52 protein-coding genes and 1 tRNA gene (1 of these 53 only partly in view) are annotated in these 55,341 nt (G+C 72.4%); 22 read left to right on the top strand and 31 right to left on the bottom strand.

The window, feature by feature from the left end:
- From ACFUUZ_RS07395 to ACFUUZ_RS07375, 5 genes are all read left to right on the top strand, one after another.
- Positions 1-669: the 3' portion of a dihydrodipicolinate synthase family protein gene (locus tag ACFUUZ_RS07395; protein ID WP_378693519.1), read on the top strand. 522 nt of this gene lie to the left of the window's left edge; 669 of the gene's 1,191 nt are visible here — the last part of the coding sequence; the start codon falls outside the window, past its left edge; it ends in the stop codon at positions 667-669.
- Complete coding sequence (locus ACFUUZ_RS07390) at positions 666-1,538, top strand: sugar phosphate isomerase/epimerase family protein (protein WP_378693517.1); 873 nt, start codon at positions 666-668, stop codon at positions 1,536-1,538. Before ACFUUZ_RS07395 ends, ACFUUZ_RS07390 begins: the two co-directional genes overlap by 4 nt.
- Before the next feature lie 68 nt (positions 1,539-1,606).
- Positions 1,607-2,206, top strand: a complete 600-nt coding sequence (locus tag ACFUUZ_RS07385; protein ID WP_378693515.1) for a TetR family transcriptional regulator C-terminal domain-containing protein — start codon at positions 1,607-1,609, stop codon at positions 2,204-2,206.
- Positions 2,203-2,919, top strand: coding sequence for a DsbA family protein (locus tag ACFUUZ_RS07380; RefSeq protein WP_378693513.1), 717 nt, complete (start codon positions 2,203-2,205; stop codon positions 2,917-2,919). The genes ACFUUZ_RS07385 and ACFUUZ_RS07380 overlap by 4 nt, the downstream gene beginning before the upstream one ends.
- Positions 2,906-3,715 carry a maleylpyruvate isomerase family mycothiol-dependent enzyme gene (locus tag ACFUUZ_RS07375; RefSeq protein WP_378693511.1) on the top strand — a complete coding sequence of 270 codons (810 nt, stop codon included), beginning with the start codon at positions 2,906-2,908 and terminating at the stop codon, positions 3,713-3,715. Before ACFUUZ_RS07380 ends, ACFUUZ_RS07375 begins: the two co-directional genes overlap by 14 nt.
- A 10-nt stretch (positions 3,716-3,725) precedes the next feature.
- Here the strand turns inward: ACFUUZ_RS07375 and ACFUUZ_RS07370 are convergent, their stop codons facing one another.
- The 3 genes from ACFUUZ_RS07370 to ACFUUZ_RS07360 all read right to left on the bottom strand — a co-directional run bounded on the left by ACFUUZ_RS07370 (position 3,726) and on the right by ACFUUZ_RS07360 (position 7,381).
- Complete coding sequence (locus tag ACFUUZ_RS07370) at positions 3,726-4,211, bottom strand: hypothetical protein (protein ID WP_378693509.1); 486 nt, start codon at positions 4,209-4,211, stop codon at positions 3,726-3,728.
- Entirely contained in the window at positions 4,208-6,661 is a 2,454-nt protein-coding gene (locus tag ACFUUZ_RS07365; RefSeq protein ID WP_378693507.1) for a molybdopterin oxidoreductase family protein, read from the bottom strand. The genes ACFUUZ_RS07370 and ACFUUZ_RS07365 overlap by 4 nt, the downstream gene beginning before the upstream one ends.
- 102 nt (positions 6,662-6,763) lie before the next feature.
- On the bottom strand, positions 6,764-7,381 hold the full coding sequence (locus ACFUUZ_RS07360) for a PadR family transcriptional regulator (RefSeq protein ID WP_378693505.1): 618 nt from the start codon (positions 7,379-7,381) through the stop codon (positions 6,764-6,766).
- Here ACFUUZ_RS07360 and ACFUUZ_RS07355 point away from each other — a divergent pair.
- The 3 genes from ACFUUZ_RS07355 to ACFUUZ_RS07345 all read left to right on the top strand — a co-directional run bounded on the left by ACFUUZ_RS07355 (position 7,347) and on the right by ACFUUZ_RS07345 (position 8,941).
- Positions 7,347-7,862 carry a class I SAM-dependent methyltransferase gene (locus tag ACFUUZ_RS07355; RefSeq protein WP_378693503.1) on the top strand — a complete coding sequence of 172 codons (516 nt, stop codon included), beginning with the start codon at positions 7,347-7,349 and terminating at the stop codon, positions 7,860-7,862. The two genes, ACFUUZ_RS07360 and ACFUUZ_RS07355, sit on opposite strands and share 35 nt — an antisense overlap.
- Positions 7,863-8,078: 216 nt before the next feature.
- Complete coding sequence (locus ACFUUZ_RS07350; protein WP_378693501.1) at positions 8,079-8,213, top strand: hypothetical protein; 135 nt, start codon at positions 8,079-8,081, stop codon at positions 8,211-8,213.
- Positions 8,210-8,941, top strand: a complete 732-nt coding sequence (locus ACFUUZ_RS07345) for an alpha/beta fold hydrolase (protein ID WP_378693499.1) — start codon at positions 8,210-8,212, stop codon at positions 8,939-8,941. The genes ACFUUZ_RS07350 and ACFUUZ_RS07345 overlap by 4 nt, the downstream gene beginning before the upstream one ends.
- On the opposite strand, the gene ACFUUZ_RS07340 is transcribed toward ACFUUZ_RS07345, so the two are convergent.
- Positions 8,883-9,812 carry a pentapeptide repeat-containing protein gene (locus ACFUUZ_RS07340; RefSeq protein WP_378693497.1) on the bottom strand — a complete coding sequence of 310 codons (930 nt, stop codon included), beginning with the start codon at positions 9,810-9,812 and terminating at the stop codon, positions 8,883-8,885. The two genes, ACFUUZ_RS07345 and ACFUUZ_RS07340, sit on opposite strands and share 59 nt — an antisense overlap.
- A 320-nt stretch (positions 9,813-10,132) precedes the next feature.
- Here ACFUUZ_RS07340 and ACFUUZ_RS07335 point away from each other — a divergent pair, with 320 nt between their 5' ends.
- Complete coding sequence (locus ACFUUZ_RS07335; protein ID WP_378693495.1) at positions 10,133-10,792, top strand: ANTAR domain-containing protein; 660 nt, start codon at positions 10,133-10,135, stop codon at positions 10,790-10,792.
- A 159-nt stretch (positions 10,793-10,951) separates the two neighbouring features.
- Here ACFUUZ_RS07335 and ACFUUZ_RS07330 read toward each other — a convergent pair whose 3' ends face one another.
- The 13 genes from ACFUUZ_RS07330 to ACFUUZ_RS07270 all read right to left on the bottom strand — a co-directional run bounded on the left by ACFUUZ_RS07330 (position 10,952) and on the right by ACFUUZ_RS07270 (position 25,035).
- Positions 10,952-11,368 carry an acyl-CoA thioesterase domain-containing protein gene (locus tag ACFUUZ_RS07330; protein ID WP_378693493.1) on the bottom strand — a complete coding sequence of 139 codons (417 nt, stop codon included), beginning with the start codon at positions 11,366-11,368 and terminating at the stop codon, positions 10,952-10,954.
- A 118-nt stretch (positions 11,369-11,486) separates the two neighbouring features.
- Positions 11,487-12,830: a cytochrome P450 gene (locus ACFUUZ_RS07325; RefSeq protein WP_378693491.1), complete on the bottom strand. Its 1,344-nt coding sequence runs from the start codon at positions 12,828-12,830 to the stop codon at positions 11,487-11,489.
- A gap of 50 nt (positions 12,831-12,880) precedes the next feature.
- Positions 12,881-14,146: an MlaD family protein gene (locus ACFUUZ_RS07320; protein WP_378693489.1), complete on the bottom strand. Its 1,266-nt coding sequence runs from the start codon at positions 14,144-14,146 to the stop codon at positions 12,881-12,883.
- A complete protein-coding gene (locus ACFUUZ_RS07315) occupies positions 14,143-15,237 on the bottom strand; it encodes an MlaD family protein (protein WP_378693487.1) in 1,095 nt (364 codons plus the stop codon). The genes ACFUUZ_RS07320 and ACFUUZ_RS07315 overlap by 4 nt, the downstream gene beginning before the upstream one ends.
- A complete protein-coding gene (locus ACFUUZ_RS07310) occupies positions 15,234-16,331 on the bottom strand; it encodes an MCE family protein (protein ID WP_378693485.1) in 1,098 nt (365 codons plus the stop codon). Before ACFUUZ_RS07310 ends, ACFUUZ_RS07315 begins: the two co-directional genes overlap by 4 nt.
- Complete coding sequence (locus ACFUUZ_RS07305) at positions 16,328-17,329, bottom strand: MCE family protein (RefSeq protein WP_378693483.1); 1,002 nt, start codon at positions 17,327-17,329, stop codon at positions 16,328-16,330. The genes ACFUUZ_RS07310 and ACFUUZ_RS07305 overlap by 4 nt, the downstream gene beginning before the upstream one ends.
- Before the next feature lie 26 nt (positions 17,330-17,355).
- On the bottom strand, positions 17,356-18,393 hold the full coding sequence (locus ACFUUZ_RS07300; protein WP_378693481.1) for an MlaD family protein: 1,038 nt from the start codon (positions 18,391-18,393) through the stop codon (positions 17,356-17,358).
- Positions 18,390-19,625: an MlaD family protein gene (locus ACFUUZ_RS07295; protein ID WP_378693479.1), complete on the bottom strand. Its 1,236-nt coding sequence runs from the start codon at positions 19,623-19,625 to the stop codon at positions 18,390-18,392. Before ACFUUZ_RS07295 ends, ACFUUZ_RS07300 begins: the two co-directional genes overlap by 4 nt.
- 4 nt (positions 19,626-19,629) lie before the next feature.
- Entirely contained in the window at positions 19,630-20,484 is an 855-nt protein-coding gene (locus ACFUUZ_RS07290; RefSeq protein ID WP_378693477.1) for an ABC transporter permease, read from the bottom strand.
- The gene (locus ACFUUZ_RS07285) at positions 20,484-21,350 is read right to left on the bottom strand and encodes an MlaE family ABC transporter permease (protein WP_378693475.1); all 867 of its coding nucleotides are present in this window, start codon (positions 21,348-21,350) and stop codon (positions 20,484-20,486) included. Before ACFUUZ_RS07285 ends, ACFUUZ_RS07290 begins: the two co-directional genes overlap by 1 nt.
- A gap of 22 nt (positions 21,351-21,372) precedes the next feature.
- On the bottom strand, positions 21,373-23,058 hold the full coding sequence (locus tag ACFUUZ_RS07280; protein WP_378693473.1) for a nitric oxide reductase activation protein NorD: 1,686 nt from the start codon (positions 23,056-23,058) through the stop codon (positions 21,373-21,375).
- A complete protein-coding gene (locus ACFUUZ_RS07275) occupies positions 23,055-23,864 on the bottom strand; it encodes a CbbQ/NirQ/NorQ/GpvN family protein (protein ID WP_378693471.1) in 810 nt (269 codons plus the stop codon). The genes ACFUUZ_RS07280 and ACFUUZ_RS07275 overlap by 4 nt, the downstream gene beginning before the upstream one ends.
- Position 23,865: 1 nt before the next feature.
- On the bottom strand, positions 23,866-25,035 hold the full coding sequence (locus ACFUUZ_RS07270) for a spirocyclase AveC family protein (RefSeq protein WP_378693469.1): 1,170 nt from the start codon (positions 25,033-25,035) through the stop codon (positions 23,866-23,868).
- A gap of 208 nt (positions 25,036-25,243) precedes the next feature.
- On the opposite strand from ACFUUZ_RS07270, the gene ACFUUZ_RS07265 reads away from it, so the two are divergent.
- A complete protein-coding gene (locus ACFUUZ_RS07265; protein ID WP_378693467.1) occupies positions 25,244-25,843 on the top strand; it encodes a TetR/AcrR family transcriptional regulator in 600 nt (199 codons plus the stop codon).
- A 61-nt stretch (positions 25,844-25,904) separates the two neighbouring features.
- On the opposite strand, the gene ACFUUZ_RS07260 is transcribed toward ACFUUZ_RS07265, so the two are convergent.
- Positions 25,905-27,074 (bottom strand): spirocyclase AveC family protein, encoded by a 1,170-nt coding sequence (locus ACFUUZ_RS07260; protein ID WP_378693466.1) that lies wholly within the window; start codon positions 27,072-27,074, stop codon positions 25,905-25,907.
- Positions 27,075-27,270: 196 nt separating this feature from the next.
- Positions 27,271-28,074, bottom strand: coding sequence for a class I SAM-dependent methyltransferase (locus tag ACFUUZ_RS07255; RefSeq protein ID WP_378693464.1), 804 nt, complete (start codon positions 28,072-28,074; stop codon positions 27,271-27,273).
- Positions 28,075-28,197: 123 nt separating this feature from the next.
- Between ACFUUZ_RS07255 and ACFUUZ_RS07250 the strand changes: the two genes are divergently transcribed.
- The gene (locus ACFUUZ_RS07250) at positions 28,198-28,644 is read left to right on the top strand and encodes a MarR family winged helix-turn-helix transcriptional regulator (protein WP_378693462.1); all 447 of its coding nucleotides are present in this window, start codon (positions 28,198-28,200) and stop codon (positions 28,642-28,644) included.
- Positions 28,637-29,683 (top strand): DUF1330 domain-containing protein, encoded by a 1,047-nt coding sequence (locus ACFUUZ_RS07245; protein WP_378693460.1) that lies wholly within the window; start codon positions 28,637-28,639, stop codon positions 29,681-29,683. Before ACFUUZ_RS07250 ends, ACFUUZ_RS07245 begins: the two co-directional genes overlap by 8 nt.
- Positions 29,684-29,839: 156 nt before the next feature.
- Here ACFUUZ_RS07245 and ACFUUZ_RS07240 read toward each other — a convergent pair whose 3' ends face one another.
- The 4 genes from ACFUUZ_RS07240 to ACFUUZ_RS07225 all read right to left on the bottom strand — a co-directional run bounded on the left by ACFUUZ_RS07240 (position 29,840) and on the right by ACFUUZ_RS07225 (position 35,459).
- Entirely contained in the window at positions 29,840-31,075 is a 1,236-nt protein-coding gene (locus ACFUUZ_RS07240) for an IS256 family transposase (protein WP_378693458.1), read from the bottom strand.
- A gap of 924 nt (positions 31,076-31,999) precedes the next feature.
- Positions 32,000-32,083 (bottom strand) — tRNA-Leu (locus ACFUUZ_RS07235).
- Positions 32,084-32,159: 76 nt separating this feature from the next.
- The gene (locus ACFUUZ_RS07230) at positions 32,160-33,017 is read right to left on the bottom strand and encodes a DUF1707 domain-containing protein (protein WP_378693456.1); all 858 of its coding nucleotides are present in this window, start codon (positions 33,015-33,017) and stop codon (positions 32,160-32,162) included.
- A 150-nt stretch (positions 33,018-33,167) separates the two neighbouring features.
- Complete coding sequence (locus ACFUUZ_RS07225) at positions 33,168-35,459, bottom strand: NB-ARC domain-containing protein (protein ID WP_378693454.1); 2,292 nt, start codon at positions 35,457-35,459, stop codon at positions 33,168-33,170.
- Between the two features lie 106 nt (positions 35,460-35,565).
- On the opposite strand from ACFUUZ_RS07225, the gene ACFUUZ_RS07220 reads away from it, so the two are divergent.
- The 3 genes from ACFUUZ_RS07220 to ACFUUZ_RS07210 are packed head-to-tail and all read left to right on the top strand — an operon-like array spanning position 35,566 to position 37,603.
- A complete protein-coding gene (locus ACFUUZ_RS07220) occupies positions 35,566-35,730 on the top strand; it encodes a hypothetical protein (RefSeq protein ID WP_378693452.1) in 165 nt (54 codons plus the stop codon).
- Positions 35,731-36,546, top strand: a complete 816-nt coding sequence (locus ACFUUZ_RS07215) for a hypothetical protein (RefSeq protein ID WP_378693450.1) — start codon at positions 35,731-35,733, stop codon at positions 36,544-36,546.
- On the top strand, positions 36,536-37,603 hold the full coding sequence (locus tag ACFUUZ_RS07210) for an SEFIR domain-containing protein (protein WP_378693448.1): 1,068 nt from the start codon (positions 36,536-36,538) through the stop codon (positions 37,601-37,603). Before ACFUUZ_RS07215 ends, ACFUUZ_RS07210 begins: the two co-directional genes overlap by 11 nt.
- A 202-nt stretch (positions 37,604-37,805) precedes the next feature.
- Here the strand turns inward: ACFUUZ_RS07210 and ACFUUZ_RS07205 are convergent, their stop codons facing one another.
- A complete protein-coding gene (locus ACFUUZ_RS07205) occupies positions 37,806-38,489 on the bottom strand; it encodes a cysteine hydrolase family protein (protein ID WP_378693446.1) in 684 nt (227 codons plus the stop codon).
- Positions 38,486-39,781, bottom strand: coding sequence for a cytosine permease (locus ACFUUZ_RS07200; RefSeq protein WP_378693444.1), 1,296 nt, complete (start codon positions 39,779-39,781; stop codon positions 38,486-38,488). The genes ACFUUZ_RS07205 and ACFUUZ_RS07200 overlap by 4 nt, the downstream gene beginning before the upstream one ends.
- A 121-nt stretch (positions 39,782-39,902) precedes the next feature.
- Between ACFUUZ_RS07200 and ACFUUZ_RS07195 the strand changes: the two genes are divergently transcribed.
- Both ACFUUZ_RS07195 and ACFUUZ_RS07190 read left to right on the top strand, forming a co-directional pair.
- Positions 39,903-41,123 (top strand): TMEM143 family protein, encoded by a 1,221-nt coding sequence (locus tag ACFUUZ_RS07195; RefSeq protein WP_378693442.1) that lies wholly within the window; start codon positions 39,903-39,905, stop codon positions 41,121-41,123.
- 119 nt (positions 41,124-41,242) lie between these two features.
- Positions 41,243-42,256 carry an alpha/beta hydrolase gene (locus tag ACFUUZ_RS07190; RefSeq protein WP_378693671.1) on the top strand — a complete coding sequence of 338 codons (1,014 nt, stop codon included), beginning with the start codon at positions 41,243-41,245 and terminating at the stop codon, positions 42,254-42,256.
- Between the two features lie 4 nt (positions 42,257-42,260).
- Here the strand turns inward: ACFUUZ_RS07190 and ACFUUZ_RS07185 are convergent, their stop codons facing one another.
- From ACFUUZ_RS07185 to ACFUUZ_RS07170, 4 genes are all read right to left on the bottom strand, one after another.
- Positions 42,261-42,503, bottom strand: a complete 243-nt coding sequence (locus ACFUUZ_RS07185) for a cold-shock protein (protein WP_378693440.1) — start codon at positions 42,501-42,503, stop codon at positions 42,261-42,263.
- Positions 42,503-42,661, bottom strand: coding sequence for a hypothetical protein (locus ACFUUZ_RS07180; protein WP_378693438.1), 159 nt, complete (start codon positions 42,659-42,661; stop codon positions 42,503-42,505). The genes ACFUUZ_RS07185 and ACFUUZ_RS07180 overlap by 1 nt, the downstream gene beginning before the upstream one ends.
- Before the next feature lie 87 nt (positions 42,662-42,748).
- A complete protein-coding gene (locus ACFUUZ_RS07175; RefSeq protein WP_378693436.1) occupies positions 42,749-43,240 on the bottom strand; it encodes an ATP-binding protein in 492 nt (163 codons plus the stop codon).
- 30 nt (positions 43,241-43,270) lie between these two features.
- Positions 43,271-44,002 (bottom strand): DUF6328 family protein, encoded by a 732-nt coding sequence (locus ACFUUZ_RS07170; protein ID WP_378693434.1) that lies wholly within the window; start codon positions 44,000-44,002, stop codon positions 43,271-43,273.
- Positions 44,003-44,181: 179 nt separating this feature from the next.
- Here ACFUUZ_RS07170 and ACFUUZ_RS07165 point away from each other — a divergent pair, with 179 nt between their 5' ends.
- Positions 44,182-46,734 (top strand): LuxR C-terminal-related transcriptional regulator, encoded by a 2,553-nt coding sequence (locus tag ACFUUZ_RS07165; RefSeq protein WP_378693432.1) that lies wholly within the window; start codon positions 44,182-44,184, stop codon positions 46,732-46,734.
- Between the two features lie 6 nt (positions 46,735-46,740).
- Here ACFUUZ_RS07165 and ACFUUZ_RS07160 read toward each other — a convergent pair whose 3' ends face one another.
- Entirely contained in the window at positions 46,741-47,766 is a 1,026-nt protein-coding gene (locus tag ACFUUZ_RS07160; protein ID WP_378693430.1) for a DNA topoisomerase IB, read from the bottom strand.
- A 116-nt stretch (positions 47,767-47,882) separates the two neighbouring features.
- On the opposite strand from ACFUUZ_RS07160, the gene ACFUUZ_RS07155 reads away from it, so the two are divergent.
- Complete coding sequence (locus ACFUUZ_RS07155; RefSeq protein ID WP_378693428.1) at positions 47,883-48,518, top strand: UdgX family uracil-DNA binding protein; 636 nt, start codon at positions 47,883-47,885, stop codon at positions 48,516-48,518.
- Positions 48,519-48,522: 4 nt separating this feature from the next.
- The gene (locus tag ACFUUZ_RS07150) at positions 48,523-48,909 is read left to right on the top strand and encodes an ankyrin repeat domain-containing protein (protein ID WP_378693426.1); all 387 of its coding nucleotides are present in this window, start codon (positions 48,523-48,525) and stop codon (positions 48,907-48,909) included.
- Positions 48,910-48,921: 12 nt separating this feature from the next.
- Here the strand turns inward: ACFUUZ_RS07150 and ACFUUZ_RS07145 are convergent, their stop codons facing one another.
- The gene (locus tag ACFUUZ_RS07145) at positions 48,922-50,295 is read right to left on the bottom strand and encodes an FAD-dependent oxidoreductase (protein WP_378693424.1); all 1,374 of its coding nucleotides are present in this window, start codon (positions 50,293-50,295) and stop codon (positions 48,922-48,924) included.
- Between the two features lie 134 nt (positions 50,296-50,429).
- Between ACFUUZ_RS07145 and ACFUUZ_RS07140 the strand changes: the two genes are divergently transcribed.
- Together ACFUUZ_RS07140 and erm are read left to right on the top strand one after the other, a co-directional pair.
- Positions 50,430-54,284: a hypothetical protein gene (locus tag ACFUUZ_RS07140; protein WP_378693422.1), complete on the top strand. Its 3,855-nt coding sequence runs from the start codon at positions 50,430-50,432 to the stop codon at positions 54,282-54,284.
- 256 nt (positions 54,285-54,540) lie between these two features.
- Positions 54,541-55,341: 23S ribosomal RNA methyltransferase Erm (erm, locus tag ACFUUZ_RS07135; RefSeq protein WP_378693420.1), on the top strand; the 801-nt coding region annotated here is incomplete at its 3' end.

Here is a 55,341-nt window from a genome sequence, read left to right as displayed (position 1 = left end):
GCCGCCGACTACGTGGACGTCTACGAGCGCGTGCTGGCCGACGTGGACCGGCCGGTCATCCTGCACTGGCTCGGCACCATGTTCGACCCCGCGCTGGACGGCTACTGGGGCAGCGCCGACATCGCCGCCGCCACCGCGACGTTCCGCACGCTCATCGAGGACAACCGGTCGAAGATCGACGGCGTCAAGGTCTCGCTGCTCGACGCCGCGCACGAGGTCGCGCTGCGCCGCGCCCTGCCCGCGGGCGTGCGGCTCTACACCGGCGACGACTTCAACTACCCCGAGCTGATCACCGGCGACGCCGAGGGCCACTCGGACGCGCTGCTCGGCATCTTCGCGGCCATCTACCCCGCCGCCTCGACCGCGCTGCAGGAACTCGACAGCGGCAACACCACGCGCGCCGCGGCGATCCTCGGCTCCACCCAGGAACTCGGACGGCACATCTTCGCAGCGCCGACGTACTACTACAAGACCGGAATCGCCTTCCTGTCCTGGCTGAACGGCAAGCAGCCCGGGTTCTCGATGGTGGCCGGGCTGTCCACCGGCCGCTCCGTGCCGCACATGGTCGAGCTGTTCCGGCTCGCGGACCGGGCCGGGCTGCTGGCCGACCCGGAACTCGCCGCCCACCGCATGCGGCTCTACCTCGAACTGAACGGACTCGGCTCATGACATCGGTTGCGGCACAGCAGATGCCCTACGACCTGGCCGACCCCTACCGGTCGCTGTCGCTGAACACCGCGACGACCAAGCGGTGGACCCTCACCGAGGCGGTGGACGGCGCCGCGCGGGCCGGGCTCGGCGCCATCGGGCTGTGGCGCGACCGGGTCGAGGAGATCGGGCTCGCCGCCGCCGCCAAGACTGTCGCCGACGCCGGGCTGCGCGTCTCCAGCCTGTGCCGGGGCGGGTTCCTCACCGGGCCCGGCGACGGGCAGGCGGCGCTCGACGACAACCGGCGGGCGATCGACGAGGCGGCGGCGCTCGGCACCCGGGAACTGGTGATGGTGATGGGCGGGATCCCCGACCGCGACCTCGCAGCCGCCCGCGCCCGGGTCGAGGAGCGGCTCGCCCTGCTGGTGCCGTACGCGGCCGAGCGCGGGGTCCGCCTGGCGCTGGAGCCGCTGCACCCGATGTTCTGCGCCGACCGGGCGGTGATTTCCACTCTCGCGCAAGCGCTTTCGATGGCCGAGCCGTACCCGGCCGAGGTCGTCGGTGTCGTGGTGGACACCTTCCACCTGTGGTGGGATCCGCTGCTCGAAGAGCAGATCGCGCAGGCAGGTGCGCAGGGGCGGATCAGCTCGTACCAGGTGTGTGACTGGCTGAACCCGATGGCCGCCGACCCGCTGCTGTCGCGCGGGATGATGGGCGACGGGGTCGTCGATTTCGCGAGCATCGGGGGGTGGGTGCGGACCGCCGGGTACCGGGGGGATGTGGAGGTCGAGATCTTCAATGCCGAGGTGTGGGCCGCCGACGGGCACCGGGTGATCGAGACGATGAAGCAGCGGTACCGGGATCTGGTCCTGCCCGCGCTTGCGGACTGAGCCCTGGTCGACGATCCGCTGCCGCCGCTTGGTTGACCGGTCAGTCAACAGCGGGTTAGGGTCCGGGCATGGACGAGCAGCCCGGGCCCCGGGAGCGGATCGTGCGCACGGCGGCGGCGCTGTTCCTGGCGCGCAGCTACACCGGCGTCGGGATCGCCGAGATCTGCGTGGCGGCCGACGTGCGCAAAGGCACGCTGTACCACTTCTTCCCGTCGAAGGCGGAGATCGGCAGAGCGGTGCTGGACTGGCACGCGGCCGCCTTCGACCGGCACTTCACCCGCGCCGAGCGCGACAGCGGCGAGATCGGCGCGCTGGTCGGCGCGGTGACGCGGGTGCAGACCGGGATGGAGGGGCGGTTCGGCCGGATCGTCGGCTGCCCCATGGGCAATCTCGCCGCCGAGCTGGCCACCACCGAGACCGGGATCCGGGAACATCTCGCCGGCATCTTCGCCGCCTGGGAGGCTCGCCTGGCGGTCGCCTGCGGGCGCGCGGGCGCGGCGGGCACGCTGCGTGACGGAGTCGACCCGCAGCGGATGGCACGCACCCTGCTTGCCCAGGTGGAGGGGGCGATCCTGCTCGCCAAGGCGCAGGATCGGACGGCGGCGGAGATCGTCGCCGATGTCGACGGGGTGCTGCGGCTGCACCTGCGCCCGGAGGTCACGGCATGAGCGCGCGGACCGTGGACTTCCACTTCGACCCCATGTGCCCTTTCGCCTACCAGACCTCGGTCTGGCTGCGGCGGGTGCGCGAGCAGCTCGGTATCGCGATCGACTGGCGCTTCTTCAGCCTGGAGTGGGTCAACCACGTCGAGGGCAAGAAGTATCCGTGGGAGCGCGAGTGGTCCTACGGCTGGTCGCTCATGCGGATCGGCGCGCTGCTGCGCCGCCGCGACATGGCGGCGCTGGATGCCTGGTACGGCGCGATCGGCGCCGAGCTGCACGAGCGCGGCGGCTCACCGCACCGCCGCGAGGTCGCCCGGCGGCTGCTGGACGAGCTCGGCTTCGGCGCGGCCACCCTGGATTCCGCGCTCGCGGACCCGACCACGCACACCGAGGTCGAGCGCGACCACCGGCGGGTGCTGGCCGCGGGCGGCTTCGGGGTGCCGACGCTGTTCCTCGACGGCGAGCACTGCCTGTTCGGGCCGGTGCTGGTGGACCCGCCCGCGGGCGAGGAGGCGCAGGCGCTGTGGCGGGTCGTGACCGGGATGGCCGCGCTGCCGCAGGTCTTCGAGCTGCAGCGCCCCAAATCCCCCGCCGACACCGCCCGCATCGCCGAGCGGCTGACCCCGTACGTGCGCGGCCGCGACTGGGTGAGCATCGACCGCGGCCGACTCGTCGATCTGGACGGACTCGTGAACGGAGACACCGATGACCGAACGTGAACGCATCACCGGGGCGCTGGTGGCGCAGTGGCAGGCCATCCGCGGACTCGTGGCCGACTTCGACGAAGCGCAGTGGCAGGCGCCGACGCCGTGCCCGGGCTGGAGCGCGCGCGACGTGATCGCCCACATCATCGGCACCGAGTCGAGCCTGACCGGCGCCGAGCCGCCGGAGCTGCCCGACGTCACGTCCAAGCCGCACGTGCGCAACGAGATCGGCGCGCTCAACGAGCGCTGGGTCGAGCACTTCCGCCCGCTCTCCCCCGCCGAACTGCTCGGGCGCTGGGATGCGGTCATCGGCGCGCGCACCGCCGCCCTGACCGCCATGACCGACACCGAATTCGACGCCCCCTCCTGGACCCCGGAGGGGCCGGGCACCTACGCCCGCTTCATGCGCATCCGGGTCTTCGACTGCTGGATGCACGAGCAGGACCTGCGTGCGGCCATCGGCCGCCCCGGCGGCACCGACACCACTGCGGGCGAGATCGCCGTCGAGGAGATGACCGGCAAGCTCGGCTACATCGTCGGCAAGCGTGCCGCGGCGCCGGAGCGCTCCACCGTCACCGTGGTGCTGACCGGCGGCCTCGGCCGCACGGTCCCGGTGCTGGTCGAGGGCAGGGCCCGCATCCTGGAGGCCGCGCCCGACGACCCCACCGTCACCCTCACCCTGCCCGCGCCGCTCTTCGCCCGCCTCTACGGCGGCCGGGTCACGGCGGCCGAGGTGGCGGACGCGATCGGGATCGGTGGCGATCAACTGCTCGGCCACCGCGTGCTCGACGCGCTGGCCATCACCATCTGAGGGACGGAGGTCACGGGGTGACCATGATCTGCGCGGCGTTCGCCTTGACCTGGGCGTCGGCCCAGCGCAGCTGACGCAGCGTCTGCGGGTGGCAGCGCTGGGTGGTGGCGAGCAGGTTGCGGTCGCGCAGCGCCTGGGCGGTCTGCGCGAGGACCTCCCAGTCGAGCGAGACCCCGGCGGCGGTGCGGTGGATCTCGCGCAGATCGCGGAGCAGCAGCAGGGCCGGGGTGTGGTGCCTGCCGAGCAGCTCGCTGCCCTTCTCCCGCAGGCCGGCGAGCATGCCGTCGTCGGCGGGTTCGGGATTTAGCTCGAGGCCGTGGTCGCGGCCTGCCGCGGCGAGTTCGCGGACGTGCTGCTGGGACCAGCGGGCCAGGTCGCGGCCGACGTGGCAGATCTCGTGGTCGACGCGGTGCCGGTCGGCGGCGTGCAGCAGCTGGGCCGCCAGGTCGTTCTCGGCGCGGTGCAGTTCGCGGATCGCCATGGCCACCTTGGTCATCGCGCGCCCCCGGTGGCCTCGTGGACGGTCGCCGCGGCGCCGCCCACGGTGTCCGGGACGCCGGGTCGCACCGGCCGCGATGCCGTGGTGGTCGGGGCGAGCGCCGGGCTGCCGTCACCGGCCGCGACCCGCTCCAGCCGGGCGGCGCCGGTCTTGAACAGGGGCTGCTTCGATGCCGGATCCCAGTCGGTGAGGGTGAGTTCGTTGGCGGCGCGGCCGTTTCCGTCGCCGGGCTCGTGCCCGCCGGGGGTGTCCCAGTAGCCGTAGTGGAACGGCAGGAACACCACCCCGGGTCGGATCCCGCTGATCCGCAGCCGGGCGACGACCCGCCCGCGCGGGGTGAGCACCGCCAGGGAATCACCCTCGGCGAACCCTTCCCGCCGCGCGTCCGCGGCGGCCATCTCCACCCACACCTGCGGCGCGGCGGCCTGCAGCTGCGGTGCGCGCCCGGTCTTGGTGCGGGTGTGGAACTGGTAGAGCGTGCGGCCGGTGATCAGGTGGTACGGGTGCTCGTCGGAGACCGTCTCGTGCGGCGGGAGGTACTCGGCCGCCTTGATGATCGCCGTGCCGAACGGGTTCATCGCCCGGTACTCGGTGGGCTCCAGCGGGGCGCCGGTGACCAGGTCGCGGCCGTAGCTCTCGCACATCTCCGGTGCGCTGAAGAACTCGGCCTCCGCGTACAGGCGCTCGGTGCCGTCGGGGTGCGCGTCGTTGCAGGGCCACTGGATCCCGCTGCCGCCGCGGAGCTTGTCGTAGGACAGGCCGGTGTAGTCGCAGGGGCGGCCCTCGGTGCAGCGCTTCCACGCCTCGAAGGCCTCCTCCGGGGTGCGCCACTTGACCAGCGGTGCGCCGTCCCGGTCGGTCAGCTCCAGCCGGTCGGCGAGGTCGAGGAAGATGTCGAGGTCGGGGCGGGCCTGCCCGGGCGGGGCGACGGCCCGCTCGGACAGGTGCACGGTGCGGTCGGCGTTGGTGAAGGTGCCGGTCTTCTCGCCCCAGGCCGCGGCGGGCAGCACCACGTCAGCCAGCCGCGCGGTCTCGGACAGGAAGATGTCCTGCACCACCAGGAACAGCCGGTCCTGGGTCAGGATGCGGCGCACCCGGGCCAGCTCGGGCAGCGACACCGCCGGGTTGGTGCCGCTGACGTGTAGGAAGCGCAGCGAGCCGTCCTCGGCGTAGCGCATCATCTGCATGAGGTGGGTCGGTGCGGTGTAGTGCGGGATCCGCATCGGGTCGATGTTCCACACCCGCGCGAGATCGCGGACGTGCTCGTCGTTGGCCCAATTGCGGAAGGCGGGCAGGTCGCCGTCGGCGCCGCACTCGCGGGTGTTCTGCGCCGTCGGCTGGCCGTTCATCTGCAGGATCCCGCACCCTGGCCGCCCGAGCATTCCGCGGACCAGATGCACATTGTTCACCTGCACGGCCGCCGCGGTGGCCTGGTGCGACTGGTAGAAGCCCTGCAGCACGGTCGACAGCAACCGCTCGGACCGGCCGAGCAGCCGGGCGGCGGCCCGCAGGTCGGCCACCGGCACGTCACACAGCGCCGCGGCCCGCTCGGCCGGATACGGCTCGAGCTGCTCGCGCAGCTCCGCGAAACCGACGGTGTGCGCGGCGATCCACCCGTGGTCGACCCAATCGTTGGCGACGATCTCGTGCAGCAGCCCGTTCAGCAGCGCCACATTGGTCCCGGGGCGCGGGGCCAGGTGCACCGTCGCGGCCTGGGCGACCGGCGTCGCGCGGGGGTCGACGCAGAGGATCGCGGGCGGGTTCGGCCCGGCCAGCCGGTCCAGGATCCGGGCCCACAGCACCGCCTGCGTCTCGGCCACATTGTGGCCGTAGAGCGCGATCACGTCGGCGTGGTCGATGTCGGCGTAGGAGCCGGGCTGGCCGTCGCAGCCGAACGACTCCTTCAGTGCCGCGGCCGCGGTCGCGGTGCACAGCCGGGTGTTGCCGTCCATATGGTTGGTGCCGATGCCGCCGTGCCCGATCAGCCCGAGGGTGTAGTACTCCTCCAGGAACAGCTGCCCGGTGGTGTAGAAGCCGATCGAGCTCGGACCGCGCTCGGCGAGCAGCTCCTTCATCCGGCCCGCCACCGCGGTCATGGCGGTGTCCCAGTCCGTTTCGACCAGCTCGCCGCCGCGCCGGATCAGCGGCACGGTCAGCCGGTCCGGGGAGTTGTTGGCCTGCCAGCCGAACAGGTCCTGCGGGTCAAGCCTGCCGCGGTTGACCCGGTCGGCGGCGCGGCCGCGCACCCCCACCATGCGCCCGTCGCGGACCGCGATGTCGAGCCCGTCGCCGTTGGAGTGCAGCACCGACGCCGACTGCACCCAGGTCACCTCGTCCGCCCCGACGCCGGGCTCCAGGAAGGTGTCCACCCGGACGGGCCACCGCTGCCCCGGCCCGTACGGGGTGCGGGAGCCCCAGGGCTGCGCGATGCGATCCACCTCGGTCACGGGCGCGTCGTGCCCGCGTCCGGCTGCGCCAAACCCGTTCCGGTCGCCCCGATGCGGGCGGGCCGTCTGGGTCGCACTACGCCGAGCGCGTCCCCGGAGCGGTCACCGCCCGCCCTCCGCACGCTCCTCGGCCGGTCCCCACGCGGCCCGCCGCGCGATCTCGGCCAGCTGGGCCGGGTCGGCGACCGCGTCGGCGGGGTCGTCGGGCCAGCCGCGGGCCTGTTCGTCGGCCCAGTCGGCCCAGCGCGCCACCATCGCGTAGAACTCGGTGAAGAAGGCGCCTGCGAGCATGGTGGTGGCGGCGCGGTACTGGAACGGCCCCTCCCCTGCCGCGTACCGCTGCGCCACGGCGGCGTTCTCGGCATTGCGCTGCTCGGCCCAGCCGCGGGCGGCGGCGATGGTGCGCAGCGCGTCCCGCTTGGTGCCGTGGTCGGCGAAGCTGAGCTGCACGAGCTGCTCGAACTCCAGGACCGGGCCCTCCCCCGGCTCCGCCAGCCACTCGGCGAGCGCGGCCCGCCCCGTGCCGGTGATGGTGTAGACCGTACGCGGCCGCCGCCCGACGACCTCGTCCTCGGCGGTCGCGAAGCCCAGCGCCACCAGCTTCTTGGGCTCCTCGTAGAGCCTGCTCTGCGCCCGCGGCCAGACCCGGCCGAGGCTGCGCTCCATCTGCCTGGTCAGCTCGTAGGTGCTCCACGGCTGCACCGCGAGCAGCCCCAGCACTGCGAGAACCACCCCGAACGCCGCCCAGGCCGCGGCCTGGGACGGCGCGGAGGGCGCCTTCTGGGCGGCCAACCACCATCTGTTCGAGGCGGTCCTCGACCGCTACCAGCCCGCGTTCGAGCGCGCGGCGGCGATCGAGCCGCACCACCGCGTCCTCGACATCGGCTGCGGCACCGGCGGTTACAGCCGAACCGCCGCCGCGGCCGCGCACGGGGGCCACGTCCTCGGCATCGACCTGTCCAGCCGGATGATCGATGTCGCCCGCGACCTGGCCGCGCGGGCCGGGTTGCGCAACATCGCCTTCGAACGCGCCGACGCGCAGATCCACCCCTTCGACACCGATCACAACGTGCTCGTCAGCCAGACCGGCGCCATGTTCTTCGACGACCAGGACGCCGCCTTCACCAACCTGCACCACGCCCTGCGCCCCGGCGGCCGCATGGTCCTGCTGACCTGGAACCACCCCGAGCACCAGCAGTAGCTGCACGCCTTCACCCGCGCGCTCACCGGCCGCACCCCGCCCGACCCCGCCCCCGGCACACCGGGCCCCTTCTCGCTCAGCGACCCCGAGCGCACCGCGGCCCTGCTCGAACGGACCGGCTTCGGCGACATCGCCTGCACCGACCTCCGCGAGCGCACCGTCTACGGCCGCACCGTCGAGCAGGCCAACACCTTCCTGAGCGGACTCCTCGGCTGGATGCTCACCGAACAGGAACCGGACCGGCGCGCCGCCGCCATCGACGCCCTGCGCAGCACCCTCACCGCCCACCTGACCGACGACGGCGTCCGCTTCGACTCCGCCGCCTGGCTCATCACCGCCACCCGCCGATGACCGGCAGCACACCGGCCGTCTTCATCCCCGGACTCGCCGGGCACGCCGCCGAATTCGATGCCGTCGCCGACGGCTGGACCGACGGCCCCACCCTGCGACTGGACCCGTTCTACGGCGAACCCTCGATCGCGGGCCAGGCCGCGCGCGTCGCCGCAGCGGCGCAGCGAGCGGGCTTCGCCCGCTACCTGGTGGTCGGGCACAGCCAGGGCGGGCTGGTCGCGCTCGAACTGGCGAAGGCCGGGCCGGATTCCATCGCCGCCGTCGGCATCGTGGACGCGCCGATCCTCGTCCCCGCGCCGGTCCGAGCCGCCATGACCGCCTTCGCCGCACTACTCCGCACCCCGCTCGGCCCCGCGCTGCTGCGGGCCTTCTTCCGCGCGACCTTCGCCGAGGCCGACGGCCACGGCCACCGCGCCGACGTCATGGCGCGGCTCGCGGCGATTCCGCACGCCGACGCCCGCCGCCTCGTCCGCGCGACCTTCCGCTACCCCGCCCGCGAGGCCATCGCCGACCTGACCGTCCCGGCCGCCTACATCCGGGCGAACATCCCGACACCCCTCGACCGGCTGCCGGCCGGAGTCCGCGGATACGACCTGAGCGGTGCGGGGCACTGGGTCCACCTCCACCACCCGCAGCAGGTCACGACCGCGCTCCGGGAACTCGTCACCGCTACCGGCTCGGCGGCGGCAGGAATCCCGACGGCCACACCGTCCTGCCGTCGTACCTGACCCCGGCGACGGCGACCCCGCGCAGATCGACGCCGGTCAGATCGGCGCCGCTCACATCGGCGCCCTCCAGGGACGTGGACCGGAAACTCGCGCCGCGCAGATCGGCGTCCTGAAACCCCACCTCGTCCAGGTCGCACCGTTCGAAGGTCGCACCGGAGAGATCGGCGGCCCGGAAGCCGGTTCGCCGCAGGTCGGTGTCGGTCAGCACCGCCCCGCGCAGGTCGGCCGAGTCGAAATCGGTGTCGATGATCGTCGACGAGTTCACGACGAGGCCGCTCAGGTCGGAGCCCCGGAAGTCGGTGTTCGTCAGCGTCACGTCAACCATCAGCACACCGGCCAGACACGCCCCGGCCACATCCACGGAGTGGATCTCCTCGCCCCGCGTCCTCGCCTCCCCGTCCTCTTCGTAGCCTCGGCGAGCGATGGCGGTCGAAGCAGCCTCGATGTCCGGAGCGACCCCCTCGATCGAGTCACACGCCGCGCCCGCGGGCGCGTGCGTCCGGACGAAGGCCGAGAGCACCGAGAACACACCCCAGTGATCCCGGGGCGAGTCGACCGCCAATCGCTCCAGCGAATAGATGGCACCGAGCCGGATATCCAGATTCTCGGAGCCGAGCTGCGACACCGCCTTGTAGTACCGGTCGTTGATCTGCGTCTCACGCTGCAGCTCGACCTGCCACCGGCTCGCCTCGAACGACCTCGCGGTGAACAGCACCGCCCCGATCGCCGTCAACGCCGTGACCAGCCCCGCGATCTCGGCGACGGTGATCCCCCTGAACCGGTCCGCGATGCCACGGAAGAAGACCCGGACCGCTCGAAACCGGGAAGCGCGCGGAATCCGGAGCCGCTGACCGGCCGTGCTGCGCCGCAACCTGCCCCGCCGAGGCGGCGGAAGGGCGCGCCGCGGCCGGCTCGGAACCGGCCGACGCAGACCGGCGCCCGCGACTCTCCGAGGTGTCGAAGAGTTCGGTCGACGCGGCGAACCGGCAGCCATGTCGCGATCATGCCCGAATCCCCGATCGATACGCGCGCACCCGACCAGGCGTTTCTCGGAGCCGGACCGCTCGGACGAACACCGGGAGGTCGCCTTCCCGGGTGGAACGGGTATGCCGCACGAGTGGACGCGACCGGGTCGCGTCCATGGCGCGGAGCCGACGAGGGCTGCGCGTTCCGGAGCGGCGGTGAGAGGACATGACCAGCACTCAGCAGAGGCGATCCCTGCACAACGCCGCCGCTACCAGCGCGTTGGCACCGGTCTGCGTGGGCCGTTTCGGCTACGACCCGGCCGCGCGGACGGTGTGGTGGTCGCGGCAGAGCGAGCCGCGCTCGGCGGCGGCGGCCGAGGCCGGGGACGGGCGGATGAGCATCGAGACGCTGCTCGATCAGGTCCATCCGCAGGACCGCGCACAGCTGGCCGAGGCACTGGCCGACAGGCAGCAGTTCTGCCTGCGGGTGCGGTTGCCCGACGGCGCCGGAACCGAGCGGACACTGATCCTGCTCGTGGACCAGGCCGCCGCCGACGACGAGGTCGAGGGGATCTACATCGACCTCACCGACGCACTCGGCGCCCAGCACAAAGCGCTGCTGGACGAGAAGCTGCCGCCGATGGTCGCCGCGGGTGCCCTGATCGAGCAGGCGGTGGGGATGCTGCGGCTGGTCTACGGCGTCACCGCGGACAAGGCCCGCGAATTGCTGCTGTGGCGGGCCGGGGAGACCGGGGTGCCGGTCACCGAGTTCGCCGCCCGGCTCTGCGCCGCCGTCGTCGACGACGCCGAGGCGGCACCGGCGCCGGTGCGGGCCCGGGTCGACGATCTACTGCTGACCTTCCACCAGCGCGCCGCCGAGGACTGATCCGGGTGCGGCCGGGCCTCGGCTCGTTCAGCTGATCCGGGTCCCCGACCAGCCGAAGCGGCGTAGATGTCGAGCGCCCGCCATCCGCCTGCGCGCCGCCGAACTGACGCACCCGGTTGTCCGTCCGGCACCGGAGTGAACCCAGCGCACCACCCGGGCCTATTCCGGCAGCACGACGGAGCTGCGCAGGGTTCCCAGCCTCGCGATCTGATCCGGCGACCACGGCTGCGCGGTGGAGCGGTCGGCGCCGAGTTGCACGAGCGTCACCGTCAGGTCCACCGCGCGGACTCCGCCCTGCTCGACCCCTGCCCGCAGGGCAACCGAGGTTCTGCCGATCTTCACGACCTCGACATCGACCTCGGCCGCGCCGGTGAAGAGTTCGCGGGCGAAGTCGCTGTTCACATTGACGACGGCGATATCGGTGAGCGTGAAATTCTCGTCGAACGCGTCGAGGAGCATTCGGTTCCACACGCGGGTCGCCGCCTCGAGGACGCAGAAGTAGGGCACGTGCCCGCCGACGGTTTCCGGCGCGTCCTCGGCGGCGTAGTTCCGCAGGACGACATGTTCTCGAGGCATTGCTGGATGGTAGACAGCGGTACGGGCGCGCGGCACCTCCCACCGGCGCTCCGACCGCGGAAACCGTCCTCGGCCAGGCCGGGGTGTCTGCCCGCGTCCGGTCCCTCGATCGGTGCCATCAGGAGGCGGTGGTGATCGGCGCGGCGAGGTGCTGCTCGTGCACCGCGCGCTGCAATCGGTCGAGGGTCTCCGCGAGCCCCGGCCCGGAGCGGGGCCCCGGAGTGAAGGTCGCGGGGAGCTTGCGCATGCCCTGGATGATGCCGATGGTTTCGTAGTGCACCGCCCCCGCGGGATCGCAGGCGTAGTCCGGCATCCGGTCGAGCACGGCGAGCAGCATGCGTTTGAAGACCAAGCGGGCAACGTTGGAGCCGATGCAGCGGTGGATGCCGAGGCCGAAACTCAGGTGCCGGTTGGCTTTTCGGTCCAGGACGACGGTATCGGGATCGGGGAAGACCGCGGGGTCGCGGTTGGCCATCGCCCAGGACAGCCAGAGCCGTTCGCCTTCGCGCAGGTCGCGCCCCGCGACTGCGTGGTCGGCGGAGATGGTGCGGCCGTCGCCGGGGGCGGGGGTGAAGTAGCGCAGGAATTCCTCGGTGGCGGGGTCGAGCAGTTCGTCGCGTTCGCCGCTGAGGGTGGCGCGCTGGTCGGGGTGCTGAGCGAGCCATTCCAGCGCGTGTGCGGTGAGGGCGGTGGTGGTGTCGAAGCCGCCGCCGATGAGCAGCCCGAGGTTGCCGAGCAGGTCGAGCTCCTCGGGTGCCTCGCCGTCGATCCGCATCCGGGCGAGCGCGTCGATGATACCCGGCCGCGGGTTCTCCCTGATCTCGTGCAGGTTGGCCAGCAGGTCCATGCCCATGGTCATGTTCATCGCCTGGACGCGCTCGGTGTCGGGGGAATCGGGCGGGGTGTAGACCGAGGCGTGCGCGGGCTCGCTGTAGAGCGCCCACTTGTGCAGCGGGACGCCGAGAATGGCCAGGGTGAGCACCGCGGGCACGATATTGGCGAGGTCGTCGACGAAGTCGATGTGGCCGGTCTCGATCCGCTCGTCGAGGCAGGCGTGCACCAGGTCGTCGATGAACGGCTGCCAGCGGGCGACCGCGCGGGGCGAGAGGTAGGGGTTGAGCACCGCGCGGAACTGCCGGTGCTCGGGGTCGTCCATCTCGATGATGCCGTTGCGCATGGGCAGGTAGGTCTTGCCGGAGGGGATGGTGATGCCCTGGTAGCCGCGGCGCTCGTTCTTGTAGTCGCGGTCGCTGGAGACGTGCGGGCAGCGGGCGAGCTCGAAGACCTCGCGGTGGCCCGCGGCGACCCAGTGCCCGCCGTGGGTGTCGGTCCAGGCCAGCGGGCAGTGCTCGTGCAGGTCGCGGGTGACGGCGTCGAAGCGGCCGCGGTACTCGGGGGTGTGGCGGTCGAAGTGGTAATCGGGGGTGCGGCCGGGTGCGGCCGGGCCGGGGCGTGGGTTCACCGGGGAGTCCTCTCGGGCAGTGCGGGAGTCGAGGCGGGCGGAGTCGGAGTTCACCGCGGCACGGGTGCGTGCGGACCGCCGAAGGGGGTCGGGATCGTCCAGGGGCCGACCGGGGGCGGGTCGGCGGTCTGCAGCGGGTCGGCCGGGGGCGCGGGCGGGACCGGGTCGTCGGCCGGGCGCGGGGCGTTGCCCGCGCCGCGCGGGATGAGCGCGGGGTCGGCGCAGTCCGCGTGCAGGTAGGGCGGGGCGTAGTCGGGGACCGAGCCGGGGCGGCGCGGGGTGGCGTAGTCGCAGGCGTAGCGGGGGTAGATGCTGGCAAGGGCCCAGACGCCGCCGTCGTGGAAGGCCGAGGCGACGGCGTCGAGGGCAGAGCCTGCGCGCTGCTGTGGGAAGAAGAACTCCTCGAGCGCGGGGACGCGGGTGTAGGCGACCTGGGAGACGGTCATGAGGTTGCCGAGCAGCGCCACCATGGTGGGCGAGTTCTCCGCGAGGATGGCGTCCAGGGTGGAGAGCATGGTCGGGGTCTGCGCGAGGAGCTGCTGGTAGCCGCCGGTCATCGACGACACCCCGCTCAGCGTGGCGGCGAGGTTCGCCGCGGTGGCCTGCAGCGCGCCGCGCCCGTCGTGCAGCGCGGCCAGCACCACCCTGCTGTTGTGCAGCAGGTGCACCGTCTGCGGCAGGACGCCGTCGAGGGTGGCGACGAGGAAGACGCCGCCGTCGATGAGGGCGGCCAGCTTGTCCGGGCCCGCCGCGCCGACCCCGAGTTCGCGGGAGATCGCGGCGAGCCGGTCAGGATCCAGCTGGGCCAATGTGCCGCTGAGGCTTTCGAGCATGTCCGCCAGCGGCACCGGGGTCGAGGTGCGGTCGGCGGTGATCAGTGCGCCGTCGGTGAGGAAGGGCCCGTCGTCGCGGTCGGGCAGGAAGTCGAGGTACTGCTCCCCCGCCGCGGAGAGCGCGGCCGCCCGGACCGGGCCGGAGGCGGGGATGCGGGTCCGGCCGTCGATCGCGGCGACGGCGATCACCCGGTCCCCGGCGACCTGGACGGACTCGACCCGCCCGACCCGGACTCCGCGCACGGTGACGTCCTGGCCGGGCAGCAGCCCGCCGGAGCGCTCCAGCTCCACCCGCACGCGGTACGGCTCGTCGAAGGGATCGAGGCGCAGCGTGCCCATGCCGAGGTAGCCGCAGGCCAGGACGAGTACCGCGAGCAGCCCGGCCAGTGAGATCGCGAGGCGGTGCCGGTATGCGCGGCGCACCGCGCCGACCAGGAGCCGGGCCTGCGCCTCCCATCGGCTCGGACGGGTGGGGCGGATCATCGGGGCCCGCCTTCGATCCGGCCGCCGAGCCGTTCGAGCATGTGCTGCAGCGAGCCGACGAAGGCGGTCCAGTCGGTCGGATCGGGCAGCCGGGCGCCGGGGGTGCCCGGGAATCCGGGGTCCGGGGTGGCGCCGACGGCGATCCGGGTGACGTCGGCGTCGATGTGCCCGTTCGGGCCGCTGATCATCTTGATGACGACGCCGAGCATGGTGTTCAGCTCGTCGAGGTCGGCCTCGGGGTTGGTGGCCGCCGCGTTGAGGCCGCGGCCCAGCCGGTTGATGTCGGCGGCCATGTCGGTGTCGTCGGTCTGCTGGATGCTGGGGAACCGGGCCAGCTGAGCGGTGACGACGTCGATGCGCTCGACGAGGGTGAGCAGGGCGTCAGTGTTCTCGGCCAGGACCGCTACCGCAGGCTCCGCCGCGGCGACGGTGCCGGTGAGCGCCGGGCGGCCGTCGGCCAGGGTGGTGCTCAGATCGGCGAGGTCGTGCAGGGTCGCGTCGATCTGCGCGGAGCGCGCGGTCAGGGTGTCGAGCAGCGCTCGGGTCTCGCCGAGCAGCGTCGCCAGCCGGTCGCCGCGGCCGCCGACGTACTCGCCGAGGGCGGTGACCACGCTGGTGAGGTGTTCGATGGTGCCGCCGTTGACCAGCAGCGACGCGCGCGTGAGGAGCTCCTCGATGGTTCTCGCCGACGAGGTGGATTCGATCCCGATCCGGTCGCCGTCGGCGAGCTGCGCGGACGAGGGGGTGGCCGGCGGCCGCAGGGCCACGAAGACGTCGCCCATGGGGGTGGCCGAGCGCAGCTGCGCCGCGGTGCCGACCGGCAGCCGCACCGCCGCGGTGATGCGCAGCCGCACGACGGCGGTGTAGTCCTCGGCGGCCATGGACTCGACCTGGCCGATATCGGCGCCGTTCAGCTTGACCTTGGCCTTGGCGGGCAGGTTGAGGGCGTTGGCGAAGGTGGCGGTCAGCGTGTAGGTGTCGCCGCCGAGGCCGGGCGCGGGGAGCGGGAGCCGGTCGAGTCCGGTGGCGCATCCGGTGGTGGTGAGCGCGATCGCGGCGGCGCAGGCGAGCAGGCGTGCGGGTCGGTTCATCGGGGGTTGCTTTCTGCCAGTCCCGCCAGGATCGCGGTGATGCCGAAGTCCGGTCCCATGTCACGCATGCTGCCGGTGGCGCAGCCGAGGTTCTGCAGCTGCAGCAGGTTGCAGATCTCCTTGACCATCTGCCCGTCGAGCAGCAGCCGGTTCACGTCGACGGCGGCGCGCAGCGCGCCGACGTCGTGGTCGATGGCGTTGTAGGCGTTGTCGGTGACGAGCGGGAACACGTCGAGGAATTCGGCCAGGTTGTAGTCGTACTCGGCCAGCGAGGTGGTCACGGTGTTGGCGTTCGCCGTGAGCCCGGCGATGGTGTCGCGGTGGCGCAGCAGCAGGTCGCTCACCTGGGCGATGATGCGGTTCAGCGCGGCGCCGGTGCCGCCTTCGCCGAGTTGCTGGTCGGCCAGGAAGGCACTGAGTTGCGTGACGGCCGAACCGAATTCGCGCAGGGTCCGGTCGTTGCGCGCGGCGGTGGCGGTGAGCGAGTCGAGGCCGGTGACGACGGTGCCGATGGCGTCGCGGGTGGCGGCGCCGCCGTCCGGGCCGAGTTGCAGCGCGCGGGCGAGTTCGCCGAGCGCGGCGCGCATGTCGTCGCCGTTGCCGCTCGTGGCGGCGGTGCCGAGCCCGACGAGGTCGGCGACCGGGCCCGCGCCTGCGCCGTCGCCGCCGAGCGAGGTCGCCAGCTTCTGCGCCATGGCGAGCAGGGCGTCGAATTCGACCGGCGTCCTGGTCCGGTCCGGGCCGAGGACGGCGCCGTCGGGGAGTTCGGGGCCGCCGCGGTAGACCGGGGTGAGTTCGATGTGGCGGTCGGTGAGCAGCGAATCGGAGACGGTGACCGCCTGCACGTCGGCGGGCAGCGCGATCTCGCCGTCGATCTCCATCTCGACCTCGACATCGGTGCCGCGCACCGTGATCCGCTCGATGCGCCCGACCGGCATGCCGAGCACGGAGACGGCATTGCCCTCGTAGAGGCCGTTGGCATTGGCGAAGTGGGCGGTGACGGTGTGATCGCCGGTGCCGGTGGTGCAGCCGGCCAGACCGGCGGCGGTCAGGGTGACCGCGGCGAGTTTGAAGGCGGTCAGCGCAGCGCTCATCGGCAGTCCTCGTGGTAGGGCTCCCGGCCTGCGGCGACCGCGGTGGCGCTCAGCGCGCACATCCAGGAGTCGATGAAGGCGCCGTCGGGGGCGTTGGCGTTGAGTTCGGGGCCGCTGCCGGTGGCGTTGGCGAAGAGCCGCCACGGGACGGGCAGGATCTGCAGGATGTTGCGGAGCAGGTCGTCGTGAGCGGCGATCATGCCGGTCATGTCGCGCAGGTCGGTGAGCAGCTGGTCGATCTCGGCGTGGCCGTCGACGAGGATCGGTTCCAGCCGGTGCACCAGGCCGGTGGTGGCCTGGAGCAGCAGACGCAGCGCGTCCTGGCGGGCGATGATCTGCTGTAGCAGGGTGCGGCCGCGGCCGACCACGGCGGCGAGGCCGGCCTGCTGCCCGTCGAGGACGGTGGTCACCTGAGCGGTGCTGGTTAGCAGGGCGCCGATCTGATCCCGGCGGGTGGACACCACCTCCGACAGCGATCGGACATCGGCCAGAATGCCGGGGATCAGGGCGGGCACCCCGTCGAGTTCGCGCGAGAGCGCCGACATCGATTCGGCGATCCGGTCGGCGTCGATCTGGTCGAAGGTGGTGGTGGCGTCCTGCAGCGCGGTCTCCAGGTCGTACGGGACGGTGGTCTGCGCGAGCGGAATCCGGTTGCCCGGCAGCTCGCCCGCACCGGTGGAGCGCAGTTCGACGAAGCGCGAGCCGAGCAGCGTGGTCAGCTTGATCGCGGCCGCGGTGTCCGGCCCGAGGGCGACGCCGTCGTCCTCGACCACCAGGGTCACCTCGACGTGGTCGCCGTTCAGCCTGGTGTCGGTGACCGTGCCGACCGGGATGCCCGCCCAGGTGACGGCGTCGCCCGCGCTGATCCCCGCGGCCTGGGCGAACTCGGCGTGGTAGGTCCTGGTTCCCAGGTGCAGGGAGTCGACGACGACCAGGACGATCAGGGCCACGGTCAGCGCGATCACAGCTCCCGCGCCCAGCCGCAGCGAGGTGTCCACGTCGTGTCGTTTCCGGTTCCTGGGGTTCACCTGCAGATCGGGGAGTGTTGGGGCGCGCCGGTGGGCGAGGCGGCGCCGAGGATCCTGGCGATCACCGGGTCGACGCCGGGGACCACGCTGAATCGAATGTCGCAGACGTAGGCGTTGACGAAGGCGCCGCTGTCGACGGCGCGGACCATGGCCTGCATCAGCACCGGGAGGTTGAAGCCGAGGTAGGCGAAGCGGTCGCTGCCCGCGACGAAGTGGCGGGCGAGGCCGGGTTCCCGGTGCACGAACTCGGTCAGCGCGGGCGCCGCGCCGTCGACCACCGTCGCGGCGTCGGTGACCACCGCGGCGATCCGGTCGGTCTGCGTCAGCAGTTCGTCGCGGCGCGCGTCGAGGCCGTCGAGCAGCTTCCTGGTCTGCGCGAGGGTGCCCTGCATCGCGGTGCTCTGGCCCGCGAGGGCCGTCGTGACCGCGGTGAGGTTGTCGATCAGGGTGCCGAGGATCCGGTCCGGGCCCGCGAAGGACTGGGCGAGCGTCGCGGTCTGGGTGATGAGGGCGCCGAGCGCGCCGTCGTCGCCCTGCAGTGCCCGGATCAGCGCCGAGGTGAGGTTGTCGACGTCATCCGGGTCGAGGGTGCTGAACAGGGGTTGGAAGCCGTTGAGCAGCCCGGAGATGTCGAAGGACGGCTGGGTGTGTTCCAGCGGGATCCGGGCGCCCGCCGCCAGCCGTGCGGGGTCGCCGAAGTCGGCGAGGCTCAGCCCGAGGTAGCGCTGGCCGATCAGGTTCTGGTAGGTGACCGAGGCCATGGTGTTGCCGGTGACGGTCTGGTCGCGGTGCACCCGGAAGGTGACCTCGGCGTGCGGGCCGTGCACGGCGATGGCGTCGACCCGGCCCACCTGCACCCCGGCCACCCGGACGTCGTCGCCGACGCGCAGCCCGGAGACGTCGGTGAAGACCGCGGAGTAGGTGTCGGTGTCGCCGGTGACGTCGCGCTGCAGGGTCACCTGCACCATCCAGGTCAGCACCGCGGCGACGAGCAGGAAGGCGGTCACGGCGATGACGTCTCGTCGCTGTTTCATCGCGGCAGCTCCGGGGTGGGTGCGGGCGCCAGGCCGAAGAGTTCAGCGAGGGAGCCGGTTTCCGGTGGCAGGGTGAGGGATTCGGTGAGCCGGTCGCGGTGTTCGGGGCCGTTGACCGGGGCGTCGAGGCTGTCGATCACCGAGGGACCGGCGGGGCCTGCTGCGCAGTTCGGGCCCGCCAGCTCGCCGTAGCGGGGGCAGTCGGTGCTGGTGTACTGCTTGTGCGGGGTGAGTTCCACGATCACCTTGGCAGTGCCGCTCTGGTCATCGGCATTCCAGAACTCCTGGGTGAACACTCGGGCGACGTTGGTCTGCGAGGTGGTCATCTGGACGAAGTTGTCGCTGCCCGCGGCCAGTACGTGCAGCACCGGGCCCAGCCGGGCGGTCAGGCCGCGCAGGGTGTCGCCGCGGTTGATCAGGGCGGCGCCGACCGTGCCGGTGGTTCCGATGCCGCCGGTCAGCAGCGCGCTCAGCTGCGCCCGCTGTTCGGCGACGGTCTGCAGCGGGGTGACCGCTTCGTGCAGCGCGGTGAGCAGATCCGGTGCCGACTGCTGGAGTCCCCGCACGGCGTCGGAGAGCCCGAGCAGCAGCGAGGTCTCCCCTGCCGCCTCGGCCTCCTCGCGGTAGGCGCGCACGATCCGCTCGAGTTGGCCGGCGGCGGCGAGCGCGTCGGCGCCGCGGCCGCGGGTCGCGCGCTCGAGGGTTTCCAGGATGCCGACGGTGGGGTCGTTGCCCGGCCTGCCCACCGCCGCGGCGAGTTCGCTGAGCGCGGTGAGCGAGGTCTGCAGCTGGAGGCCCGCCCGGCTGCGGTCCTCCGGGATGCGGGCGCCCGCGGTCAGCGCGGGGCCGGGGCCGTTGTCGATGAGCTGGACCGACGGGACGGCGAAGACATTGCTAGGCACGACCCGCGCGGTGACGGTGGCCGGGATGCCGCTCGCGTGCTCGGCCAGCAGGTCGAGGTGGACCGCAGTGGTCTGCCCGCCCGCCGCGGGCTCGACCTCCCGCACGCTGCCGACCAGCACCCCGCGGTACTTGACGTCGGAGCGGGCGGGCAGCCCGTCCCCGGCGTCGGTCAGCACCGCGGTGACCTCGACGGTGCGCGCGAAGGCTCCCTCGGAGCGGGCGATCATCGCCGCGGCGGTGGCGGCGAGCACGGCGAGCACGGCCACGCCGCGCACGAAAAGGCCTGCGTTGGTCAGGTTCCGGTCGTCGGATTCGAAGCGGATCGACATGGCGCTACCCGCTGATCCTGGAGCCGGCGTCGAAACCCCACAGCGCCAGCGTCATGAGCAGGTTCACCGTGATCATCACGGTGATGCTCGCGCGCATCGCCCGCCCGGCCGCGATGCCGACGCCCTGCGGCCCGCCGCGCGCGTAGTAGCCGTAGTAGCACTGGATGGTCGTGGTGACGATGACGAAGACGATCGCCTTGGACAGCGAGTAGACGATGTCGGTGCCGCTGAGCACCAGGTCGAAGTAGTGGTCGTAGGTGCCGAAGGACTGCCCGCCCACCAGCCCGACGAACAGCTTCACCGCCAGGTAATCGGCGGCCAGCGCGGCCAGGAAGAGCGGGACCATCGCCACCACCGAGGCGACCAGCCGGGTGGTCACGAGGAACGGGACCGGGCGGATGGCGATCGAATCGAGGGCGTCGATCTCCTCGGCGATCCGCATGGCGCCGAGTTGGGCGGTGAATCGGCAGCCCGCCTGCGCGGCGAAGGCGATCGAGGCCATGATCGGGGCCAGTTCGCGGGTGGCGGCGGTGGCCGCGATCATGCCGGTGGCGGGCTGCATGCCGAGCAGTTTCAGCGCGTTGAACCCCTCGATGCCGACGATGCCGCCTGCCGCCGCGCCCAGGATGATCATGATCCCCGCGGTGCCGCCGCCGACGATGAGCGAGCCGTTGCCCCAGGTGACATCGGAGATGATGCGCAGCGTCTCGCGCCGGTAGTGCCGCAGCGTCAGCGGGATCGCGGCCACCGCGCGGCCGAAGAAGGTGGCCATGTGCCCGAGCCCGATGATGCCCCGCGCCGGCGGCCCGGCCACCGCGAGCGCGGTGCGCACCCCGGGCGGGCGGTAGGTGCTGGCCATCAGAGCGTCGTCCTCGGGAAGAGCATGGTGTAGAGCTGGGTGAAGCCCAGGTTCACCACCATGAGCACGACGATCGAGGCGACCACGGCCGCGTTCACCGCGTTCGCCACCCCGCCGGGACCGCCGCGGGTGTTGAGCCCCTTCTCGCACGAGATGACGACGACGATCACCCCGAACACGGCGCCCTTCACCATGGCCAGGTACAGGTCGCCCGAGGTGGCGAAGGAGGAGAAGGTGGCCAGGTAGCTGCCGGGCGTCCCGTCCTGGACGTAGACGTTGAACAGGTAGCCGGCCAGGAACCCGACGAAGCAGCTCACCCCGGTCAGCGCCATGGCGACGACCACCCCTGCGGCGAGCCGGGGGACGACGAGCCTGCGCAGCACCGAGATGCCCATGACTTCGAGGGCGTCGATCTCGTCCCGGATCTTGCGCGAGCCGAGGTCGGCGCAGAGCGCGGACCCCACCGCCGCCGCGAGCAGGATGGCGGTGACCAGCGGCGCGGACTGCCGGATGACGGCGAGCCCGCTCGCGGCCCCGGCCAGCGCCGTCGCCCCGACCTGCCCGGCGAGCAGCCCGAACTGGATCGACAGCGTGGCGCTGATCGGCAGCGCGACCGCCACGGTCGGCAGCAGCGAGGTCCGCACCATGAACGCGGACTGGGCGATGAATTCGTCGAGCGGGAACCGGCGGGTCACGATGTCGGTGGCCAGATAGCGCAGGGCGCCGCGGCCGAGCGCGACCTGCCTGCCGACCGTCTGCAACGCGGCGACCGGGTGCCTGCGGACGTAGCCGGTCGACCACGCCGCGATCTCGGTGACCGCGCTCGGCGCGGTCGGTTGGCTGTTCGGGATGTCATCGAGAGTCACTGTGCGCTCCCCCGGGTTTCGGTTATCGCGGTGCGGGTGCGGCGAGTTCGCGCAGGGCGGAGAGGAACAGCTCGTCCATGCGCGGGCTGAGCTCACCCAGGGTGCTCGCGCCTGCGTGCCCAGCCGAGCCGAAGACCCGGGCGAGGGCGTCGTCGGTGGTGGTGGCGCCGATGGTCAGGCAGAGGCAGGCCACGCCGTCGGCGCGGAGTTCCTCGAGTGCCCTGTGCGCGTCGGCCTCGGCGTAGCGGCCCTCGTACCCCTCGTCGTAGGGGTGGCCGTCGGAGAGCACCACCAGCAACCGGTGCTGCGTTCCCGCCTCGCGTTTCAGGATGTCGCCCGCACCGCGGATCCCGGCCCCGAGGCGGGTGTAGCTCGCGGGCTGGAGCTGGTTGAGCCGAGCCCGCCCGGCCGCGCCGAAGCGCTGGTCGAAGGTCTTGATCGCAGGCAGGTGCACGGCGTGGCGGCCCTGGGAGCGGAAACCGTAGACGGCGACCCGGTCGCCGAGCTCCTCCAGCGTGTGCGCCATAGTGGCGGCCGCGCGGCGCTGGTGGTCGTGCACGGCGAGGCCGTCGGGGTCGGTGTCGGTGGCCGAGCCGGAGGCGTCGAGCAGGATCAGCACACCCAGATTGCGATCCAACTTCCGGTGCTCTCGATAGACGTGCTCCACGGGCGAGTGCCCGGAGCGCAGGTCGACCACGAGGTCGATCAGGGCCTCGATATCGAGGTCGTCGCCGTCGGGGCGGCGGCGCAGGGTCCTGGGGCCGAGCCCGATCCGGGACAGCCTGCGGCGCAGCACCTCGTCGTCGGCCACGCCCGCCGCGGCGATGTCGGCCTCGACGGTGAGCGGGAAGTCGAGCACCCGGCACCAGTCGGGTTTGTAGCGCTGGGCGTGCACGTCCCACTCCGGGTGCAGCGCGCCGCCGATGCCGAGCGCCGCGCCGGGCTTGCCGTCGTCGGTGAACTGGATGCGGGTCGGCATCGGCTGCGCGTCGGCGCCCACCCGCTGCACCTTGCGCACCGCGCGGACCTGCATCTCCGCCCCCGCGGGGCCGTCGCCGGCCGAGCGGGAGTTGCCGAAGAGCTTGCGCAGCTGGTCCGAGAGCGCCTTGGAGTTGAAGAGCGGGTTCTCGAACAGCTTGAGGATCTTGCTGCCGCCGACCTGGTCGCCGCCGTCCTCGTCGTCCTCCTCGCCCTCGGGCATATCGATCAAGTCGAATTCGAGGCGCAGCTCCTTGGCGGTGGCCTTGCCGCCCGCCCCCGGCGGCTGGGCCAGCAGCTTGGACGGTTTGATCACCCCGAACCACTCCGGCGGGTCCGGCACCGGCTCCCGGCCGGTGGCCAGGGCGAGCGACTCCTGGGCCGTCGCGGTGCGGGGCGGGGCGAACGGGCCGGGCACGGCGTCGGCGGCGAGCGCGGTGCCCAGCCCGGCCAGCACCCGGCTGCCCTCCAGTGCCAGGTAGCGGCGGGCCGCCGCCGGGCGGGCCCGCAGTGCGCGCACGAGGTGCGGGTCCAAGCTGCCCGCGCCGAGCAGAGCCGCCTGCAGCAGCATTTCCCGGCGTTGCCCCGCCGCGGAGGCGCCAACCGAGACGTAGACGGCGCCGCCGGTGGTGTAGGCGTGCTCGCCCGCAGGCGCCCGCGCGACGTCGACCGCCCGGCCTGCGACGTAGCTCGCCAGCAGCCGGAAGCGGTCGAGCTCCGCGGTGTTCACGGCCGCGGCAGTACGGCGTCGGCGAGCTCGCCGAGCGCCCGCACCACGTCGGCGTCGTCGGAGAGCGTCCGCACCACCGCCGACTGCACGGCGGCGCGCAGCGGCAGCCCCTCGGCGACCAGCCCGCCCGCCAGGATCAGCAGCCGGGTGGAGGCCGCCTCGCGCAGCGGCGACCCGTCGATGCGGCGGATGGCCTGGCCGAGCCGCACCAGCGCGGCCGCCGTCCCGGCATCGATCCCCGCCTCGTAGGCGACCACGTCGGCCTCGATCTCGGCAGGCGGGAAGTCCAGCTCGATGGCGACGAAGCGTTGCCTGGTCGACTCCTTGAGGCTCTTGAGGACGCTCTGGTAGCCGGGGTTGTAGGAGATCACCAGCTGGAAGCCGGGTGCGGCGGGCACACTGGTGCCCAGCCGGTCGACCGGGAGTTCGCGCCGGTGGTCGGCGAGCGGGTGGATCACCACGGTCGTGTCCTGGCGCGCCTCGACCACCTCGTCCAGGTAGAAGATCGCGCCCGAGCGGACCGCGCGGGTCAGCGGTCCGTCGACCCAGACCGTCTCGCCGCCCTGCAGCAGGAACCGGCCCACCAGGTCGGCCGAGGTCATGTCCTCGTGCCCGGCGGCGGTGATCAACTCGCGGCCCAGCTCGTGCGCCATGGCCTCGACGAAGCGGGTCTTGCCGCAGCCGGTCGGGCCCTTGAGCAGGACCGGGGAGCCGCGGCGGGCGGCGGCGCGGAAGACCTCGCTCTCGTCGCCCACCGAGCGGTAGTACGGGGTGCTGGAAATGCGCGGCGCGGTGGTGAGAGTCATGTCAGTTACCTCGCTCGTGGGGGACGATCTTCGGCAGTTCGACGCCATCGGGGATCACGACATTGCCCTCGGTGTCGATGTAGACGGTGTCGCGGCCGGGAATCGGCATATCCGGGTGCGGGCAGGGCCGGTCGGTGCCGTCGCCGCAGACGCCCATGTCGAAGTAGGAGCGCTTCTGGATGTCCTCGGGCCACGGGTCGGCGTTCATGGCGAACCACTGCGCGGGCAGGTTGTAGCAGACGAAGAAGAACATGCTGCAGGCGGCGAAGATGGCCAGGAACCTGGTGGTCTGCTGGCGCACGAAGCCGCCGCCGGTGCGCTCCAGTCCGCGTTCGACGAAGGTGCGGCCGCGGTCGTCGGTGAAGTAGCGCAGCGCGCACAGCCCCGCCTGCACCCCGCCCCACATGAGCCCCTCGTAGATGGGCCACTGGTAGTAGGTGCCCGCGTTGATCGAGAGCGACTGGATGGCGCCGGGGTAGGTGAAGAGCCCCATCGGCATGAGGAAGAGCCCCTCGATGACCAGGTCGAAGAAGAAGGTCCAGACGATCAGGATGCCGATCAGCCCGTAGTTGTTGATGTTCGGCCACTTCTTCTTGGCCTGCCGCATGACGAAGCAGCCCAGGATGGTGCAGAGCAGCACGCCGTAGGAGTAGCCCGCCGCGTTCATCAGCAGCGGCTCGGCCATCATGGCGCCCGGCTCGGCGTAGGAGCGCCAGCCCGGGATCTCCGCGACCCAGGAGCCGCGGTTGAACATCCAGGTGTTGTAGGTGCTCCAGGTATTGAAGTAGTTGAGCAGCGGGTCCTGGAAGAACAGTAGCCCGCAGGCCACCAGGAGCATGCCGTCCAGGGTGATCCGGCGCTCGCGCCGCCACGGCCGCACGATGAACCACCAGATGCCGACCGGCCAGCCGGCCAGGATGACGGTGGTCCAGGTGCCCAGGATGATCTTCATCCAGGTCGGCGGGTCGCTCGGCCCGGTCGGCACCCGCTCGAAGTGCGGCCCGACGGCCCAGCTCACCCAGATGTAGATCTGGAAGGCCAGGATCAGCCCGCCGACGATCGCCCAGACCACCACCGGTCTCGAAGTCTTGGCTTGTTTCGATCCCAGATCCGCCGTCGCACCGATGGATTCGGTGACCGGCGCGGACTTCTTGTCGGCAGGCGCGCTCATCGCAACACCTCCGAAACGGACCCCGCGCCCGCACGGAGCCGCCGTGGGCTCGAGCAGGCCGCAGGCCGGGATTCAGGGCAATAGCGCGGGTTTGGTGAAGACGAGGTCGTCATCGTCCGCCCTCCTCGGGAATCGACGCGGTTGCCAATATACCGATGGGAATCTCTCCTTCGCAGAGGTTTCCGAGATCCGTGGCATACTCGCAGGTATGGCAGAGCGGTGGACCAGAGAGCGGCGGCTCGAACACACACGGAAGCTGCTGCTGGACGCGGCGCAGGAGGTGTTCGCCGAGAAGGGCTTCACCGCCGCCACCCTCGACGACATCGCCTATGCCGCCGGCTACACCAAAGGCGCGATCTACAAGCACTTCTCGACCAAGGAGGAGCTCTTCCTCGCGGTCAACGAGTGGTACTGGCAGCGCTACTTCGACACCTTCACCGAGGTGGTCTCGGCCGCGCAGGTGGGCGCGCACGAGCTGGACCGGGTGGCGGAGCTGTGGCGCAGGCTCAGCGCCGACCGCGGCGCCGAACACGCCGCGCTCGGCATGGAGTTCACGCTGTACCTGCTGCGCAACCCGGAGGCCAGGGAGCGGGTGGCGGCCGAGCGCGAAGAGGTGGTCGAGAAGCTGAGCCGCTTCATCACCGAGGGCATGGAACAGGTGGGCGCAACGCTGACCATCCCGCCGCTGACCTTCGCGCGAATCCTGGTGCACACCACCGACTCGGTGGTGCTCGGCACCCAACTCGACGACATCGACCTCTACCGGCCGGTGCTCGAGATGTACATGTCGGCGATCAAGCTGCCCTGACCGCCGGACGGCCGGCGGCATCGCCGAACGCGGGGTTCGGATGCCACCGGCCGTCGCAGCCTCAGCGGTCTTTGAACGGCACCGGCTCGGGCACCGTGACACCCTCGGGCATGATGAGCCTGCCTTCGTTGTCGATGTAGCCGGAGCCCTTGCGCGGCAGCGGGAGCGACGGGTCCGGGCACGGCATGTCCGAGCCCGCTCCGCAGATGCCGCCGTTGAAGTACGAGCGCTCCAGCACGTCCTTCGGCCAGGGGTCGGCGTGCATGCCGAACCACTGCGCGGGCAGGTTGTAGAAGACGAAGAAGATCACGCTGACCGCGGCGAAGATCGCCAGGAACCGGGTCGCCTGCTGCTTGACGAAGCCGCCGCCGACCCGATCCAGGCCGCGCTCGGCGATGGTGCGGCCGCGGTCGTCGGTGAAGTAGTACAGGCAGCACAGCGCTGTCTGCACCCCGCCCCACATCAGCCCCTCGTAGACCGGCCACTGGTAGTAGGTGCCCGCGTTGATCGACACCGACTGGATGGCTCCCGGGAAGCTGTAGAGCCCCATCGGCATGAGGACCAGGCCCTCCATGACGAAGTCGAAGACGAACGCGATCACCGCGGTCACCCCGATCAGCCGCAGGTTGCTCATCCCCGGCCACCGCGCCTTGACCTTGCGCATCACCCAGCAGCCCGCGATGGTGCAGAGCAGCACGCCGTAGGCGTAGCCGGGCGCGTTCATCAGCAGCGGCTCGGCGACCTGACGGCCCGGCTCCTCCGGTGAGACCCAGCCGGGGATGTGCGCCGACCACGAGCCGCGGTTGAACATCCAGGTGTTGTAGGTGCACCAGGTGTTGAAGTAGTTGAGCAGCGGGTCCTGGAAGAACATCAGCCCCATGGCGCCGATGAGCATGCCGTCCAGGGTGATCCGGCGTTCCCGGCGCCACGGCCGGATGATGAACCACCAGATGCTGACCGGGAAGAGCACCACGATGCCCGCCGTGTAGACGGTGAGAATCGTCTTCATCGCCGCGGGCGGCTCGGTGGGCCCGGCCGGGACCCGCTCGAAGTAGGGGCCGCTGATCCAGCGGACCGTCACATACAGCTGCAGCAGCAGGATCGCCGCGCCGACGACCGCCCAGATCTGGACCGGCTTGCCCGCGCCGCCCTCGGTGTTGCCGAGGGCGGCCACCCGAGGCGCGGACTCGGTGACGGCGGAGACCTTCGCGCCGTCCTTGGGCCCGGTCACCGCGCCCGCTCCGGCTGCGGCTGCAGGGCCCGAGCCCCTGGAGACCCGGCATGGCCCGGATTCGACCCGAGTATCGGTGCCGGGGTGGTACCGCCTCGTCGAGAACGCTGTGCTGTCGGCGCCGTCATCGTCGCCCTCCTTTGGTAACCGAACGTAGATCAAGATACCAGTGAGGATCTCAATAACGAACAGGTTCCTAGCAGCACGGCTGCGCAGCGACGACGATGTACCCCTTGGGGTCGCGCCAGCGCTCTCCCAAATGGGTGGCGAACCAGTGGTCGACGTCGGTGGTGACCGCGTCGAGGATCGCTGCGCGGTGGGGGGAGGCGGGGTCGATGCCGCAGAAGGAGAAGAGGGCCTCGGCGAAGCGGATCAGGGGTGCGGGGGCGTCGAAGACCAGGGCGTTGTCGAAGCGGTCGACCCGGACCTCGCCGAACACCTCGGCCATCATCGCGGGCAGAGTGGTGGAGTCGACACCGTTGACCATGCCCACGACGGGGGCCAGGCCGTGCTCGGCCGCGCGGTCGATGACGAGCCCGCGGGTGCGCGCGCAGGTGGCGGGGTGGTTGACGGTGACCGCGACCCGTCCACCGGGCCGGGTGATGCGCGCCAGCTCGCGCAGGGCCCGCCGTGGGTCGGGGACGTGGTACAGCATGTGGCGGGCGGTGACCGCGTCGAATTCGTCGTCGCCGAACGGCAGTGCTTCGGCGTCGCCGGTGACGGCTTCGACGCCAGGGATCGCCGCGGCGGCGGTGACCATGGCGGCGGAGTTGTCCACCCCGACCAGACGGCCTGCGTGGCCGCGCCGGCCGAGATGGGCGAGGAAGCGCCCGTCGCCGCAGCCGATGTCGGCCAGCGCCTCCCCGCCGGTCAGCTCGAGGGCGTCGACGACGGCGGCGACGGGGTCGTCGGGGTGTTCGCTGTGCTGGGCGTGGGTGTCGATCCGGACCCGCAGGGGGTCGGTGGTGGCGTATTCCGCGGTCGGAGTGGGGCCGGTCATGGGCGGGTGTCCTCCTGGGCGTCGGGCGCGGCGGGGTGGTGCGCCTGCGAGGCATGCTCTGGACATCGTCGCACCCGCGAGAAAGTGGTTCATATGTGAACCACTCCGCGGTACGCTCGGGGCATGGATGATCGGCTCCTGCTTCTGCTGCACCGGGCGTCGCGCTCCGCGGTGGCCTACGCCAACGTCGCGCTCGGCGCGCGGCTCGGCATCTCGCTGCCGCAGCTGGCGACGTTGTCGCTGCTGTCGTCGCGGCCCGACACCACGCCGTCGCGGATCGCGAAGGAGCTGGACCTGAACAAGTCGGCGGTGACGAGCATGGTGCAGCGCCTCGAGCGGGCCGAGCTGATCGCGCGCTCGTCGAACGACGGGGACGGCCGCAGCACGCTGCTGCACCTGCGCGAGCCGGGCAGGCGGGTGCGCACGAAGGCCGCGCCGGTGTTCGAGCAGGTGCTCTCCGAGCTCACCGCGGGGTTCACCGCGGCGGAGATCGAGGTGGTGCTGCGGTTCCTGAACACCACGGTCGAGCGCTGCGGCTCGGCGGCCAGGACGGAGGGGGCGCATGGCTGAGCACCCCGTCTACGTGGTCGCACAGTTCCGCATCCACGATCGCCCGCGGTACCTGCGCTACGTCCGGCGCTTCGCCGAGGTGCTCGCCGCGCACGGCGGCGCGCTGCTCGCCGCCGACGAGCGACCCGAGGTCGTCGAGGGCGACACCGACCTCGACAAGGTCGTCATCCTGCGCTTCGACAGCGAACACCGATTCCGGGCCTGGGCCGAGTCGCCGCAGTACCGCGAGATCTCCGCCGACCGGGTGGCCGCCACCCACGGCGTTGTCCTGCTCGCCCACGGCGTGCCCGCGCCGCAGGCGCCCCGCTACGACGAGATCGGCACCCGCTACGCGCACCTGCGGCGCGAGGACCCGGCGATCCGCGACCGCGTACACGCCGCGCTCGGCGAGGCACGCAGCGTCCTCAACGTCGGGGCCGGAGCGGGATCCTACGAACCGGCCGACCGCCACGTGATCGCCATCGAACCGAGCGCGGTCATGGCAGCGCAGCGAAACCCGCAGCGCGCGCCCGCGATCCGCGGCACGGCCGAGGAGCTACCGCTGTTCGACGGCTCGGTGGACGCGGCCATGGCGGTGCTGAGCGTGCACCACTGGCACTCGCCCGAACGGGGCGTGCGCGAACTGCGGCGGGTGGCGCGCGGACCGGTCGTGCTGGTGACGCTCGATCCGCGCGTCTCGGAGCGGATGTGGCTGCTGCGCGACTACCTCCCCGAGGTCGCCGCGCTCGACCGCCGGATCTTCCCCCTGCCCGAGCAGCTCGCGGGCTGGCTCGGCGGGGCCCGCGTCGAACCCATGCCGCTCGCCCGCGACACCCCCGACTGGATGCTCGTCGCCTGCTGGGCCCACCCCGAGCGCATGCTCGACCCCGAAGCGCGGCAGGTCACTTCGGGATTCGCCCGGATGCCCGACGATGTCGTCACGCGGGTGGTCACCGACCTCGGCCGCGACCTGGCCGACGGCACCTGGGCGCGCCGCAACGCGCACCTCCGCGACCTGGCCGAACTCGATGTCGGATTACGGCTCGTCATCGCACCGTGACGGCGGTCGGGCACCCGAGCGTCCCGCACCGACGTCACCCGGACGCCACTGATACGTGTGAGAAAGCCCAGTGCGGCGCAGAACCCGGCCCTCGCCCGCGGCGGTCAAGTCCAAATACGTGGTGTAGGAGAACGGTCTCCGCGTGATCCTGATGGGTCAGGCGGTCAGTTCGGCAGGGGTTGTCTCCTGTTCGGTGGCGAGGTCGGTGCGTGCGCGTGAGCGGGCCAGGACGTCGAGTCCGAGGTAGCGGCGGCCCTCGATCCACTCGTCGTGCTGCTCGGCCAACACGGCGCCGACGAGGCGGATGATCGCGGTGCGATCGGGGAAGATCCCGACCACGTCGGTGCGTCGCCGGATCTCCTTGTTCAACCGTTCTCGAGGATTGTTGGACCAGATCTGGCGCCAGATCTGCTTGGGGAAGCCGGTAAAGGCGAGCAGGTCCGCGCGGGCGTCGTCGAGGTGGGCAGCGACTCGCGGGAGCTTCTCGGCGAGCGTGTCGAGCATCCGATCGTATTGCGCGTCAACCGATCCGGCGTCGGCTTGGTCGAACACCGAATGCAGCAGTGTCCGCACCCACGGCCAGGAGCTCTTCGGGCAGATCGACATGAGGTTCACGGTGTAGTGGGTTCTGCACCTCTGCCAGGACGCGCCCGGCAACGTGGCCCCGACCGCGGCCACGAGCCCGGCGTGGGCATCGGAGGTGACCAGCTCGACCCCGGAAAGGCCCGGGGCGACCAGATCGCGGAAGAACGCCAGCCACCCGGCACCATCTTCGCCGGAAGTGACCTGCAAGCCGAGGATCTCGCGGTAGCCCTCGGAATTGACCCCGGTCGCGATCAGAGCGTGGACATTGACCACGCGACCGTTCTCGCGGACCTTCAACACCAGCGCGTCCGCGGCGAGGAAGGTGTAGGGGCCCTGGTCCAGGGGGCGGGTGCGGAACGCTTCGACCTGGGCATCGAGTTCGGCGGCCATGATCGAGACCTGCGACTTCGACAACCTCGTCACCCCGAGGGACTCGACGAGCTTCTCCATCCGCCGCGTGGAGACCCCGAGCAGGTAGCAGGTCGCCACCACCGAGGTCAGCGCTCGTTCGGCGCGTTTGCGGCGCTCGAGCAACCAGTCCGGGAAGTAGCTGCCCGTGCGCAGCTTCGGGACCGCGACATCGATCGTGCCGACACGGGTGTCGAAGTCGCGGTGGCGGTAGCCGTTGCGGTGGTTGACCCGTTCGTCGGATCGTTGCCCGTAGCCGGCGCCGCAGACCGCGTCGGCCTCGGCGCTCATCACCGTCTGAATGAACGTCGAAAGCATAGAACGCAGCAGATCAGGGCTCGCGGCGGCGAGTTGATCCGACAGCAACTCGGCTGGGTCGATAGGCTGGAGATCGGTCATCGCGTGGTTCTCCTTCGAGTGACTTTGGTCGGTCTCTTGAAGAATCACGCGGTGACCGCTCCCTTCCCGGCTACGACACGCTCAGACTTTGCTGGCGTCCGGTCGTACACCACTCTGCTGGACGCAACCGGCATCAGACCCGTCTCGCGTGGAATCCGAAGATAGAGTGGGTCTACTCCGATAGCCCTGTCCACGACATCATCATTCCGAAAGATACTTTCGAGCAGGTACAGGCCAAATTCGGTACGCGCACCTCCAACTCGCCACCCGCTGCCGTGCGCCGCTCCCACCCCTATTCATTCAAAGGTCTACTCACTCACGAATCGTGTGGGCGAAAGATGCAAGGAAACTGGTTTCACGGCGCGGCGGTCTACCGGTGCCGATACCCTCGTGAGTACGCGCTCGCCAACCACCTCGAACACCCTGTCAACGTCTTCCTGAAAGAAGAGGTTCTCGTTGATCCCATCGACGCGTGGTTGGCGGAGATTTTCGACGCCGAGCGAGTCGAACACACCTTGACTTGAAGCCACTCAATCACACGATGTTGTCGTACCGAATTCTGTGCGAAGCGCTATTGCCGAGTGTGATCGCAAGCTGGCCAGGCATCGCGCTGCGCTCGAAGCCGGGGCGGATCCGGCGATGGTCGCCGCGTGGAGCAGTGACGTCAACCGGGAACGAGCGGCTCTGGTAGCGCAACTTGCCATCTCTGAACATCGCGGCAAGCCAACCCGGCGGATGAGCCGAAACGAGATTCGCCAACTGGTCGACGCGCTGGGCGGACTACTGGCGATACTGCGCGCCGCTGACCCCAACGACAAGTTCGAGGTCTATCGGGAACTCGGCCTGAAAATGAGCTACAACCACGAGACCAGTGAAGTGACAGCAGAAGCCAACCCGCAGCTGCGCGGGTTGGCGTACTGGTCGTGTCCGGAGGGGGACTTGAACCCCCACGCCCTATACGGGCACTAGCACCTCAAGCTAGCGCGTCTGCCATTCCGCCACCCGGACCGGTGTGCCCAGCCAGAGTATCCGACCGCAACGGCCGGGACCAAATCGCCCCGTGACCTGCGGCTGGGGCGCTCGGCTACCGGGTCACCCTGAGGTCGCCGAATACCGCGAACCCGTCGGCGTCCTCGGTCAGGTAGGTGGCCTGCAGGCGCAGCCGAAGGGGCTTGTCGAAGGTGAGGTGGATCGGGACCGGGGCGCCCAGCTTGACGGTCGTGTCGCTCACGACCACCCCGTCGGCATAGATCTGGATCTGCATGGCGATGTCGCTCGGGATGGCGTCGTCCCGGACGCCGAGGACGGCGTCGAGCTGGGTGAATTTGCGGCCGAGGTCGTATTCGACGTAGCCCACCGATTTCGCTCTGGGTTCGAGCATGATCGACCGGCTGTACTGGGTGCCGGAGACCGCGGCGGGCCCCTCGGAGAAGTTCCAGTACGCCTTGTCCGACAGGATCTCCGCATCCATCAGGTACTGCACGGGGGCGGTGTTGCTGCCGGACACGGTGGCCGACGCGGAGGACGAGGTCGTTGTCGAGGCCGTCGTCGAGCTCACCGTCGTCGAGGTTGCCATGCCGGTGGTGCTCGGCGCCGGGATCCTGGGCGTGGTCGACACGGGCGTGGTGGCGGCGACGGGCTCCGACGCGGTCGGCCGGGTGGTGGCGACCACGACGGCGACGGTCAGCGCGACGCAGACCACGGCGAGTCCGATGGCCGCCAGCTGCCAGCGGTTGGGGCCTGCCTTCTGCGGCGCCTGCAGGTCGGCGAAGATCGCCGCCAGGTCGCCCTTGGTGACCGCGCTGAATACCCGCTGGGCCCGGGAATCGAATTCGGACACGTCGATGCGCCCGGCCGCCACGTGCTCGTTGAGCAGCGCCATGGCGCTCTCCCGCTCGGCGTTCCCGATGCGCGTCGCCATGTCGTCCTGATTCTTGCTCACGTCTACTCGATTCCAGTTCGTTTCCACGCGACAGGGCCGCCGCGGAAATGCGACGAGCTGTCGACACCAGGTTCGCGAAATGCATTCGCAGGGTATTCCGAACCCCGCCGACTCCGGATGAATGCGTCGTTCAGAGTTTTTCAGAGGATTTCAGCGAGATTCTATTTCCGCGATGCGGGCGGCGATGTCGGTCGAGTGATGGACATCGTTCATGGCGACGAAGAACTCGTGTGCCGTCCGCCAGCTTTCCAGTGCTGTTTCCGGATTGTGCTGTGCGGCAGCCACTCTGCCGAAGCCGTCGTGGCCGCGGGCCTGCTCGGCGATGCTTCCGCCCATGCGCCCGAGCACGGTGCCGCGCTGGAAGGCATCGGCCGCGTCGTCGAGCGCGGACAGGGCGAGGTAGGCGTCGCCGAGGACATTGCAGGCCATCGCCTCGTCGACGTACAGGGTGAAGGCACGGAACATCTCCAGTGCCTCCAGCAGTTTGGGCACCGCCTCGTAGTGCCTGCCGAGTTTCACCTCGATGAGCGCGGTGTCGCGCAGCAGGATGGCCCTGTTGCGCGGTGCGCCGTGCTCGGTGACGAAGTCGAGCGCACGGCGGCTCAGCCGCAGGGCCTCGGCGAGTTCGCCCCGGTGCACGTGGATCCAGGCGCGGTGGGCGATCGCGGTGTGTTCGCCGTGCCGGTCACCGAGCTCCGCGAACTGCGCCTGGGCCTGCTCGTACAGCTGCTCGGCCTCGCCGTCGCGACCGGCGGTGATCAGGGCGAGGCCGAGGTTGTTGCGGGTGACGGCGGCGGCGGCGCGGTTGCCCGCGCGGACCGCGGCGGCCAGCGCCAGTTCGTGGGTGCGGGTCCACAGTTCGATGTCGCCGGTGACGAAGGCGAAGCCGCGGACCGCGAAGGCGAGCTGCCAGCACTGTTCGTCGAGGCCGGTGTCGAAGGCGAGCTGGGCGGTGGCCGCCAGGTGATCGCGCTCGGCGGTCATGGCGCGGATCGCCTCGGAGTAGCTGCGCGGGGCGGTGGCGGGGTGGGCGGAGCGGGGGGCCATTCCGGAGCGGTGTCGGTGCGGGGTCAGCACGCGGTCGGCGGCGTCGGCGAAGGCGGTGTAGTGGTCGACGATCCTGGTCGCCGCGACGGCCGTCGCCGCGGCGTCGCACTCGGACGCGGCGCGCTGCCCGGCGAAGTCGCGCAGCAGGTCGTGGAGGCGGTACCGGCCCGCGGCGGGCGACTCCAGCAGGTTCACCTCGACCAGGATTCGGAGGTGGCGCTGCATGGCCGCGCGGTCGACGCCGACCAGCGCCGCCGCGCTGTGCACCTCGAAATCGGGGCCGGGGTGCAGGCCGAGCAGGGTGAAGGTCGCGGCAGGCTCGGCGGGCAGGCGGGTGACGGAGTGCTCGAAGAGCGCCTCCACGCTGCGGTCGCCGTCGTGCAGGACGGTGAGGTCGACCTCGTAGCCGCCGCTCGGCGCGGTCGGCCACCCCTCGCTGCGCAGGATCGCGGAGACGATCCTGATGGCGACCGGGAGGCCGTGGCACTGGCGCACGAGTGCCGCGCGGCCCTCGCCGTCCGGTAGCCGGTCGGCGGGGAGCGCCGCCGTCAGGCGGGTCAGCAGCGCCGCGGCCTCGTGCTCCGGCAACCGGCCGACCTGCACGCGGTCGACGTCGTCGAGGCCGTTGAGGGTGCTCCGGCTCGTGATCAGGACCATGGATGCGCCGCCGCCGGGCAGCAGCGGGGTCACCTGGGCCGCGTCGAGGGCATTGTCGAGCACGACCAGGAAGCGCCCGCGGTTCAGGTGCTCCCGGAGCAGCGCGAGCCTGGCGTCCGGGTGCGCGGGGATCAGCTCGGGCGCCACGGCCAGCTGCCGCAGCAGCGTGCCCGCGGCCACCTCCGGTGCCGTGGCGGGGTCGGCGGCGTACCCGTGCAGGTCGGTGAAGAGGCAGCCGTCGGCGAACCGGGGCAGCAGCGCGCGGGCGGTGCGGACGGCGAGCGCGGTCTTGCCGACCCCGCCGAGCCCCGACAGCACGCACACCCCGCCGGTGCCCGCGCCGACGATCGCCGCGATCCGCTCCAGCTCCGCCGCCCGGCCGTGCAGGACGGGGATGTCGCGCGGCAGGTCCGCGGGCGGGGGTGGGTCGTCCGGCGGCGCGTCGGCGCGGGCGCGGCCGCCGCGCCGCGCGATGTCGACGGTGTCGCGCAGGTCGACGAGGCGCTTGGCGTCGGCCGCGCCGATGTGCAGCTCCGCCAGCAGCCGGTCGAAGATCTCCGTCCCCGGCAGCGTCGTGCCGTTCAGGTAAGCGTAGACGCTGCCGGGAGAAACACTGAGCCGCTTCGCTATTGCCACGCGGCTCACGCGGTGCCGCTTCTCGGCCCGGACGACGGCGGCCTGCAGCTCGGCGACGAACGCCGCCATGTCCCGGCCGTCGGCCGACGCTGCCCTGTTCACGGCGCAGAAACCCTCCAGGGTGTTCAAGCGTTGTGCAGAGCCCCGGCCGGCCCCACACCGATTGTGCTGCAGTGGGGCCGAGACCGTCCACCCCGAGGAGCACCGGATGAGCATGAACACCGACCCGGTCCCCCGCGCCCGGCGCCGGGACGCCGGGATCGTCATCGACTACGACGGCCGAATCCTGTTGGCCGAGAGCGAGGACGATGCGCGGCGACCCCGGTTGTCGCGGGTCACCGCCGAGCCCTTCTGCGGAACGGACGGGGGGTGAATGTTCCGCCACGTATCGATTCTCGACACCGTCCTCACCGCGATCGACCACCATGTCGCCGCCCCGCCGCCGGAGCGGGGCGGGGGGTTGCTCGGGCCGCTCGGGCTTCCGGTGATCACCGCGTTCCTCCCCGACCCGGATGCGGCGTCGGGCCCGTTCCGGCTGTCCGCCGCGTTCCAGCGGGCGCTCACCCGGGTCGAGACGGCCGAGCCGGACCTCGAACTGAAGGGCATCGCGCACTCCCGGTCCGGCGCGGTGGGCCTGCCGTCGAGCGCGGCCGTCGCGGACAGCCTCCGCCTGGCACCCTGGCTCGGCCGATTCGTCGATGTCATCGTCACCGGCGGCAACAGGCGCGCCGAGGAACACGAGGTGCTGCTGCCCAACGGCCTGATGTCGGTCTTCGTCGCGGAGCCGACGAGCGCGGGCACCGTCGATATCCGGCCCGCCCGGGTGCACATCGTGCCCGTCGGCCGGGATACCGCGCGGCTCGCGGCGATGCTCGGCGCCGGGGTGTCGCCGCCGACGACCCTCGACGTCGAGGGAGTGGGCTTCGTCCGCGCGCTCGTGAATACCGCCGAATTCGAGCTTCAACTCCTGCTGCCTCCGCTGTACCCTGTGCAGGCGCCGCTCGTTCTTGTTATGCGGGGCACCATGTTCGACAGCGCGCCACCGGCCGCGCGGGCATTTCCGCTTGCCGTGCACTGGGATCTGACCGTCCCGGCGGAGGTCCGGTTGGAACACGCCGTGCGCGTGGCACGGGAACAGTTCGCCGATATCGGAGTGAATTCACAACGAGAGGACAAACATGAGCGGTAGGAATCCGGGAGTGCCGCCGCGGGTATTCGTTTCCTATTCGCACGACTCCCCCGAGCACAAGGACCTGGTCCTCGAATTCGCGACATTCCTGCGCCGCGAAGCAGGCGTCGATGTCCGCCTCGACAGCTGGGACGACTACCAGCGCCGCGACTGGTCGCTGTGGGCGATCGAGCAGCTCACCGAGGCGGATTTCATCCTGGTCATCGCCTCCCCCGAGTACAAGCGGCGGGCGGACGGGACCGCGGCGGCGGACGAGGGGCGGGGGGCGCAGTTCGAGGCGGCGATCATCCGGGACGGGCTCACCCGTGATCTGCGGGCGGAGACCAGAAGGGTCCTCCCGGTGGTGCTTCCCGGGCGCTCGATCGACGAGATCCCGGTGTTCCTGGCCGCGCACTCCACCACGCGGTACGAGATCGAGGAGTTCACCACCGAGGGGGTCAACGACCTGCTCGCGGCGTTCAGCGGGGTGTCCGAACACACCGCGCCGGAGCGCGGCGAATACATCGGCCCCCGGTTCGGCAGGCGAGCGGCCAGGTCGGCGCACTCGGGCGCCCGCGGTGCAGCGGAGCCGGTTCGAGCCGCGACCGTTTCGAGCCGAGGCAAGGTGCGGCTGCTGACCGACGCCCTGAATCCCATCGTGCACGGCCCGGATCTCTCCATCACCGGAGCCGAACTGAACGGCATCCACTACGGGAACAGCATCGTGCACCGGTGCTCGACCTTCTGCAAGGACTCGCGGAGCCCGATGGAGTACAACCTCCGCCGCGCCTACCGCGGTTTCGAATCGGTGGTCGGCATCCTCGACGACGCCGTCGACGCCGAGCAGATCGCCTACTTCCAGGTGTTCCTCGACGGGGAGGCGCAGAAGCAGGTCGAGGTGGCCTACGGGGAGCCCGTGCGCATCCGCTACGACATCAGCGACGTCCTGCGCCTGCGGCTCGTCGCCTACCGGCCGGACACCGTCACCAATCCGATGCTGGCCGGAGCGGGTGCCGCGGTCGGCCGTTCGGCCAGGCTGCCTGCGCTCGCGTGGGGGAACCCGACGCTGTCGACCTGACGAAGGCCGCCGCGCAGCGGTGTTCAGCACTTTCCAGCGGATCGGCTGCCGGAGGCCGGCGTCGGCGATTCTCGATGTCGGAGCGCCGATTCGGGTCCGCGCGGGGTGCACCCGAATCGGTCTCCCGCACCAGCGACCGCGGCGCAACCCGGTGGTGGTGCGGCTGCCGACCCGGCCCGCTGATTCGTAGCCGGCGAAGCGCTCACGCCTCCAGCGCCGCGATCACCGCCCCGGAATCCGCCACCGCGCCGAACACCCCGCCCTGCATGGTCACCATGTGCAGCGCCGCCTCGTGATTCCCGGGGTCCGTGGCCCCGGTGCAATCCGAGAGGATCAGGCACTCGTACCCGCGATCGTTCGCCTCCCGCATGGTGGTGTGCACGCAGACATCGGTGGTGATCCCGGTGAGCACGATGTTCCTGATCCCCCGCGTCCGCAGCACCAGGTCCAGGTCGGTGGCGTAGAAGGCCCCCTTCCCTGGCTTGTCGATGATCGGCTCGCCTGGCAGCGGGGCCACCTCGGGGACGATCTCCCACCCCGGCTCCCCCTGCACCAGGATCCGCCCGTGCGGCCCGACACTCCCGATCTCCGCGCCGATCTGCGCGGAACGCCACCGCTTGTTCGCGGGCAGGTCGGCCAGATCGGGCCGGTGCCCCTCGCGGGTGTGGATGACGGTCAGCCCGGCGGCGCGCGCGGCGGCGAGCAGCCGGGCCGTGGGGGCGAGCCCGGCGCGGGTGAGCGCGAGGTCGTAGCCCATGGCGTCGACGTAACCGCCGGGGCCGCAGAAGTCGACCTGCCAGTCGATGCAGATCACGGCGGTGGCGGCGGGGTCGATCGGGCCGTCGTAGGGCCAGGTGTAGGGGCGGGCGTCCACCTGCTTGGTCATGCGGATGCAACCTCTCGTTCGCGGACGGACAGGGCGGAGAAGACGGCGCCGCCGACGACCATGCCGACGATGGCGTCGGAGAGGCCGGGGGCCCACTCGTGCGCGGCGAGCGCGGCGGCGGCGCCGACGGCCCAGGCGATGAAGGCCGCGCGGCGCCAGTCGGTTTCGCGGACCGGGCGGCGCAGGACCAGCTGGTCCAGGATGAGCACGATGCCGATCGGCGGGACGATGACGCCGAGCAGGTTGAGCCAGGTCTCGAAGTGCGACCACACGCCCGCGACCGCGAGCAGGACGCCGATCGCGCCGAGCACGACGCTCAGCGCGCGCATGCGGTGGCCGGTGAGCTGGCTCCAGCCGACGGCGCCGTTGTAGAGGCAGTGCGCGCAGACCGAGCCCAGGTTCACGAAGACGAAGATCACCGCGACGGGGACGAGCCAACCGCCCTGGTCGATCAGGATCGAGAGGAAGTTGCCGCCGTCGGTGGCGGGGTTCGCGGCGGCGCCGAGCGCGACGATGAGCCCGCCGATCACCAGGGCGACGGTATTGCCGACCGGGAACGCGGAGCAGGCGGCGAGGAAGCCCTCCCTGCCGTTCTTCGACCAGCGGGTGAAGTCGGCGGTCATGGTGCCGGAGTCGATGAAGCAGGCGATCACCAGGGTGACGGCGGCGCCGAGGCTGAGCGCGGAGCCCGCGCCCGCGTAGCCGAGCGCGGAGCCCCAGCTCGCTTCGCCGAGCGCGAGCGCGACGGCGGTGGTGCCGAGCGCCAGGTAGAGCGGGGCGGCGATGACGCCGATGGCGGAGAGCGCGCGGATGCCGAGCAGGGTGACGAGCACGTACCCGATGCCTGCGCCGAGGCTGGTCCAGCGCTCGTCCCAGCCGAGGCTGGTGGCCAGGATGGAGCCGGTGAGCCCGGTCTGGAAGGCGAACCAGCCGATCACGACGGTGGCGAGGAAGCCGGAGACGAGGCGGTAGCCGCGGCGGCCGAAGGTGTCGATCGCGATGAGCGCGAAGCTCTTCCCGGTCTTGCCCGCCAGGTAGCTGAGTGCGCCGACGTACCCCATGAGCACGAGGTTGCCGAGCAGGATGGCGAGCATGCCGCGCCAGAAGCCGAGCGAGTACACGATCAGCCCGCCGAAGACGGCGCAGGTGAGGATCATCGGGAAGCCGAGCCAGACGGCTGACACCGAGGCGAGGCCGCGGCGTGCGGCCGCCGGGACGGGGACGCTCTCGTACTCGTCGCCGAGCGCGGGTGGCGGCGCCGCGGTCGTCGCCGTATTCAGCTCTGTACTCATGGCTGTATACGTTCGCGACCTCATGTTTCCTCGGCGCGGGTGCCCGGTTACGGATCTGTGTCCGGATCGCGCCCCGGTTACGGTGATGTAGCCGGAGGCTCTCGGCCCTAGGCTTTCGGCCGTGGAGCTCGCCGAACACTTCCTGCCCTTCCGTAAGAACACCGTGATCGCGCTCTGCGCCGCGGAGCTGCCCGACGCCGAGCGCGGGCCGTTCACCGAGTTCGCCGGGCTGCTCGCGGCGCTGGTGCACCACGAGTTCCACCGCCGCGGCGAGGCCGCGCTCGACGCCTACCAGGTGATGGACCCGTCCGAGGACGAGCGGGTGCTCCGGCCCGCGACGCCCGCGGAGCGGGTGGCGGCCCGGGCGACGGTGGAGCGCGAGCTGGTCGCGCTCGCCGAGGCCGCCGACTACACCCGGATCTCGGCCGCGGAGATGCGGCGGGCGTTCACCGAGCACGCGCTGGTGAAGGTGCGGCTGGAGGTGGACGAGAGCGAGTTCGAGACGGCGCTGTTCTTCCGGCGCGGGGTCTCGCAGCGCACCGAGCGGGTGCCGTCCTGGTTCGGGTTGCGCCGCCGCGACCTCGAATTCACCAGCTATGCCAAGGTTCTCGTCTACATCGCGTTCGGCGACAGCGCGCAGCGGTCGAACGGCGGCGTGCTGCTCAAGCTCTTCCAGAACGTGCCGAAGAACGACCTGGAGATGCTGTACCCGACGGTCCGGGTGCGGATGCGGCCGCTGGACAAGCTGCTCATCGGCGTGCCCGCGGCGGTGTCCGGGATCGTCGTCGTCGCCACCAAGCTGATCGCCTCGCTGGGGCCGGTGGTGCTGCTGCTGGCGTTCTGGGTGGGGCTGCGCGACGACCCGGTCCGGCTGGACCAGGCCGCGCTGATCACGCTCGGCGCGGGGCTGGCGGCGTTCGGCGGCTACCTGGTGCGCCAGTTCTCGAAGTTCAAGAATCGCAAGCTGAAGCTCATGAAGACGCTCTCCGAGCACCTCTACTTCCGCAACCTCGACAACGACCATGGCGTGCTGCACCACCTGCTCGGCGCGGCCGAGGAGTCCGAGGTCAAGGAGGCGGTGCTGGCCTACCACTTCCTGCGCACGGCCGAGGCGCCGCTCACCGGGGCGGAGCTGGACGCGCGGGTCGAGGAGTGGTTCCGCGAGCAGTGGGCGACCGGGTTCGACTTCCGGATCCGGGACGGGCTGCGCCGGTTGCGCGAGCTCGAGCTGCTCACCACCGACGAGCGCGGCGGGCTCGGCGTGCTGCCGCTCCCGGCTGCGCGGGCCCGGCTGGATCGCCGGTGGGACAACGCCTTCCGCTCCGCCCCGATCGACGCCTGAGCGCTGCCCCCATTTCCTCGGGACCAGGCTTTCGGGGCTGTTCCCTTCCCCGCGGGCGGCGTTGAGTTGGCGGGAGGACCCGCGCCTGCGGGCTCGGAGGGAGTACGCGGATGCGGGGCATGGTTGGGGCGGCGTTGGCGCTGCTGCTGATCGCGGGGAGCGGGGCGGCGCCGACGGCGTCGGCGCAGCCGGTCGCGGCGGGGGCGACCGCGCCGGACGGGTCGCGGATCGAGAAGGTGGAGACGGTGGACGCGCGCAACGTCGTGCTGCACGTGTACTCCGCGGCCATGGACAAGACGGTGCCGGTCGAGGTGCTCCGCCCCGCCGACACCTCGGTGCCGCGCCCGGTGCTCTACCTGCTGAACGGCGGCGGTGGCGGCGAGGACGGCGTCGCCACCTGGGCCGGGAAGACCGACGCCCTCGACTTCCTGGCCGACCAGGAGGTCAACGTGGTGACCGCGATCGGCGGCCGCTGGAGCTACTACGCGGACTGGGAGCGGCCGGATCCCGTTCTCGGCGTGAACAAGTGGCAGACCTTCTTCACCGAGGAGCTGCCGCCGATCATCGACGCCGCGCTCGGCACCAACGGCAGGAACTCGATCGCGGGGATCTCGATGGCGGGGACCTCGGTGCTGCTGCTCGCGATCACCAAGCCGGGGCTGTACCGCAGCGTCGGCGCCTACAGCGGCTGCGCGCAGACCAGCGACCCGATCGGGCACCGGCTGGTGCAGATGTCGGTGGAGACCTGGGGCGGCGGCGATGTGCGGAACCTCTGGGGTCCGCCGGAGGCGCCCGGCTGGGCGGCGAACGATCCGCTGGTGCACGCGGAGAAGCTGCGGGGTACGACGCTGTACCTGTCCAGCGGGTCCGGGCTGCCCGGCCGCTACGACCGGCTCGGCGACCCGTTCATGATGGGCGACCCGGACAACCCGGCGCAGCTGGCGAACCAGATCGTGATCGGCGGCATCATCGAGGCGGGGACCGCCTACTGCACCGGGAACCTGGCGAACCGGCTCGCGGAGCTGGACATCCCGGCGACGGTGGCGATGGCGCCGGACGGCTCGCACTCCTGGGGGTACTGGCAGGACGATCTGAAGCGATCGTGGCCCACGCTCGCGGCGGGGCTGTACTGACGGGTCAGGCGGCGAGCTCGTGCTCGGCGGTGACCGGCCGGACGCGCACGGCCTCGTCGCCGGTGCGCCCCTGGCTGCTGGTGAAGCTGACCTGCTGCCCCTCGGCGAGGGTGCGGTAGCCGGGCTGGTCGATGCTGCCGAACTCAACGAACACCTCGGTGTGGTCGTCGGCGCGGATGAAGCCGAAGCCCTTGGCGGCGTCGAACCAGGCGACGGTGCCGGTGCGCCACTCGGAGCGGGTCTCCATCAGGCGCCCGCCCCGGCATCGGCGCCCGCCCCGCGCATGACCTGCTGCCACCAGGAGGAGAGCGGGCTCGGGTCCGGCCACTCGACCGCGGGAGCGGAGTCGTCGGGGCGTTCGGTGCGCTCCGAACCGATGCGATTCGAGCCGGGCTGACGTGTCATGACGGCGTTCTCCTCTGCTGCGATCCGCCACCGGGCCTCCGGTGGTGTTCGCGTTATTCCCGGAGGTCCCGAAATGAAACCCCCCGTTCAGCGCACCGCCCGCAGCAGGCGTTGGCGCAGGTGGCTGAAGTCCACCACCGTGGGATAGCCGCCGCGGACCGGGTCGTACGGCTCCTGCTCGGTCGCGGCCCGGTCGGTGAGCGAGCACAGGATGTGCCAGCCGAAGTGGTCGGGGCCGAGCGGTGATGTCCCGCGGGTCACGCCGGTGACCCGCACCGTGACCCGCCTGGCGTCGACGGTGAGCGCGCAGCACACGGTGGCGCCCGGCGCCGGGTCGGCCATCAGCGCGGTGGCCGCCTCGTCGATGGCGAGCCCGAGGTCGATGATCTCGGCGGTGTTCAGCCCGGCCTGCAGCCCGGCGGCCTCGGCGAGCGCGCGCAGCGTCATGAGCTGCGAGAGGTCGGGGGCCACCCGGAGCTCCACCCTGGCCTGCGCGGCGACCGGCCGGGAGCGCGGCCGCGGCCGGGAGGCGGGGCGGGTGCTGCGGTGGGTACGGGGGAACTGCGGACGCAGGGACATTCGGATGCCTGTTCCGGACCTCGCGCGGGGTCAGGCCGGGTTCGGGGCGCTGCCGCTCCGGTCGGCGGAGCTGCCGTCGCGGCCGCCCGGCCGCCTGGTGGGCCGGGGCAGCAGCCCCGAACGGCGCCTGGCGCGGGAGATCCTGCTGGTCGATGCGGTGTCGGACGTGGTGACGTCGTCGGTGGTGGTGACCGAGTGCGCGGCGGCGTCGCCGGACCGCGGGTCGGGGCGGATGATGCGGCGCCGGGCCGTTTCCCGGCGGCCCGGGTCGAGCGGGCTGCGCCGGTGCCGCAGCGGCACCAGCAGCCACACGGTGAGGAACAGCAGCCCGGTGACGGCGCCCGCGACCGCCGCCGCCACCATGTTCACCACGGCGGCGACGATCAGCACCACCACCGCGGTGAGCGCGAGGCCGAGCAGCAGCAGCCCGGCCAGCGCGCAGCGGTGTGCCGCCCGCACGACCTCCTCCAGGCGCCTGCGCCGGAACAGCACGCGGTGCCAGGAGACCGGCGCCACCAGTACCACGGTGGCCGCCATGGCGAAGGTGACCGCGGCCAGGTAGATGCCGCGCTCGGCGTCGCCGAGCTCCTCGAAACCGTCCTGGAACGGCAGGATCAGCAGCAGACCGGTGAGCAGCTGCACGCCGGTCTGCAGTACCCGCAGTTCCTGGAGCAGCTGGCCGAAGTTGCGGTCGAGCCGCTCGGTGGCGGTCTCGCCGCGGGCCCGCCAGTTCCACGCGGTGCCCTCCGGGTCTTCGGTCATGACCTCTGCTCCTGCTCGTGTTCTCGCATTCGGTGCTACCCGGTTCCCCGGCGTTCATTCGGCCCGGCACGCCGAGGTGGGGTCACCTCCGCTGTCGCCGCGCGCGGAAACAGAGTAAGTTCACTTTTCCAGGAGAGATTTGCTAGGAAGTAACCCAGCAAAGCGGCCCAGGAGGCGGCATGACGCTCTCGTCCCGGATCGGCACGACGGAGTCCCGCACCATCGCCAGGCCCGCGCTGGTCGCGCAGGTCGATGCCGCGGTGCGGCCAGGGGCGGCGCGGGTACTGGTCGTCAGCGCCCCGGCCGGTAGCGGACGCACCTCCCTGCTCAGCGCATGGGCCGAGCAGAGCCGGTACGCCACTGGGACGCTGACCGTCACCGCGGAGCGGGCGGACGCGGAGTCCTTCCCCGCGGCGCTCGCCGCCGAGCTGGGGCTGCCGCAGCCCGCCACCGGACACCGGACGCCGGTCAGCGCGCTCACCGAGCTGCTCGCCCGCCGCCCGGCGGATGCCCCGCACACCGTGCTGATCCTGGACGACGTGCACCTGATCGCCGACCCGCTGGTGCTGGCCGGGCTGGAGCAGTTCCTCCGGCTGGCGCCGCCCACCCTGGTCACCGTGCTCTCCGGCCGCGCCGACCCGCCGCTGCGCTGGCACACCATGCCGGACCAGCGCCTGCGGCGGATCGGCGCGGACCGGCTCGCCTTCACCGACGCGGAGGCGGCGCTGGTCTGCGCGGCGCAGGGCTGCCCGCTCGAGCCCGCCGAGCTGGACGCGGTCATGCGGCTCACCAGGGGCTGGCCCGCGCTGGTCCGGATCGCCGCGCTCTACCTGGACGCCTACCCCGGCGATCGGAGCGCCGCGCTCGCGGTGCTGGCCAGGCCCGCGGCCGCGGTCTCCGACTTCCTGATCGGCGAGCTGCTCGACGCGCTGCCCGCCCGGCTCCGCGACTTCCTGGTGCTGACCAGCGTGCCGGAAGAGTTCACCGAGCCGCTGGCCGCGCTGCTGGCCGGGCCGGAGACCGGCGAGCTGCTGTACCGGCTGGAGCGGCTCGGCTTCCCGATCACCCGCACCGGCACGGAGGGCACGCTCTGGTACCGCTACCACCCGCTGCTGCGCGCCTACCTGCTGGCCGAGGTGAACCGGCTCGGCCGAGAGCGCGCGGCCCGGCTGCACCTGGTGACCGCGAACTGGCTGCAGGCGGCCGGGCTCGGCCCGGCCGCGCTGCCGCACCTGCTGGCCCAGCCGGACGACGAGCCGATCCGCGGCTACCTGCGCACCAGCGGCCCCGCGATGGTGCTGGCCGAGGCGGGCCCGGCGCTGCTGACCGCGCTCACCCGGGAGCGGCCGCTGCTCGCCGACGACCCGTTCGTCTGGGCGCTGCGCGCGGTGGACGCCCTGGTGCGCGGGGAGAACGAGAACGCCGTCGCCTTCCTCGACGTGCTCGCCACCAGGGACGGCACCGCGTCGTTCGCCCCCGCGGGCTGGGTCGCCGCGTTGGCCGCCGCGGCCGGGCTGGAGGCGGCGCTGCTCACCGCCGGTGCGCCCACCCCGGCCGCGGAGCCGCCGAGCACCGCGCACCCGGACATCGACGCCTACGCCGCGGTGCAGTGGGCGACCAGGGCGGTGCTCGACGGGGGCCGGGAGCGCGGCGAGGAGCTACTGCGCCGCGCGCTCACCCTCGCCGAGAGCGCGGGGCAGCCGCGGCTGGTGGTGCGCGCGGCCACCCGGCTCGCCATGGCCGCCGGGCTCGCCGACGACCTGGGCGGAATGCGGCGGCGGGCGGGCCACGCCCTGGATTTCGCGGCGCGGCACGACATCTCGGAGGTGGTCGACGTCGCGCAGGCGCGGGCCATGCTGGTCTTCGCCGGGTACCTGCGCGGCGAGGAGCAGGACGCGGCGGCGCTGGACGGCGTCCTCGAATCCCGGCCGGACGCGGCGGGGGCGGCCGACCCGGTGGCGGGCAGGCATGCGCTGGTGACCGGGTTGCTGGTGCGCTGCGCGCAGGCCGATGACCGCTACGCCGCCGTGGCCGAGCTGCGCGAGCAGCTGCTCGCGCTGCTCGATCGGCATCCGCGCCCCCGGGTGGTGGGCGGATTGGTGCGGCACGCCGCCTGGGAGCTGCTCGCGGTGCACGAGCCGGTCGCCGCGCGCGGGCTGCTCGACCGCGCCCGCGAGCGGCTCGGCGAACTCCCCGACCTGGTGGTCGGCGCGGCCGCGCTCGCGCACGCGGGCGGGCGGCCGAAAGCGGTGCGGTCGCTGCTGGCGCCGCTGGCGGGCGCCGAGCTGCCCGTCGTGACCGCGGTGACCGCGCAGCTGCTGCTCGCCGCCGCGCACCGGGCTACCGGCGCGCCCGCCGGTGCCCGCGAGTGCCTGGCCACGGCGGTGCGGCTCGCCGAGCCGGAGCACCTGATCCGGCCGTTCCTCGAGGTGCCGGGCGCGATCCGGATGCTGGACGAGGCGGCGGGCTGCTTCGGCCACCGCGACACCTTCGTGGCCGCGCTGCGCAGGCACCCGGCGGCCGGGCGCGGGCGGGCGGCGCACGGGCTGACCGAGACCGAGATGCAGGTGCTGGCCCGGTTGCCATCCGGGCGCACCGCGGGCGAGATCGCCGTCGACCTCGGCATCTCCGTCAACACCGTCAAGACGCACCTGCGCGGCATCTACACCAAGCTGCAGGCGCACTCGCGCACCGCCGCGCTCGACCGGGCGCGGAGCCTCGGGCTGCTCTGAGCGGCGTCAGGCGGCCCGGCGGGCCCGGACGCGGTCGCGCAGCAGCCGGACCACGGCGCGCTCCAGGACGTCGCGGCGGGCGTCCTCGTCCTTCTGCTTCTCCGCGCGCGGCAGGGCGTTGGCGATGGTGTCGCCGTTCTCCCAGGCCCGCACCACCCGCGGGTCGACGTAGGACTCGCGCGCGACGGTCGGGGTGTTGCCGAGCGCCTCGGCGACCGTCTCCATGACCTCCTTGCGCACCCGCTTGCGGCCGCGCTCGGAGTCCGGGCGGCCGAGCGCGGCGAAGGTGACCGCGGCCAGCACCGTTCCCTGCCAGGTGCGCAGGTCCTTGGCGCTGCACTCGCAGTCGGCGAGCTCCTTGAAGCGCGCGTTGATGTCGTCGGAGTGCAGCTCGCGGTAGCTGTCGCCGCTGCGGTAGACGAGCAGGCGGTCGGAGCCGGAGCGCCCGCGGCGCAGCGAGCGCACCGCCCGCGCCAGCCTGGCGTCGGTCACCCGGACCCGGCGGTGCAGCCCGCTCTTGGCGATGTAGTCGAAGAGCATGGCGTCGCCGCTCACCGTCACCTGCTCGCGCAGCAGCGTGGCGACGCCGCGGGTGCCGTTCTCCTCCGCGTACTCCTCGCCGCCGACCCGGAAGACGCCGCGGTCGAGCAGGTCGACGGCGACGGCCTCGACCCGGCGGCGCGGCAGCCCGCGCAGCCCGAGGTCGGCGTGCACCCGCTCGCGCACCGCGGGGAGCTTCGCGGCCAGGGTGAGCACCCGGTCGAACTTCTCCTCGTCCCGGGCCGCGCGCCACCGCTCGTGGTACAGGTACTGCTTGCGCCCGGCGGCGTCGGTGCCGACCGCCTGGATGTGGCCGTTCGGCTGCGCGCTGATCCAGACGTCCCGCCAGGCGGGCGGGATCACCAGCGCGCGGATCCGCTCGACGTCCTCCGGGTCCGCCGGGCCGCCGTCGTCGGTGTGGTACGAGAAGCCCTTGCCGCGACGCACCCGTCGCAGGCCGGGGCCGCCTGGGTCGCTCCGCCGTAGCCGCATGCCGGACGGATACCTTCCCAGCGCCCGGTCATTCCTGTGTTCTCGGTGGTGAGTGCCCCGGTTTCCGGCCCGCGGCGCCGGGTACCCCGGCCGCACTCGACGAGGAGGAGGCGGCCATGGCTGCCCGGGAAAAAGCGCAGGGCGCGGCGCTATTCGTCCCCGAGGAGGCCGGGCTGCCGGAGCTGCGCGCGGCCGCCGCCGGGTGCAGGGGCTGCGCGCTGTACCGGGACGCCACGCAGACGGTCTTCGGCGAGGGGCCGGAGCACGCCGCCATGTTGCTGGTCGGCGAGCAGCCCGGCGACCAGGAGGACCGGCGCGGACACCCGTTCGTCGGGCCCGCGGGCGGGTTGCTGAACCGGGCGCTGGACGAGGCCGGGTTCGCGCGCGACGCCTGCTACCTCACCAACGCGGTCAAGCACTTCCGCTTCACCGAGCGCGGGAAGCGGCGCATCCACAGGCAGCCCGGCCGCACCGAGATCGTGGCCTGCGCGCCGTGGCTCGCGGCCGAGCTGCGCGCGGTGCGGCCGCGGCTGGTGCTCTGCCTCGGCGCCATCGCGGCGCAGGCGCTGCTCGGCACCGGTTTCCGGGTGAGCGAGCGGCGCGGGGAGCTCATCGAGCTGCCGGAGCACGCGGTGCTCGCCACCGTGCACCCGTCGGCGGTGCTGCGCGCCCCGGACCGGGAGGCGGCGTACCGCGAGTTCGCCGCCGACCTCGGGCGGGCGCGGGCCGCGCTCGACGCACTGGCACGATGAGCCGGTGAGCACCGAACCCGACCCCGCGGTGGTGGAGCTGGCCTCGCACCTCTTCGACCTGGCCAGGAACGGCGCGGCGGCGGAGCTCGCCGCCTACCTCGACGCCGGGGTGCCCGCCGAGCTGACCAACGACCGCGGGGACACGCTGGTCATGCTGGCCGCCTACCACGGGCACCCGGATGCGGTCCGGGTGCTGCTGGAGCGCGGCGCCGACCCGGACCGGGCCAACGACCGCGGGCAGACGCCGCTGGCCGGTGCGGTCTTCAAGGGCGAGACCGAGGTGGTGCGGGCACTGGTCGCGGCCGGGGCCGATCCGGATGCGGGGAGCCCGTCCGCGCGGGATGCGGCGGGCATGTTCGGCAAGAGCGAGCTCCTCGCGCTCTTCGGCTGACCCGACCGTCGGTTACCAGCCCGCGGCGCGCACCGCCGCCACCGCCTTGCGGGCCGCGACCAGGACCGGGTCCCAGACCGGTGAGTAGGGCGGGGCGTAGCCGAGGTCGAGCGTGGTCATCTGCTCGACCGTCATCCCGGCGGTGAGCGCGACCGCGGCGATGTCGACCCGCTTCCCCGCCCCCTCCCGCCCGACGATCTGGGTGCCGAGCAACCTGCCGGTGCGCCGCTCGGCCAGCATCTTCACCGTCATGGGGGTGGCGTCCGGGTAGTACCCGGCCCGGCTGGTCGACTCGATCGTGACGCTCACGAACTGCAACCCCGCCGCCGCGGCGTCCGCCTCGCGCAGCCCGGTCCGCGCCACCTCCAGCGCGCACACCTTGCTCACCGCGGTGCCGACCACGCCGGGGAAGGTCGCGTACCCGCCGCCGACCCCGGTGCCGATGATCTGCCCGTGCTTGTTGGCGTGCGTCCCGAGCGCGATGTGCCGCTCCCGCCCGGACACCAGGTCGAGCACCTCGACGCAGTCGCCGCCCGCCCAGATCTCGGTGCGGCCGCGCACCCGCATGGCCAGGTCCGTGAGGAGGCCACCCGACTCCCCCAGCGGCAGCCCGGCCGCGGCGGCGATACCGGTGGCGGGGCGCGTGCCGAGCCCGAGCACCACCACGTCGGCCCGGTACTCGCCGTCGGCGGTCGCGACCGCGCGCACCCGGCCGTCCGCGCCGGTGCGGAGGGCGGTCACGTCGGCGTGGTTGACCACCTCGATGCCCATGCCGTCCATGGCCTCGCGCACCAGCGCGCCCATGTCCGGGTCCAGGGTGGACATGGGCTCGGCGCCGCGGTGCAGCATGGTCACCCGGTAGCCGCGCTGGATCAGCGCCTCCGCCATCTCGACCCCGATGTAGCCCGCGCCGATCACCACCGCGTCGCCGGACTCCTGGCCGGTCAGGGTGTCGATCAGCGCCTGGCCGTCGTCCAGCGTCTGCACGCCGTGCACGCCGGGGGCGTCGATGCCGGGCAGCGGCGGCCGCACCGGTTCGGCGCCGGTGGCGATGACGAGCTTGTCGTATCCGGTCCAGGCCTCGGCGCCCGCGTCGTCGCGGACCAGGACCCGGCGGCCGTCGAGGTCGAGCTCCAGCGCCTCGTGGCCGAAGCGCAGGTCGATGCCGCGCTCCCGGTGCTCCTCCGGGGTCCTGGCGATCAGCGCGTCCCGGTCGTCCACCGCGCCGCCCACCCAGTACGGGATGCCGCACGCCGAGTACGAGGCGAAATGCCCGCGCTCGAAGACCACGATCTCCAGCTCCGCCGCGTCCCGCAGCCGCCGCGCCTGCGACGCCGCGGCCATTCCGGTCGCGTCCCCGCCGATGACCACCAGTCGCTCGCTCATGGGCGTCACGCTACCGCCGGCGGGTGTCCGGACCGGTCCGCGATGCCCGCGACCGCCCGGCCCGCGCCTAGTACGGTGGAGCGGGCCACCGCGCGTGATCGGGGCCCGGCGCGAGAGCAGGAAAGGGTGGCGAGATGACGGACTCGTATTCGCAGTGGTACGAACGCCATTCGCCGCCGGGCAAGATCCTGGCGGGCCAGTACACCAGCGCCGAGCCGATCCGCTACAACGGCAGCCTGGTCTACCCGATGTACTCCGAGGAGTTCGGAACCCCCGGCGCGCGGCTCGCGATGACAGCACTTTCCGCCGCTCCGCCCGCCGGGCTGCGCGGCTGGGGCATCGGGCTCTCGGTACTCGACGGGCACGTGCGCTTCGACGGCAGGCGGCTCGGCGGGATCGACGTCTGGGGGGACGCGCTCGCCACCGGGATCAGCGTGGAGCTGGCGGGCCACTCCCCGCAGGCGCTCTTCACCCTCACCCCGGTCTGGGTGGACAACCAGGGCGTGCAGAAGTCCTGGGAGGGGAACTACGGCATCCTGGTCGAGCACCTGCCGGACGGGCGCATCACGCTCTGGTGCAGCGTCGGCGAGGGGCCGCCGAACTTCGCCAACCTCGTGGTCGAGATCTCCACCGACGCGCTGGACGCCGCGCCCGCCGTCCCGCAGGAGACCGAGGCGCAGCTGCTCGACGACCAGTACGTCACGCTGCCGATCCGGTACCGGGCGGAGCGGCCGGACGGAGGGCGGGTCGTGCTCGTCGACACCGCCGCCGAGCCGCGGGTCGAGGCGCCCGCCGCGCCGGTCGAGGAGAAGGCGGCGCGGCGCGGCGGGGGGTGGGTGAGCAGGCGCGACTACGCGCCGCCCGCGGACGGGTCGGCGGGGCGGTGGGATCGGCAGGCGCCGGACGGGGGTGCGGTGCGGCGGCCCAGTGGGGAGCTGCCCGCTGTTCCCGAGGGGTTGGCGGGCGAGGAGTCGCCGTTCGGGCCTGGGGTCACCGGTGCCGGTCCGAATTCCGCTCCGACGCGGGTCGGTGGGGTCCCCGGGCCGGGTGCGACGCGGAACGGGCAGGTGCCGCCTGCTCGGGGTGGTGATCGGTCCGCGGTCGCGGAGACAAAGGACGGCCGGACCGGGGCGGTGGATTCCGCCGCGGCCCAGGCAGGCACCGGTGCCGAGCGGCGCGTCGACGATCGGCCTGCGCCAGGGCGGGACGGCGCGGCCGTGGGAGCGAGGCAGGGCGGTAAACAGCAGAGGGACCTCCCCGAACGTACGGGTGCGGCGTACGGACCGAGCGACACCCGTTCGGCGGGACGGCCCGCGAACGCGGCTGCGAAGCCGAGGCAGTCGACCGAACGCATGGGCGAGGAGCAGGCGCCGGACGCTGCGCAGCCGATGGCACGGCCCGCGCACGCGGGTGCGGAGCCCGCGCGGAACGACGGCCAACCGGCCGTGCCACTCCCAAACCGGGGTGTCGAGCACGCGCAGAGCGACGGGCAACCAGCGACACCGCCACGACGCGGGGGCGCCGAGCACGCAAAGAACGACGCACCACCGGCGACACGACCCACGAACGTAGGCACGAAGCACGCACAGAGCGACGGGCAACCAGCGACACCGCCACGACGCAGCGGCGCCGAGCACGCACAGAACGACGCACCACCGGCGGCACCGCCGCGACGCAGCGGCGCAGAGCAGGCGCAGAACGATGGACAACCGGCGACACGCCCCGCCACCGTAGGCACGAAGCACGTGCAGAACGACGGGCAACCCGCGGCACCGCCACGACGCGGGGGCGCTGAGCAGGTGCGGAACGATGGGCAGTCGGTGGCGCGGTTCGAAGGTGCGGGCGGCGAAGCGGAGGGCGGGCAGCAGGCCGGGAGCGGCGGGGGCGGGCATGTGCTGCCGACGCGGGCCGGGCGGCGACCGGATATCCGCGAGTCCAAGTACGGGCAGCGGCCGACGGCGGCGAGCGAGACGCTGACGGGGGGCAGGCACGGACAGCAGGCGCGGCCCGCGACGACCGGCGGGCAGCCGGGGGCGAACCTGGCGGCCGGGTTGCACGGGATGCGCGGGGACGAGTCGGATCGACGCCGGGAGAGTTTCGCCGCGCGGCTGCAGGCGTTGCGCGGGGAGCGGCCGGCGCGGTCGCACGGGTCGGAGGCGCCGGAAGGGCATCGCCCCGGGGGCGCGGAGCGGCCGAGTGGTGGCGCCGCGCCCGGTCGCGGGGCGGGCGGTGGAAGTGGCCCGCAGCGGCTCGGCCGCACCGGTGCGGTCGACCGGGAGTCCGGCGGGCGGGAGGAATCCGCGCCGGATGCCGCCACGACCGGGCTCGGCGCACGGCCGGAGCACGCGACGAACGCGGACGCAACGGTTAGCCGGCGAAGCGGGCACGATCGGCTGATCCCGTCCGAGGACCACGGGCAGACCCCGCTGCGCGCCGATGCCAGGCAACAACCTGCGCCGAGCAGTACCCCGCACGGCCGTGACCTGCGAGGGGAACCCGGCCACCCCCCTCAGGGGCCGACGGAGAATCGGCAGAAACCGACGCCGAGCGGCGCGCTTGGAAACCCCGACCGCGATCAGCCCGCGCCCGCGCGCGCCGACAACCGGCCATCGCAGGCGGCACCACGAAGCGGAGCCGCGACGCCGGTCGTCGGCGACCGGCCCGAAGAGGTCGCACCCGGACCGGGCACACTGCCTCCGCGCACCGGCACGCCCGAGGAAACCGCCGCAACCACCGCCCGGCGAGCGCCGCAGCAGCCGGGCGAGAACCCGCCGGGGAGCGAGGCAGTCGGCCCCGAAGCGGCACTGCCCGCGGGAACCGGCCGCGACACTGCTCGAGCGAGCGAAGCAGGCACGGCGGCACCCGCCGGAAACCGCCGCGACACCTCGGCTGTGCCCGCACAGAACAGCCGAAACTACACGGCAACGCCCGCAGCGGACCGTCGCGACGACTCGCCCGCGCCCACACGAGGCGGCCGCGACAACTCGCAGGCACCCGCACGAACCAGCCGGAACACCCCGGCAGCACCCACGGATAGTGGCCCCGCCGGCGCGGCGACGCAGGCCGGACCGAGCCGCGACGATTCGGCAGCGCCCCGCCGGAGCAGCGCCGCGACTCCCGAAACCACCCCGCAGCGCGACTCGACGCCGCCCCCTCGAACCGGCCGAAGCGATGCGGCGATTCCCGGCGGCATCTCCCGGGACAACCCGACACCGCCCGCCCGCCACAGCGCGGCCGGGCCCGGCGGCATCCCCCGTGACGACTCCACACCGCCCGCACGAACCAGCGCGGCGCGCACCGGCGGCATCCCCCGTGACGACTCCACACCGCCCGCACGAACCAGCGCGGCGCGCACCGGCGACGTCCCCCGTGACGACTCCGCACCGCCCGCACGAGCAGGCACGGATGCACCAGCGGGCGGCAGTCGTGACGCGGCAGCGGTAGCCGGGGGAAGCCGTCCCGACCCGGCGACGTCAGCGGGTAGCGGCCACGAGGGCGCGACGACACCCAAACACACCACCCGCGACAGCGGGACAGCACGCCGCGCCGACGGGGGCGAGTCCGCAGGCACACCGCTCACCCCAACAGGTGCTGACCAGCCCGACACCCCGGGCAAACCGGAGACGACGGGCTTCGGCGGCTGGAGCGCCGCCACCCTCCAGCACAACCCGGACACCCTCCCCCCGCGCCGCAGCGTCTACGGCCCCCCGCCGGTACCGCGCGGCCAGGGCGGGATCATCGGCGACCCCGGCTACCGCGGCGCCCTGTACGACCTCGGCCTCGCCATGTACCGCCGCGGCGACACCGAGTCCGCGCGCGGCCTGCTGACCCAGGCCGCCGAGGCGGGCCACGTCGCCGCCGCCTACGACCTGGGCGCACTGCTGCGCGACGAGGGCGACACCGCCAGCGCGGAGGCGTGGTGGCGCGCCGCCGCCGCGCACGGCGAGCCGCGCGCGGCGGCGAGCCTCGAGGAGCTGCGCGGGGAGTGACCCGCGGAAAACCGGTCGCGCGCCGGACGCCGGGTGCACTACCGTCTCCGGCTATGGGAAGTGGCACCGGTGGGATCTGCGCGGCCGTGAGCGCGCTGTCGGTGCCGTCCGCCCGCCTGCGCCGCGCCGCCGCCTAACCCGCCGGCGCACCGCACTCCCTCTCCCCCCGGTCTGTGATCAGGCCGCACACAAGCCGTGCCCGGCATGGGTCAGGCGCCTTCACCGGTTCCCGATTCACCTTCTCCCGAAGGACCCCATGCCTCGCCGTTCCCGGCCCGCGCGCGTCCGCGCCCGGCTGTCCCAGAATTTCCTCGTCGACCCTGCGGCGGTCCGCGCGATCGTGCGTGCCGCCGAGCTGACCGGCTCCGATCTCGTTCTCGAACCCGGCCCGGGCGCGGGCGCGCTCACCCGCGAGCTGCTGCGCGCCGCGGGCCGCGTCCACGCCTGTGAACTGGACCCGCGCTACGCGGCCCGACTGCGGGCCCTGTACCGCGACAACCCTCGAATCACGGTGTCGCAGCGGGATTTCCGTACAGTGCAGCCGCCGAGGGAACCGTTCGCGGTGGTCGCCAACATCCCGTTCGCGGCGAGCACCGACATCCTGCGCTGGTGCCTGGATGCCCCGGCGCTGACCACGGCCACCCTGCTCACCCAGCGCGAGTTCGCGCGCAAGCACAGCGGCGACTACGGCCGCTGGTCCCGGCTCGCGGTGACGCACTGGCCGCGGACCGCCCTCGCGCTCGGGCCACGGGTGGGCAGGCACAGCTTCGACCCGGTACCCGCCGTCGACGCCGCGGTACTGCACGTCCGCCGCCGCGCGGAACCCCTGCTCCCGGCCGCCGACCTCGACCGCTACCGCGACCTGGTACACCTCGGCTTCACCGGAACGGGCGGGTCGTTCGGCGCCTCGCTCGCCCGCGAGTACCCCCGCGCTGAGGTCCGAAGTGCTTGCCGCACAGCGGATCTCGATCCAGAGGCGCCGGTGGGGCTGGTCACCCCGGACCAGTGGCTCACGGTCTACCGGGTCCTGGGACGACGCGAGCCGCCACCCGCGACG

This window comes from Nocardia sp. NPDC057353 (assembly GCF_042667085.1).
Lineage (GTDB): Bacteria > Actinomycetota > Actinomycetes > Mycobacteriales > Mycobacteriaceae > Nocardia.
The sequence above is the reverse complement of the archived record's forward strand: the minus strand, read 5'-3'. Positions and strand labels throughout refer to the sequence as shown.

What these genes read in the sequence shown, in the direction of transcription:
- ACFUUZ_RS07250 (WP_378693462.1), top strand. Translation starts at nt 28,198, where the DNA reads ATGGATGATCGGCTCCTGCTTCTGCTGCACCGGGCGTCGCGCTCCGCG.
- ACFUUZ_RS07240 (WP_378693458.1), bottom strand. Translation starts at nt 31,075, where the DNA reads ATGACCGATCTCCAGCCTATCGACCCAGCCGAGTTGCTGTCGGATCAA.
- ACFUUZ_RS07200 (WP_378693444.1), bottom strand. Translation starts at nt 39,781, where the DNA reads ATGAGTACAGAGCTGAATACGGCGACGACCGCGGCGCCGCCACCCGCG.
- ACFUUZ_RS07385 (WP_378693515.1), top strand. Translation starts at nt 1,607, where the DNA reads ATGGACGAGCAGCCCGGGCCCCGGGAGCGGATCGTGCGCACGGCGGCG.
- ACFUUZ_RS07145 (WP_378693424.1), bottom strand. Translation starts at nt 50,295, where the DNA reads ATGAGCGAGCGACTGGTGGTCATCGGCGGGGACGCGACCGGAATGGCC.
- ACFUUZ_RS07270 (WP_378693469.1), bottom strand. Translation starts at nt 25,035, where the DNA reads ATGAGCGCGCCTGCCGACAAGAAGTCCGCGCCGGTCACCGAATCCATC.
- ACFUUZ_RS07320 (WP_378693489.1), bottom strand. Translation starts at nt 14,146, where the DNA reads ATGATCCGCCCCACCCGTCCGAGCCGATGGGAGGCGCAGGCCCGGCTC.
- ACFUUZ_RS07180 (WP_378693438.1), bottom strand. Translation starts at nt 42,661, where the DNA reads ATGACACGTCAGCCCGGCTCGAATCGCATCGGTTCGGAGCGCACCGAA.
- ACFUUZ_RS07295 (WP_378693479.1), bottom strand. Translation starts at nt 19,625, where the DNA reads ATGTCGATCCGCTTCGAATCCGACGACCGGAACCTGACCAACGCAGGC.
- ACFUUZ_RS07350 (WP_378693501.1), top strand. Translation starts at nt 8,079, where the DNA reads ATGCTCACCGAACAGGAACCGGACCGGCGCGCCGCCGCCATCGACGCC.
- ACFUUZ_RS07220 (WP_378693452.1), top strand. Translation starts at nt 35,566, where the DNA reads ATGAGCATGAACACCGACCCGGTCCCCCGCGCCCGGCGCCGGGACGCC.
- ACFUUZ_RS07380 (WP_378693513.1), top strand. Translation starts at nt 2,203, where the DNA reads ATGAGCGCGCGGACCGTGGACTTCCACTTCGACCCCATGTGCCCTTTC.
- ACFUUZ_RS07335 (WP_378693495.1), top strand. Translation starts at nt 10,133, where the DNA reads ATGACCAGCACTCAGCAGAGGCGATCCCTGCACAACGCCGCCGCTACC.
- ACFUUZ_RS07345 (WP_378693499.1), top strand. Translation starts at nt 8,210, where the DNA reads ATGACCGGCAGCACACCGGCCGTCTTCATCCCCGGACTCGCCGGGCAC.
- ACFUUZ_RS07390 (WP_378693517.1), top strand. Translation starts at nt 666, where the DNA reads ATGACATCGGTTGCGGCACAGCAGATGCCCTACGACCTGGCCGACCCC.
- ACFUUZ_RS07370 (WP_378693509.1), bottom strand. Translation starts at nt 4,211, where the DNA reads ATGACCAAGGTGGCCATGGCGATCCGCGAACTGCACCGCGCCGAGAAC.
- ACFUUZ_RS07165 (WP_378693432.1), top strand. Translation starts at nt 44,182, where the DNA reads ATGACGCTCTCGTCCCGGATCGGCACGACGGAGTCCCGCACCATCGCC.
- ACFUUZ_RS07265 (WP_378693467.1), top strand. Translation starts at nt 25,244, where the DNA reads ATGGCAGAGCGGTGGACCAGAGAGCGGCGGCTCGAACACACACGGAAG.
- ACFUUZ_RS07190 (WP_378693671.1), top strand. Translation starts at nt 41,243, where the DNA reads ATGGTTGGGGCGGCGTTGGCGCTGCTGCTGATCGCGGGGAGCGGGGCG.
- ACFUUZ_RS07300 (WP_378693481.1), bottom strand. Translation starts at nt 18,393, where the DNA reads ATGAAACAGCGACGAGACGTCATCGCCGTGACCGCCTTCCTGCTCGTC.
- ACFUUZ_RS07330 (WP_378693493.1), bottom strand. Translation starts at nt 11,368, where the DNA reads ATGCCTCGAGAACATGTCGTCCTGCGGAACTACGCCGCCGAGGACGCG.
- ACFUUZ_RS07160 (WP_378693430.1), bottom strand. Translation starts at nt 47,766, where the DNA reads ATGCGGCTACGGCGGAGCGACCCAGGCGGCCCCGGCCTGCGACGGGTG.
- ACFUUZ_RS07140 (WP_378693422.1), top strand. Translation starts at nt 50,430, where the DNA reads ATGACGGACTCGTATTCGCAGTGGTACGAACGCCATTCGCCGCCGGGC.
- ACFUUZ_RS07205 (WP_378693446.1), bottom strand. Translation starts at nt 38,489, where the DNA reads ATGACCAAGCAGGTGGACGCCCGCCCCTACACCTGGCCCTACGACGGC.
- ACFUUZ_RS07245 (WP_378693460.1), top strand. Translation starts at nt 28,637, where the DNA reads ATGGCTGAGCACCCCGTCTACGTGGTCGCACAGTTCCGCATCCACGAT.
- ACFUUZ_RS07185 (WP_378693440.1), bottom strand. Translation starts at nt 42,503, where the DNA reads ATGGAGACCCGCTCCGAGTGGCGCACCGGCACCGTCGCCTGGTTCGAC.
- ACFUUZ_RS07255 (WP_378693464.1), bottom strand. Translation starts at nt 28,074, where the DNA reads ATGACCGGCCCCACTCCGACCGCGGAATACGCCACCACCGACCCCCTG.
- ACFUUZ_RS07375 (WP_378693511.1), top strand. Translation starts at nt 2,906, where the DNA reads ATGACCGAACGTGAACGCATCACCGGGGCGCTGGTGGCGCAGTGGCAG.
- ACFUUZ_RS07290 (WP_378693477.1), bottom strand. Translation starts at nt 20,484, where the DNA reads ATGGCCAGCACCTACCGCCCGCCCGGGGTGCGCACCGCGCTCGCGGTG.
- ACFUUZ_RS07310 (WP_378693485.1), bottom strand. Translation starts at nt 16,331, where the DNA reads ATGAGCGCTGCGCTGACCGCCTTCAAACTCGCCGCGGTCACCCTGACC.
- ACFUUZ_RS07155 (WP_378693428.1), top strand. Translation starts at nt 47,883, where the DNA reads ATGGCTGCCCGGGAAAAAGCGCAGGGCGCGGCGCTATTCGTCCCCGAG.
- ACFUUZ_RS07215 (WP_378693450.1), top strand. Translation starts at nt 35,731, where the DNA reads ATGTTCCGCCACGTATCGATTCTCGACACCGTCCTCACCGCGATCGAC.
- ACFUUZ_RS07315 (WP_378693487.1), bottom strand. Translation starts at nt 15,237, where the DNA reads ATGAACCGACCCGCACGCCTGCTCGCCTGCGCCGCCGCGATCGCGCTC.
- ACFUUZ_RS07170 (WP_378693434.1), bottom strand. Translation starts at nt 44,002, where the DNA reads ATGACCGAAGACCCGGAGGGCACCGCGTGGAACTGGCGGGCCCGCGGC.
- ACFUUZ_RS07275 (WP_378693471.1), bottom strand. Translation starts at nt 23,864, where the DNA reads ATGACTCTCACCACCGCGCCGCGCATTTCCAGCACCCCGTACTACCGC.
- ACFUUZ_RS07175 (WP_378693436.1), bottom strand. Translation starts at nt 43,240, where the DNA reads ATGTCCCTGCGTCCGCAGTTCCCCCGTACCCACCGCAGCACCCGCCCC.
- ACFUUZ_RS07210 (WP_378693448.1), top strand. Translation starts at nt 36,536, where the DNA reads ATGAGCGGTAGGAATCCGGGAGTGCCGCCGCGGGTATTCGTTTCCTAT.